Genomic DNA, 54,839 nt, shown 5'->3' on the forward strand with positions numbered 1-54,839 from the left:
GTTCAGCGATCCGCGCGACGGCCGCTTCTTCATGCGCGTGGCCTTCGCGGCCGGTGAACACTTCGACGAGGCTGCATTCCGGCGCGAGTTCGACGGCGTTGCCGGCACCTTCCGCATGGACTGGGACGCGATCGACGCCGCAGCACCGGCGCGCGTGCTCCTGATGGTCTCGCGCTTCGGCCATTGCCTGAACGATTTGCTGTTCCGGCAGGCGACGGGGAACCTCAACATCGAAATCCCCGCCATCGTCTCCAACCACCGCGATTTCGAGGCGCTGGCCAAGAGCTACGGCATCCCCTTCCACTACCTGCCGGTCACGCCCGCGACCAAGGCGGAGCAGGAAGCGCGATTGCTCGAGATCGTAGCCGAGACGAATTCATCGCTGGTCGTGCTCGCCCGCTACATGCAGGTGCTCTCGAACGATCTCTGCCGGGCGCTGGACGGCCGGGCGATCAATATCCATCACTCCTTCCTGCCGAGCTTCAAGGGCGCCAAGCCCTATCACCAGGCGTATGATCGCGGCGTGAAGCTGATCGGCGCGACCGCGCATTACGTCACGCCCGATCTCGATGAAGGCCCGATCATCGATCAGGACGTCGGCCGCGCCGATCATTCGCTGGCGCCGGACGACCTCGTCAGCGCCGGGCGCGATATCGAGGCGGTAGTGCTGGCGCGGGCGCTCAGGCTGCATGTCGAGCGCCGGGTGATGCTGGCCGGCCGCCGCACGGTGATCTTCCGCTAGGTTCAGGCGAAGTTTCCTCGGAACCACACCGTCATCCCGGACAAGCTGCGCAGCAGCGCCGATCCGGGATCCATCGTCGGTCTCTGCGTTCTACGATGGATCCCAGGTCAAGCCCGGGATGACGGCGCGGCTTTGAGATAGTTCAGCCTGCCCTGGAATAGCACCCACTCACGCGAAGGCGACGTTCCGCGTCTGCGCCCGCAGGCGCGGGTCGCGCGAGCGAATCTGGACCGGCCTGCCGTCAAGGATTTCGAAGCAGCGCGCCAGCGTGTCGTCCGAGAGCCGCCGCATCGCCTCGGCCGTAAAGAAAGTCAGGTGCGGGAACAGGATCACGTCGCCGCGGCCGAAAAGCGGACTGAGCGGATGCCCCTGCCGCGCGAGCGGCTCCTGGCTGTAGACATCGAGCCCGACGCCGCCGAGCTTCCCCGCCAGCACCGCCTCGACCAGCGCCGCCTCGTCGATCAGCGCGCCGCGCGAGACGTTGACGAGAATGGCATCGAGCTTGAGGCAAGCGAGCTCCGCCCGGCCGATGATATGACGCGTCGCGTCGTTCAGGACGCTGTGCAGCGAGACGAGGTCGCATTGCCCGAGCATGGCGTGGAGGTCATCGACCTTCTCGATCCCGGCCACCGCCATCGTCGCGGCATCGACATGCGGATCGTAGCCGAGAACGCGCGCCCGGAACCCCTGCCCCGCCATCCGCGCCATGCTGCGTCCGATCTTGCCGGTGCCGACCAGACCTAATGTCGCGCCGGAGATGTCACGGCCAAGCCAGCGCCCGGCCGGCCAGATCCAGCCCTCGCTCTGCATGGCGCCGCCGATCTCCGGCAGACGCTTCGCCAGCGCGATCATCAGGGCGAAGGCGCCCTCCGCGACCGTCTCCTCGGCATATTCGGGCACGTTGACGACGGGTATACCGCGCGCGATCGCTGCGGGAATGTCGATCGCGTCGATGCCGACGCCGTATTTGACGATGCCCTTGAGCCTGGGCGCCGCCGCGATCACCCGCGCGGTGACCGGCGTGTAGCACATCAGCAGGAGGTCAGCGTCTGCCACCTCCCGGATCAGCGCCTCCTCCGAAATCCCGTCGGGGAGCGTGACGAGATCGATGCCGCGGGCGCGCAGCCCTGCGTCAATCTCCGGGCATTCCAGCTCTTGGTCGGTGCGGACAGCCTTCATCATCGCCCCCTCAACCCGCCAGGATCGCCTGCTCGACAATGCCGAGTGCGCGTTCGAGATCGGCCCGCGCGATCACCATCGGCGGCGACAGGGTCAGCACATTGCCTTGGCTGATCTTAAAGCTCAGACCGGCTTCAAGGCAGCGGTAATAGACCCGCTCGGCCAGGGCGTTATCCGGCGTCCAGGCATCGCGATCGGAGACGAGTTCGACCCCGAAGAGCAGGCCGCGTCCGCGGACATCGCCGACAGCCGGGCAGCTTTCGCCGAAACTGCGCAGGCGCTCCATCGCATAGGCGCCAAGCTCGGCAGCGCGCTCGGTCAGCCCCTCCTCGCGGATGATGTTGATCGTCGTGAGTGCCGCGCGGGTCGTGACCGGGTTCTTCTCATGGGTGTAGTGACCGATCGCGTAGCCGCCAGCGACGTCGAGGTCGCGCCGCGCCACCACGGCCGCGATCGGCAGGATGCCGCCGCCCAAGGCCTTGCCGAGCACGACCATGTCCGGCTCGACGCCATCATGCTCATGGGCGAAGAAGCGCCCGGTCTTGCCGAGCCCGGTCGGGATCTCGTCGAAGATCAGGAGCGTGCCGTGCCGGTCGCAGGCCTCGCGCACGCTCTTCCAGAAGCCCGGCGCCGGCGGATAAGGCGTCGCCCGCATCGGCTCGGCGACCACCGCGGCGACATCCCCTTCCCGCGCCAGCACATAGGAGATCATGCGGGCGCAGGCGCGCGCCGAATCCTCCAGATTGTCATGGCCATAGGCGCAGTTGCGCGTGCCCCAGGGCGCGACATGCTCCGCGCCCGGCAGCAGCGGCCCGGCAATCCCCGAGCGGAAGGTCGCTTCGCCGCCGACGCTGGAGGCGCCGAAGCCGGCGCCATGGAAGGCGTCCCAGAAGGACAGGGTCTTGAAGCGGCCGGTCGCGGCACGCGCGAGCCTGAGCGCCACCTCGATCGCATCCGAGCCGCCTGTGGTGAAGAGCACCTTGCTGAGATCGCCCGGCGCCATCTGCGCGAGGGTCTCGGCCAGTTCGACCGCGGGCTCGCAGGTGAAGCGGCGCGGCGCGAAGCAGAGCTCGTCGATTTGCGCCTTGATCGCCTCCTTCAGGCGCGGATGGCCGTAGCCGATATGGTGGACGCTGTTGCCATGGAAATCCATGTAGCGGCGCCCCATCGTGTCCTCGATCCAGATGCCCTCCGCCTTGGCGATGGCGGTAAGGCAGGGGCTCGACAGGCTCTGGTGCAGGAAGGCGGAGGAATCGCGCGCGAGCAGTTCGCGCGTTCCCGCGTCGCCGATGCCGGCCGACCAGTCCCCGCGCGCCGCGGAGGTGTTGGATTCGCCTTCGGTATGAACGATGGCGGAGGTTTCGACGCGCATGGCAGGGCCTCGGTTCGCGCCGGTGGAGCGCTGTCGAGGATCACATTGCCTGCGCCCGATCGATCTGAAAAATCGCTATTTCATATCCAAGTATAGATTTCAGCGATATCATTCTGGATCGACTTTGCGAGGCTTCGTCTGCCATGCGTCATGTCCAGCTCCGTGCCTTCCATCAGGTCGCGCTGTCCGGCGGCTTCTCGAAGGCGGCGCTGGCGCTCAACCTTACCCAGCCGGCGATCTCGGATCAGGTCCGCAAGCTGGAGGAGGAATACGATGTCGCGCTGTTCAGCCGCCGCCATCGCCAGGTCGTCCTGACGCCGGCCGGGCAGAGGCTGCTTGCCGTCACGCATCGCCTGTTCGGGGCCGAGGGCGAGGCGCTGGAGCTGTTGCAGGAGGAGCGCTCGCTGCGGACCGGCGCACTCAGGATCGTCGCCGATTCCGTGCATCATGTGCTCGACGTGCTCAGCGCCTTCCGCGAGCGCCATCCCGGCATCCAGGTCTCGATCGCGCAGGGCAATACCGGCAGCATCGTCGAGACGCTGACCGGCTACGATGCCGAGATCGGCGTGCTCGGCGAACTCGCCGACGAGCGGCCCTTCGAGGTCATGCCGCTCAACGTCTCACCGATCATCGCCTTCGCCGCGAAGGGCCATCCGGCGGCGGCCCGTCCAGCGCTTTCGTTGCAAGAGCTGGCGACATGGCCGCTGGTCATGCGCGAACGCGGCTCGCGCACGCGGCAATTGCTGGAGCAGCGGGCGGCGGAACAGGGTGTCGCCCTCGCCTACGCGGTCGAGGCCGAGGGGCGCGAGGCGGTGCGCGCCATCGTGGCGGCGGGCGGCGGCATCGGCTTCGTCTCGGCGGCCGAGTTCGGCGAGGACGATCAGCAGCTCGTCCGCATCCCGCTCGACGGGCCGCCGCTCCTGATGCACGAGAAGCTGATCTGCCTGCATGAGCGCCGCAACAGCAAGGCGATCCAAGCCTTCTTCGCGCTGGCGCGGTCCCTGCGCGGCTGATCCCTGGCGCTATGGAAGTGCCGTTCCCGTCCGCAGGGCATGAGCCCAGTCGGCACGGCCATTCTGCTCGGCGCGACGCGCGGCATGAGCCCAATCGTAGACGGCGAGATGATGCTCGATCGCGATCTCCGCGCCCAGCGTGACCACGGCGAAGCGGGCATGGGGCATGCCGCTCTCTGAGACATGTGCCGGGTTCGTGTCGCGATAGGCCGGATTCCCGACACTGCCGGGGTTGAGCACGATCGTGCCGGAGGCAAGCCTTGCAACGCGCGGCAGGTGGCTGTGCCCGCAGAGCATCAGCGGCGCCGTCCGCCCGGCGAGGCGCTGTTCGATCACCGCGATCGGCGATGGCACGAGGTGGCCGTCATGCACCTCCTCCATCAGGTAGGTTTCGTCATGGTCCGGCGTGGCGTGGAAGCAAAGAGCGCCTTCGACCGTGATCTCGACCGGCAGGCCGGCGAGCCAGGCGCGGGCTTCCGGATCGAGCGCCTGCCAGGCGTAGCTGTCGGACTCACCCAGCCCGAGGGCCGAGGCCGCGCCCAGCACCCGGTCGTGATTGCCGCGGACATGACTGATCTCGCGCGAGCGCAGCAAGGAGACCGCCTCGGCCGGCCAGAGCGGGCCGGAGGCGCAATCGCCCAGATTGATCAGGCGATCGACGGATAGGCCGTCGAGCCTGGCCAGCACCGCTTCGAGCGCGAGCAGGTTTCCATGGATATCGGCGATCACTCCAAGGCGCACGGCTGGTCTCGATCCTCAGTGGTTCAGTCCTGCAGCCTAGCGGGGCACGGCGGCAGGGCAATGCCTGCTGCCGCAACCCGTGCCTAGCGCTGGCGCCATTGCTGCAGGCGGCCGAAGACCAACTGGTCGAGACCGACATGAGCGAGCTTCACGGCAATGGCTGTGACCATGATCACGCTCGCCATGCCCGCGGCGGAGGCCATGGCGCCGGCCTCGTCCATATGGACGATCGCGATCGAGGCAAGCTTGGTGTCGGCCCCGTAGAGGAAGATCACGGCGGAGACCGTGGTCAGCGCATTGACGAAGACATAGACCGCGATGTCGAGGATCGCCGGCAGGCAGATCGGCGCGGTGACGCGGCGGAAGGTCGACCAGAACGGCACCTTAAGCGAGGCGGAGACCGACTCGAACTCGCCGTCGAGCTGCTTCAGGCTGGTCAGCGCCGTGATGTGCCCGACCGTGTAGAAATGCGCGACGGTGTTGATCACCAGGATCGCCAGCGTCCCGTAGAGGAAGCCGAGCGGGTTCCAGCCGGCATTGTAGAAGAAGACATAGCCGAGGCCGAGCACGAGGCCGGGCACCGCCATCGGCAGCATCGCCAGGAACTGGGCGAAGGCGCGCAGCCGCGGGAAGAGCTTCACCTTCTCGATGAGATAGGCCCCGGTGAAAATCAGCGCCGTGCCGATCACTGCCGTCAGTGAAGCCAGCAGCAGGGAGTTGCGATAAGGCCCCCAGCCATCGGGCTCGACCGTGGAGAAGTCGTAATTGCCCAGCGTCAGCGAGAGGTTATAGGGCCAGTACTTGACGAAGGAGCCCCAGAAGGCGACCGCGTAAGGGCCGACGATGGCGAGCGCGATCAGGCTGACGAAGCCGAGAAGCGCGAGGTCGCGGCGCCGGTCCGGCTTGGCGACATAAGGCACGGCGCGGGCCGAGAGCATGGCGCTCTGGCGCCGCTGCACCACCCGGTCGACGAAGAAGGCGAGCACGGCCGGCACCAGCAGGATGATGCCGACGACAGCGCCCATCGGGAAATTCTGCTGGCCGACGACCTGCCTGTAGGCGTCGGTCGCCAGCACGCTGAACTGCCCGCCGATGACCTTGGGAATGCCGAAATCGGTGATGACCAGCGTGAAGACGACGAAGGTAGCGCTGATCACGCCATAGCGCGCACCCGGCAGGGTTATCGTATGGAAGATGCGCCAGCGCGAGGTGCCCATCGCGTCCGCCGCCTCGCGCAGGCGCCCGTCCGAGAGCGCCAGCGCCGTGACGAGGATCAGCATCGCATGCGGGAAGCAATAGAGCACCTCGGCGGCGATGATGCCGACCGGGCCGTAGAGCGAGGCGCCCATCATCCAGGATTTCAGCATGCCCTGGTTGCCGAAGAGATAGATCAGCGCGAGGCCGGACAGCAGCGAGGGCGCGAAGACCGGCACCATCGCCGCGGCATAGAAGGCGCCTTTGGCCGGAATGCAGCTCCGGCGCAGCGCATAGGCATAGAGGAAGGCGAGCGGCACCACGATCGCCGTCGTCACACCGGCAACCAACAGGCTGTTCAGCAGCGAATAGAACAGCGACGGCGTCGTCGCATAGCTGACGAAATTCGCAAGCCCGACGAATTTGCCGTCGGTATTCTCCAGGCTCTTGGAGAGCAGCGCCCAGAGCGGCAGCGCGATGATCAGGACCAGAACCGCGCAGAGCGCCAGGATCAGCGCGCCTGCGACATGGCGCTCGCTGATCCGCGGCGTCGAGACTTTCACGGGTGCTTCGGTCATCGTCAGGGACTGTGCGAGATCGCTCATCGTCCGTCGCCTGCAAAGACATGCAGCGCCTCCGGCGGAAAGGCGACGGCGCGTACCTGCCCCGGAACGATGCCGAGATCGCGCATCGCATTGGTCGAGAAATCGGCGGCGATGCGGGTCTTGCGCGAACCGGTGGGCTCAAGATGCGCGCGGCAATAGGAGCCGAGGAAGGCGAGGTCCCCGATCGTCGCCTCGAAGCGGTTCGGCGTGTCCTCGCCGATGCCACGCGTGCGGACCTCCTCAGGGCGCATCGCAAGGCGCACGGGCGTGCCGGCGGCGAAGGGCGCGGCATTGGCGACGACGAGATCGAGTTCATCGACGCGGACCTTGCCCGGCCCGGTCACGATCGCGTCCATGAAGGTCATGTGCCCGACGAAATCGGCGACGAAGGGCGTGGCCGGGCGGCGGTAGATCTCCTCGGGCGAGCCGACCTGCTCGACCGCGCCGTCGCGCATCACGACGATGCGGTCGGCCATGGCGAGCGCCTCTTCCTGATCGTGGGTTACCATGATCGTGGTCACGCCGAGACGCTGCTGCAGCGAGCGCATCTCGTCGCGCAGGCGCACACGGACCTTGGCGTCGAGCGCCGAGAGCGGCTCGTCCAGCAGCAGCAATTCCGGCGAGGTGGCGAGCGCACGCGCCAATGCTACGCGCTGCTGCTGACCGCCCGAAAGCTGGACCGGATATTTCTTGCCCTGCTCCGGCAGGCCGACGAGGGTCAGAAGCTCGGTGACGCGCTTGGCGATCTCGGAGCGGGAACGACGGCGGTTGACCAGCCCGTAGCCGACATTGTCGGCGACCGTGAGATTGGGGAAGAGCGCGTAGGACTGGAAGACGATGCCGAAATCGCGCTCGGAGGGACTGGCGTACGAGACGTCGCGCCCACCCATATGGATGGTGCCGCTATCCTGCAGGTCGAGGCCGGCGACCGCGCGCAGCAGCGTGGTCTTGCCGCAGCCGGACGGGCCGAGGAAGCAGACGAACTCGCCGCGATGGATGTCCAGATTGATGTCACGCAGCGCCTTGAACGCGCCGAAATTCTTGGCGACCTGGCGGATCGAGAGGAATGGGTTCGTCGCGGAGATCGCGGTCTTGGACATCGCAGTCTTGGACATCGTGCCGGCCTTCATTTGAACGGGCAGAGATCCGCCCCGCAGGCAATGGCGGGACTTCTCTTGGCGTCTTGCACAGACCATGCCGCCGGCCGCCCACGCGGGCGGCGGCATGGCAGAGGCTCAGTTCTTCGGCGCCGCCTTCGACTCGTAGCGCTTCGACCATTCGGCGAGCACGCGGTCGCGGTTATCTGCCATCCAGCCGAGATCGTTCTTGATCATGCCGGCTTCGGCATTGGCGGGATAGTTCGCCGGCTTGGTACCGACGCCGGGCGCAGCGACGATGGCATAGGTCTTGGAGTAGAGCTCGTTGGCGTCCTTGGTCGTCGACCAGTCGGCGATCTTCTTGGCGAGCGCGAGGTTCTTGGAGCCCTTGACGATGGCGCTGGCTTCCATCTCCCAGCCCACGCCCTCCTTCGGGATCACGACCTCGATCGGCGCGCCCTTGCTCTTCTCGGAGGCGCCGCGCATGTCGAGCGCCAGACCGATGGTGCGCTCGCCGCGCGCCGCCTGGACGCAAGGCGCCGAGCCCGAATGGAGATAGGCGCCGATATTCTCGTGCAGCCCGTCCATGAACTTCCAGCCCTCGGCCTCGCCCATGCTCTGCAGCCAGCCGGCGACCATCAGATAGCCGGTGCCCGACGAAGCCGGGTGCGGCATCACGATCTTGCCCTTGAAGGCCGGGTTCAGCAGGTCCTTCCAGGAGCTGGGAACGGCCACGCCCTTGGCCTCGGCCGTGTTGTAGCAGACGACGCCGAGATAAGCGTCCATGCCGGTCCAGGTATAGGGCTCCTTGTCGTCGCGGAAGACCGGCTTCAGCGCATCGGCGCCAGCGGGCTTGTAGGTTTCGAGCAGGCCGGCCTTCTCGAACATCATGAGGCTCGACGCCGCCAGGCCCATCACCATGTCGGCGCGGGGATTGTCCTTCTCGGCGAGGAAGCGGGCAGTGATGACGCCGGTCGAGTCACGCACCCAGACGACCTCCGCCTCCGGCACGGCTTTCTCGATCGAGGCCTTGAACGGTCCGAGCTGATCGTTCTCCAGGGCGGTGTAGACGGTCACCTTCGTCTTCTGCGCCTGAGCGACGCCCGGAAGCGCCAGCGCGAAGGCGCCGATGACGCAGGAAGCAAGCCAGTTCTTCATATTCTCATCCCCTCTTTTATGATCGGTTTGAACGCTCTTTCGACGTTTCTTCCCCTGACATGCAAAAACGCAGGTGGATCGCTCCACCTGCGCTGGCTTTTCTTGTTCACGCGGTCCAGGGCATCGACCACGTCTTGACGTTGGTGAAGGATTTCATGGCCTCGACGACACCCTCCTTGTAGCCGAGGCCGGAATCCTTGATGCCGCCGAAGGGGGACATCTCGATCCGGTAGCCCGGGACTTCCCAGAGATTGACCGTGCCGACCTCGAGATCGGCGACAAAGCGCTGGATGTAATCGTAGCGATTGGTGCAGATGCCGGAAGAGAGACCATAGGCGGTGGAGTTCGAGATCCGGATCACCTCGGCGATGTCGTCGGGCACGCGGACGATCGGGATCACCGGGCCGAAGGTTTCCTCATGCACCAGCTCGCAGGTGTAGGGAATCTTGTCGACCACGGTCGGATGGAACAGCGCCCCTTCCGCCCGCTTGCCGTAAAGCACCTCGGCGCCCTTGGTCACGGCGTCGTCGACGCGGGCCTGGAAGAGCGCGGCCGAGCGGGCGTTGATGACGCAGCCGACATCGGTTTCCGGGTCCATCGGGTCGCCGCATTTCAGCTTCTTCGCCTTCTCGACGACGAGCTTGGAGAAGGCGTCGGCGACGCTCTCGACCACCAGGATGCGCTTCACCGCCGTGCAGCGCTGGCCCGAGTTCTTGGTCGCGCCGGTGACGGCAAGCTCGGCCGCCTTGTCGAGATCGGCATCCTCCATGACGATCAGTGGGTCGTTGCCGCCGAGTTCCAGCACGATGCGCTTATAGCCAGCCTTGTCGGCGATGTGCTTGCCGACGCGGACCGAGCCGGTGAAGGTCACCAGATCCGCATCGGGATCGGTGATCATCGCATCGCCCATGGTCGAGGGATTGCCGGTGACGACCGAGAGCATCTCGGGCGGCAGGCCGGCCTCGTAGAGCACGTCGGCCAGCGCCAGCGCGGTCAGCGGCGTCAACTCCGTAGGCTTGAGGACGAGCCGGTTATTGGTCGCGATCGCCGGGGCCAGCTTGTGGCTGACCATGTTGAGCGGGTGGTTGAACGGGGTGATCGCCGAGATCACCCCGAGCAGCGGCTGGCGCGTGGTGAAGATCTTGCGCGCCTTGCCGTTCGGCGAGATGTCGCAAGAGAACATCTCGCCATCGTCCTTGATGGTGAGCTGCGCCGCGAAGGACCAGACATCGTAGGCGCGGCTGGCCTCATAGAGCGAGTCCTTCCAGCAGAGGCCCGCTTCCGCCGTGATCAGCTTGGCGAACAGCTCCTTGCGGTCGCGCAGCAATTCCGCCGTCTTCTGCAGAATCTGCTGGCGCTCGTAGCGAGAAAGCTTCGGCTTGAACGCCTTGGCCTGGGCAAAGGCCTCGCGGACATGCTCGGGCCGGGCCGCCGGTATCAGGCCGACCACGCTGTCGTCATAGGGGTTCCGGACCTCGACCATGTCGTCGGTCGTGACCAGCTTGCCGGCGATGCGCATCGCCTCGCGCCGCACCGGCGGCTTCACCGTCGCGTTCATCTCAGTTCACCAGGTTCAGGGCGACGTCGAAGACGTCGAAATTGCGGAGCGTGCGGCCCTGCGGCACCGTGATCGGCCGGTTGGCGATCATCGGCACGCGCTGCTCGGTGATGCCGCCATGCGAGCGTAGCGGCTCGGTCAGGCCCGAGAGATCGTGCCTGTCGGGCGAGGTGCCGATCACCTTCTGGCGGGTCGAGACGACCACGACATCGCCGATCCGGTCGGCCGGCAGTTCGAAGCGCTCGCAGGCTTCCGCCGAGGTCACCGCCAGCGCGATGCCGTCGAGGCCGGAGATGCGGGCAGCGACCTCCTCCTGGCTGGCGCCATCGGGCAGGTAGACCGTGGCGAAGGAGCCGAGCGCACCATGGTGGACGACATAGGGGTCGGTGATCGGCAGGATCACGCGCATCGTGCCCTTGCCATACCATTCGTCCATCAGGCTCTGGAGATAGACGACGTCCGGCTCGCCATTCGCGAGGTGCTTGTCGTTCATGCCGTGATCGGCGGTGATCACCAGCGTGCAGCCGAGCGTATCGAGCTTGCCGACATACCCGTCGAACATGGCGTAGAACGAGTCCGCCATCTCCGAGCCAGGACCGGCCTTGTGCTGCACATAGTCGGTGGTAGAGAGGTACATCAGGTCGGGCTTGAAGGTCTCCAGCAGCTTGACGCCGGCAGCGAAGACGAACTCCGAGAGATCGGCCGAATAGACCGACGGCACCGGCATGCCGACGAAATCGAGCACGTTCTGGATGCCGTTCTCCGCCTTGTTGGCCTTGTCGGCCTTTTCCGAGGAGAAGGCGATCGCGCTGCCCGAAGTGAAGTCGAGCCCCTTGCCGAGCAGCGTGCGCAGCTTGTCCTTGGCGGTGACCATCGCGACCTTGAAGCCGGCCTTCTGGAATTCGGCCAGGATGGTCGGCGCCCGCAGGAAGCGGGCATCGTTCATCATCACCTCTTCCTTGGCCTCGCGGTCATAGAAGAAGTTGCCGGCGATGCCGTGCACGGCCGGCGGGCGGCCGGTGATGATCGAGAGGTTGTTCGGGTTGGTGAAGCTCGGGATCACCGAATAGGCATGGGTGCTGGCGCCGGCCTTCATGATCCGGTCGAGGTTCGGCGTCAGGCCCTTGGCGCTGGCGGCCTCGATATAGGCCGGCTCCGAGCCGTCCATGCAGATCACCACCGTCGGACGCTGCGGCCGGGCATATTCGCGGCCGTTCGCAACGACATCCGCGCCGATCTTCGTGTGCATTGTCATCTCTGGGCTCCTCACGCGGCCGACTTCAGGCCGACGCCCATTTCATCAAGGACATCCGACACTGTGGCGACGAAGGCGCGCATGTCCTGCGCGCCGAGCGCGCCGATGCAGCCGATGCGGAAGCTGTCCGCGACCGTCAGCTTGCCGGGATAGATGACGTAACCGGCATCCTTCAGCGCGTCGTAGAAGCGCTGGAAGACGAAGTTCTTGTCCTCCGGCATGTGGAAAGTGACGATGATCGACGCCTGCCGGGCAGCCGGCAGCAGCGTGCGGAAGCCGAGCCCTTCCATGCCCTCGATCAGGATGCGGGCGTTCTCGGCATAGCGCTCGCCGCGGCCTGCGACTCCGCCCTCGGCCCAGAATTCCTGCAAGGCCGCGTGGAAGGCGACGATGACATGGATCGGCGGGGTGAAGCGATACTGTCCGGTGCGCTCGAAGCCGGCGTTCTGGTCGTGGAGATCGAGCACCAGCGTGGTCGCATTGCCCTTGGTCTCGGCGAGCGCGCTCTTGCGGGCGATGACGAAGCCGAGGCCGGGAACGCCCTGGATGCACTTGTTCGAGGAGGCGGCGACCGCGTCGAAATAGACCTCGCGGCTGTCGAGCGGCAGGGCACCGAAAGCGCTCATCGAGTCGACCAGCAAACGGCGGCCATGGCGCTTGGCCAGCGCGGCGATCGCCTCGACCGGGTTGCGGATGCCGCTCGTCGTCTCGCAATGGACGGTGAAGATGTGGGTGATGGCGGTGTCGGTAACCAGCATGCGGTCGATCTCGGCGAGATCGGGCGGGGTGTCCTCGGCGGTCTCGTGCACGGCGACGGCTCGGCCGGCGATCTCGACGATGCGCCTGGCGCGCTGGCCATAGGCGCCGTTAATTAGGACGAGGATCTTGCCGTCGCGCGGCACGAAGGTCGTCAGCATCGCCTCGACGGCGAAGGTGCCGGAGCCCTGCATCGGCACGGTGACGAAATCCTCGCCGCCATGGATGATCTTCGGCAGCTCCTCCAGAACCGCCTTGTTGATGCCGACGAAGGTCGCGTCGCGCGAGCCCCAGTCATGCACCATCGCTTCCTTGATGGCCTTGCTGGTGGTCAGCGGGCCGGGGGTCAGGAGGAGCGGATCACCGGTTTCGGAAGAGGCAGGGCGGCGGGCCTGGGCCATGATGGTCTCGCGATAGGTTGCGGCGGATGACCCGGACGCTAGGACCGCGATTGACATAGGTCCAATACATCGTTTCCATATCATCCATAGATAGGATCTATAGGTATGGCGATCAGCTATTCCGGCCTCGCGGCTTTCCATGCGGTCGCCGAAGCGCAGAGCTTCACCGGCGCCGCAAAGACGCGCCATGTCAGCCAGCCCACCCTTTCCGCCCAGGTGCGCGGGCTGGAAGATGCCTATGGCGTCAGGCTGTTCGACCGCGCCGGGCGGCAGGTGAAGCTGACCCCGCTGGGGCAGAGTCTCTTCGTGGTCACGGCGAGATTGTTCGCGGCGGAGGACGAGGCGGAATCGCTGCTCGCCGGCAGCCGCACGCTCCAGCGCGGCCATCTGCGGATCGCCGCCGACAGCGCCACCCATGTCATGCCGGCGCTCGCCCGCATGCGCGAGCGCTATCCGGGCCTGACCTTCTCGCTGACGATCGGCAACTCCTCCGAGGTCGTCGACCAGATCATGGATTTCGCGGCAGACGTCGCGATCACCGCGCGCGCCAATTCCGACCCGCGCATCCACAGCGTCCGGCTGCGCTCGGACGATCTCGTCGCCTTCGTCTCGGACCAGCACGAGCTGGCGCGGCACGACCAGATCCCGATCGAGGCCTTCGCCGGCCAGGACATCGTGCTGCGCGAGCGCGGCTCGATCACGCGCGAGGTCTTCGAGAGCCGGCTCTCGCTCGCCGGGATCAAGCCGGCGAACCTGCTGGAGGTGCAGTCGCGCGAGGCGGTGCGCGAGGCCGTCGCCTTCGGCTTCGGGATCGGCGTCGTCTTCGCCGCCGAGTTCAAGCCGGAGACCGGCCTGAAGCGCATCGTCATCACCGGCGCCGATTTCGATGTCGGCGAGTACATCGTCTGCCGGGCCGAGCGCCAGCGCCTGCCCCTCGTGCGCAGCTTCTTCGAAATGGTTCAGGACGTGATCGAGGCGCGTTGAAGCGAACGCGTCCCCCAGCCTCTTGCGCAAATTGACAAGCCGGACAAAGATATTTCAAACTTAAAATATAAGACCTGAGGGGACGGGCAGATGCGGGTTATTATCGTCGGCGGCGGCATTGGTGGATTGACCCTGGCGCTGATGCTCCATGCCCGCGGCATCGGTGCGACGGTCTACGAGCAGGCCAGCGAGATCCGCGAGGTCGGCGTCGGCATCAACACCCTGCCCCATGCGATCCGCGAGCTCGCCGATCTCGGCCTGCTGCCGGCGCTCGACGCGGTCGGCATCCGGACGCGCGAACTGCATTACATGAACCGGTTCGGGCAGACGGTCTGGCGTGAGCCGCGAGGCCTCCATGCCGGCGCGCCCGTGCCGCAATTCTCGATCCATCGCGGCCGGTTGCAGAAGATCATCCGCGACGCGGTCGCCGAGCGGCTGGGCGAGGACGCGATCCGCACCGGGCGCCGGCTGCAAGGCTTCATCCAGGACGAGGGCGGCGTTACCGCGCATTTCAGCGATGCCCGCCTCGGCGAGGCCGGCGAGACGGCGCGCGGCGACATCCTGATCGGCGCCGACGGCATCCATTCGGCTGTGCGCGCCTGCTATTTCCCGAATCAGGGTCCGCCACGCTGGCAGGGCGTGCAGATGTGGCGCGGCGCCTGCGACTGGCCGACATTCCTCGACGGCGAGAGCATGATCATCGCCGGCGGAATGGCCGGCAAGCTGGTGCTCTATCCGATCGGCAAGGGCACGAGCGCCAGGACGCGGCTGACCAACTGGGTCGTCAATATCCGCACCGGCGATCCCGAGCGGCCACCGCCGAAGGAGGCCTGGTCGAAGCCCGGCCGTCTCGAGGACGTGCTGCCCTTCGCCAGGCGCTTCAGCGTGCCGGAGGTCGATATCCTCGCGCTGATCCGCGCCACCGGGACATTCTGGGAATATCCGATGTGCGACCGCGATCCGCTGCCGCGCTGGACCCATGGCCGCGTGACGCTGCTCGGCGACGCCGCCCATCCGATGTATCCGGTCGGCTCCAACGGCGCCTCGCAGGCGATCCTCGATGCGCGCTGCCTCGCCGACTGGCTGGCCAAGGCCGAGCATCCGCGCCAGGCGCTGGCAGCCTATGAGGCGCAACGCCTGCCGGCGACGGCGGAGGTGGTCGCGATGAACCGTGTCGGCGGGCCGGAGCGGGTTATCGACGCGGTCGAGGCGCTGGCACCGCAAGGATTCGACGATGTCGAACGCGTGCTGGGCTATGCCAAGCGCGAGCAGATCGTGAAGTCCTATGCCGGAAAGGCCGGGTTCTCGGCCGAGCAATTGGCGGGGAAGAAGGGTTAGGCGTCATGGTCGGGCTTGACCCGACCATCTCGGAAACCAGAGCCCTCTCGTCACGAGTTTCTCGGGTCGCTGCCATGCAGCGCCCGAGAATGACGACTTTCGCGTAAAATTAGTGCGAAGCGCCTACCGACCCTCACGCCCCTTCGGGCGGAGGCGGCAGGAAATCGACCTCGTGCTTGGCCGAGAGGGCGACGACATCGGCCGGCTTCTGCTCGGCCATCGAGTGCAGGCCCCAGAACAGGTCGTAAAGCCGGGCCGTCGGCGAGACCCAGAACAGGCACTTCACCGTCGCGTCGCTCTTGTTGAACAGGCCGTGCGGGATGTTGCGCGGCAGCTTGATCAGGTCGCCGGCCGTGGCGAAGCTCTCCTGCCCGTCGAGCAGCAGGTCGAGCCGGCCCTCCAGCATGTAGATGAACTCGTCCTGCGTCGTATGGATATGCGGCGGCACGAAGGTGCCGGGCGGCAGGGTCGCGTGCCAGGAGAAGCTCTCCTCCGTCAGCGTCTTCGGCACATAGGTCTGGCCGAGGATGCTCCAGGAGATGCCGTCGAGACCTTCATTGGCGCGCGTCACGCCTGCGGTCAGCGGTTTCATGATCTTGCTCTCCTCATCTGCCGGCGCGGGCCGGATGGCGTTGGCGTGACCTGCTCAAAAGTGCAGGAAGCGATCCTTCACGGCGCTGTCGCTGCGCAGTTCCGCGCTGGAGCCGCGCCAGACGACGCGGCCTTTCTCCAGCACGACATGGCGGTCGGCGATCCGGACCAGCGCATCGACGTTCTTGTCGATGACGAGGATCGATTCGCCTTCCGCCTTCAAGGCAGTCAGGCAGTTCCAGATCTCCTCGCGGATCAGGGGGGCGAGCCCCTCGGTCGCTTCGTCGAGGATGATCAATTTCGGATTGGTCATCAGCGCCCGGCCGATCGCGAGCATCTGCTGCTCGCCGCCGGAGAGCTGGTTGCCGCGGTTCTCGCGCCTCTCCTTGAGGCGCGGGAAGAAGGCGTAGATGCGCCCGAGGTCCCAGCGCTTCTTGCCGGAACGGTCGGCGGCTGTGGCGATCAGGTTCTCCTCGACCGAAAGCGTCGGGAAGATCTGGCGGCCTTCCGGCACGAGGCCGATACCGGCCTGCGCGATGCGGAAAGGCGCGGCGCCGGTCAGGTCCCGCCCGCCGAAGGCGATCTTCCCGGCTTTTGCCGGCAGGAGCCCCATGATCGAGCGCACCGTCGTGGTCTTGCCCATGCCGTTGCGGCCGAGCAGAGTCACGACCTCGCCCTCGCCCACAGTGAGATCGACCCCGAACAGGATCTGCGCTTCGCCATAGCCGGCATCGAGCCCTTCGACGCTGAGCATCGCTAGCCCTCCTCGCCGAGATAGGCCTGCCGCACGGCCGGATCGGCCCTGACCGCCGCCGGCTCGCCCGAGGCGATCACCCCGCCATAGACCAGCACGGTGACGCGGTCCGCCAGCGCGAAGACGGCGCTCATGTCGTGCTCGACCAGCAGCATGGCGAAGCGGCCCTTGAGGCTGTTCAGCAGCGCGATCAGGCGCTCGCCTTCTTCATGCCCGACGCCGGCGAGCGGCTCGTCGAGCAGGATGAGCTTCGGCTGCAAGGTCAGCGCCATCGCGATCTCCAGCGCCCGCTTCTCGCCATGCGAGAGACTGCCCGCCGGCGCATGGGCGCGCTCGGCGAGACCGACCGCCTCCAGCGCTTCCCAGGCGGGGGCGTTGAGGGCGTCGTCGCCGGCCGCGTCACGGAAGAGCGAGAGCGGGCGGGCGCTATGCGCCTGCACGCCGAGCGCGACATTCTCCAGCGCTGAGAGCGAGGCGATGGTCGAGGTGATCTGGAAGGTGCGGGCGAGCCCGGCGCGCGCTCGCGCCTGCGGCTGCAGGCGGGTGATGTCCTGGCCGCCGAACAGGATCGCACCGGCATCCGGCTTAAGCGTCCCGGATATCTGGTGGACCAGCGTGGTCTTGCCGGCGCCGTTGGGACCGATCAGCGCGTGGAGCTCGCCGGGCGCGATGGTGAGGTCGACCCCGTTGGTGACCTTCAGCGCGCCGAACGACTTGGCGAGACCTTTGAGGGCAAGCGCCGGCTCAGCCATCGCGGCGCCCCCTCAGCTTGTTGGCGAGCCCGGCGATGCCGCCACGGGTGAACAGCACGAAGAGCACGATCAGGGGTCCGAAGATGACCTTCCAGTTCTGCGTCAGCGACGAAAGCACGTCCTCGGTGACGAGGAAGGCGAGCGCGCCGAGGATCGCGCCATAGAGCGAGCCGACGCCGCCGAGCACGACCATGAAGATCAATTCGCCCGAGCGCGACCAGGACATATAGGCCGGGCTGACGAAATCGGTCTGGTTGGCGAGCAGGAAGCCGGAGAGGCCCGCCATCATGCCGCTGATCACATAGGCGCCGAGCCGGACATGATTGACGTCGTAGCCGGTGACGGTGACGCGCACGGCATTCTCGCGCGCTGCCCTGAGCACGCGGCCGAAGCGCGAGGCGACGATGCGACGCGCCAGCCAGTAGCAGAAGGCCAGCGTACCCAGCGCGATATAGTAGAAGCCGGTGCGGTTGGCGAAGACCTCGCGCCCGAAGAGCGTGCTCTTCTCGTAGAGCGTCAGCCCGTCGTCGCCGCCATAGGCCGAGAGCGCCTGCGCGAAATAGAAGGCCATCTGCCCGAAGGCGAGCGTGATCATGATGAAGGCGACGCCGCGCGTGCGCAGCGAGACATAGCCGGTCACCGCTGCAAAGACCGCGCAGACGAGCAGGATGACCGGCAGCGCCACCAGCAATTCGGTCCGGCCCTCGGTGATCAGGATGCCGGTGCCATAGGCGCCGATGCCGATGAAGGCGGCATGACCGAAGGAGACCAGGCCGCCGATGCCGAGGACGAGATCGAGCGAGAGCGCGGCGATGGCGAAGATCATCGCCCGCGTCACCAGCGTCAGCCAGTGCCCAGGCAGGCCGAGCGCGGAGGCAAGCGGCAGCAGGGCGAGCAGGAGGAAGATTACGAACGGGGCCAGCCGGCGCACCGTCGGGGCAACCGGTCGCGCCACGGGCGCAGTCGATGTCGAGGGAGTGCCCGCCATGCTCACGAGCGCCCCTTGGCCGGCAGCAGGCCTTCCGGCCGGACGAACAGCACCGCCGCCATCACCAAATAGATCAGCATCGAGGAGAGCGCGGCGCCGGTCGCACGCGCCGAGGCCGGCGCCATGAACAGCCGGAGCAGGTCGTTCATCGAGGAGCGGCCGAGCGTGTCGACAAGGCCGACGATCAGCGCGCCGACGAAAGCGCCGCGGATCGAGCCGATGCCGCCGACGACGATGACGACGAAGGCGAGGATCAGGACCGTGTCGCCCATGCCGGGCTCGACCGAGAGGATCGGTGCCGCCATCGCTCCGGCAAAGCCCGCGAGCATCGTGCCGAAGGCGAAGACGACCATGAAGAGCTTGCGGATATCGACGCCGAGCGCCGAGACCATCGGCGCGTTCGAGGCCCCTGCCCTCAGCAGCATGCCCGCGCGCGTCTTCTCGACCACGAACCAGAGCAGCGCGCCGACGCCGAGGCCCGCCGCGATCAGGGCGAAGCGGTAGACGGGGTAAAGGATGCCGTCCATCAATCGGACATTGCCGGAGAGGAATTCCGGCACGGGCACCGAGAGCGGCGCGGCGCCCCAGATCATCTTCACCGCCTGATTGAGCAGCAGGATGAGCCCGAAGGTCGCCAGCACCTGATCGAGATGGTCGCGTTCGTAGAGATGCCGGAAGACCAGGAATTCGAGCGCGAGTCCGAGCAGCAGTGCGGCCGCCAGCGCGAGCACGAGGCCAAGCAGGAAGGAGCCGGTCAGCCCGACAAAGGTGACGGCGAGATAGGCTCCCAGCATGTACTGGACGCCATGGGCGAGATTGATGAAGTCCATCACGCCGAAGACCAGCGTCAGTCCGGCAGCGACCAGGAACAGCAGGACGCCGAACTGGAGGCCGTTCAAGAGCTGGACGATCAGGAGGCTGAGGGTCATCGCGCGGTCCTATGTCAGGGCCGGTCACAGGACGTCATGCTCGGGCTTGACCCGAGCATCTCGTGACGAAGAGATCCCCGGGTCGAAGCTCCGCTTCGCCCGAGGATGACGCTTCGCGTCACTTCAGCGCGCAATCCTTGGCGTGCGGATCGGCGTAGTCCGAAAACACCTTCTGGGCGATCTCGGTCTGGAACTTGCCGTCGGCGCGCTTGGCGACCTTGACGAGGTAGAAGTCCTGGATCGGATAGCCGTTGGTGTTGAACTTGAACTTGCCGCGCAGCGAGGTGAAATCGGCCTTCTTGATCGCCTCGCGCAGCTTGTCGGGATTGCCGGCGCCGCCCGCCGCCTTCACGGCGGAATCGATCAGCATCGCCGCATCGTAGGACTGCTGGGCATAGGAGCCGGGCACGATCTTGTAGGCCGCCTCATAGGCTTTGACGAAGTCCTTCGTCTGCGGGTTGTCCATGTTGGGCGCCCAGGTCATGCCGCCAAAGAGGCCGACCGCTGCGTCCTGCTGCGCCGGCAGGGTCGATTCATCGACCGTGAAGGCGGAGAGGAACGGGATCTTGCCCTGCAGGCCGGCCTGCGACCACTGCTTGACGAAATTGACGCCGAGGCCGCCGGGCAGGAAGGCGAAGACGACATCGGGCTTGGACGAGGCGATCTTGGCGAGGTCGGCCGAGAAATCCATCGCGTTCAGCGGCGCATAGACCTCGTCGACGATCTCGCCCTTGAAGTAGCGCTTGAAGCCGGCAAGCGAGTCCTTACCCGCCTGATAGTTCGGCGCGATGATGTATGCCTTCTTGTAGTTCTGGTCCTGCGCGTATTTGCCCAGGACCTCGTGCACCTGGTCGTTCTGGTAGGAGGTGACGAAGAAGTTCTTGTTGCAGGCCTTGCCGGCCATGGTCGAAGGCCCGGCATTCGGGCTGATCAGGAATGCGCCGGAATCGAGCACCGGCTTGGCGATCGCGCCGAGGATGTTCGAGAAGACCGGGCCGACGACGAAGGCCGGCTTCTCGCTCTCGACAAACGAGCGCACGCGCTCGACCGCGACGTCAGGCTTCAACTCGTCGTCGATCACCGTGATCTTGACCGGCACGCCGCCGAGCTTGCCGCCGTTCTTGTCGACCGCGAGCTGAAAGCCGTCGCGGACCTGCTGGCCGAGCGAGGCGGCCGGGCCGGTCAGTACGCTGACCACGCCGATCTTGATCGGCTCCTGTGCCTGCGCGGACGCGATGGACAAAGCCAGCGCCCCACAACCGAGTGCCAGACCGAACCTGAATGTCGTCATCGATGCTCTCCCGGAAGAGTTTAAAGCGCGGCCCCGTTCCCTTGGATTTCTTCGGCTCGCGCAGACCATAATGTTTCAAGCTTAAAATATCTGCAAGAGCGACAATCGCGAATTTTCACGTTGCCGCCTGCCAGCGGCATCCTTGGCCCATTCCGGCGGGTTCGGAAAGGGAGGATTGTCCGGGCAATGGCGCGAAGAAACCCGCTCGTGGCAGGATTGGCTGCTGACCGCGCGGCCCGTCGCGCTATGGTGCAGGCCGTGACAGCGCAGGAGCGCCTCCATGCAGATCGGCCTGATCCTCTTCCCGAAACTGACCCAGCTCGATCTGACGGGCCCTGCCGAGGTCTTCTATCGCATGCCGGGAGCGAAGGTTCAGCTTCTCTGGAAAACCATCGAGCCCGTTTCCTCCGATCGCGGCATGGCGATCCTGCCGACGATGCGCTTCGCCGATTGCCATGCGCTCGACCTGATCTGCGTACCCGGCGGAGCCGGACAGATCGACCTGATGGACGACGAGGAAACACTGGATTTCCTGCGCCGCATCGCGCCGACCTGCCAGCTGGTCACATCGGTCTGCACCGGCTCGCTCGTGCTCGCCGCGGCCGGGCTGCTCGATGGCTACAAGGCGACCAGCCACTGGTCCTCGATCGATCAGTTGTCCCTGCTGGGCGCGATCCCCGTTGCGGAACGGGTCGTCAGGGACCGCGATCGTGTGACCGGTGCCGGCGTCACATCCGGGATCGACTTTGCCTTGACGGTCGTGGCCGATCTTCTCGGCGAAGAGGCCGCACGGGAAATCCAGCTGCAAATGGAATACGACCCGGAACCGCCCTTCCAGAGCGGCTCCCCTCGCTCGGCCTCGCCGGCTCTGGTCCAGGCGATGCGGGAGAAGATCGCGCCGTTCATCGCAAGACGGACGGCCGCAACCGAACGCGCCGCATCCCGATTGCGCAAGACACGCCCCTAGCCCCTCGCTCCGCAGGCGATGGACGAGGATCGGCTTGATATCCCGCGGCGCGGGTCGCAACCTGAAGCAGGTCAGCGGCGGCCGGGCTTATTGCGGGGGTCGTTCAAGCACGACCCGCTGGCGAGGTTTCGTCCCGTTCCCGGATGAAATCCATGTTGAGCTTCAGGCCGAGCCCCGGCAGGTCCGGCACATGCATGTGGCCGTCGATCGGCAGCGGCGCGCCATCGAAGACCTGCGCCGTGATGTCCTCGAACATCAGCAGGCGCTCGAGGAACAAGGCGTTGGGCACGGCCGCGACGAGATGCAGGTGGAGGTTCTCCATCGCATGCGGTGCAAACTTGACGTTCCACGCCTGGGTCAGCGCCGCGCATTTCAGCATCTCGGTATAGCCGCCGGCCCGTGCGCCATCGACCTGCACGATGTCGGCGGCATCGTGCATGAGCAGGTCCCTCACGCCGAACTTGGTGTATTCGTGTTCGCCGGTCGCCAATGGGATGTCGGTGCCGCGCTTGAAGCGAGCGAGGCCTGGAATATCGTCGGCGAAGACCGGCTCCTCGAACAGGAAGATATCGTACTCACGGATGCGGTTGGCGAGCTGCACCGCCGTCGCGGCGTCGAAGGAATTGTTCGCGTCGACCATGAGGTTGATGTCGGGGCCGACCGCCTCGCGGACCTTGCGAACGCGTTCGGCGTCGCGGCGCGGGTTGCGGCCGCCATCGAAGCCGACCTTGAACTTCACCGTCGTGAAGCCGCGCGCGACCATGCCCTTGATCTCGTCGACGAGTTGGTCGTCGGAATAGGAGGTCCAGCCGCCGCTGGCATAGACCGGCACCCTGGTCCGGTCGCCGCCGAGCAGCCTGTAGACGGGGAGATCGACGATCTTGCCCTTGAGATCCCAGAGCGCGATGTCGACGGCGCTGAGCGCGCAATACATCAGGCCCTTGCGGCCGACGCCACGCAGGTAGTGGAAGAATTCCTGCCAGATCGCCTCGGTTTCGAGAGGGTCGCGGCCGATCAGCCGGGGCGTCATGTTGCGGTTGATCAGCTCGCAGGTCGCCTCCCCGCCGACCTCGTGATAGGTGACGCCGATCCCCTCAAGCCCCTGATCCGTCGTGATGCGCACGATCACGAAGCCGATCGTCTCGACCTTGCGCGTCGCGTCGGCAAAGCCGCCCAGAACGGGTGCCGAGACGAGGTGAACGTCGATCTTCCGGATCCGGTGACGCATCAGCTTCCCCTCCAACCCAGATTGACATCATTATCAATAATGATATCGATATTCATATCGATAGACCTTGTCCAGCGAGGCTCTCGCCTTGATCCCGAAGCTCAGCCGCCCTTCCGATCTGGTCTACGGGATCGTCAAGCGGCGGATCATCCTCAACGAGCTGACGCCCGAGACGGTGCTGACCGAGCTCGGCCTCGCCCATGAGATCGGCTGCAGCCAGGGGCCGATCCGCGAGGCGCTGCTGCGCCTGCAGGAGGATGGCCTCGTCGTCCGCTCGGGGCGGCGGACGATCGTGACGCGGCTAACGGCCGAGGAAGCCGACGAGATGCTGGCCTTGCGGCGCAGGATCGAGACGCGCGGGGCGCTGAAGGCGGCTCTCCATGCCGATGGCCAGGCCCTCGACGACCTGCGCGGCATCCTGGCTGCGATGACGGAAGCTGCGGCAGAGGGCGACGAGTACCGCGTCATCGAAGCCGATAAGGATTTCCACCTCGCCCTGTTCCGCCTCTCAGGCCTCGACGCTCTCGGCCAGATCCTGGCGCGCTGCATTATGCACTCGAACCGGTACAAGCTCTGGGCGCCGGAGCATCGCCGCCCGCTGATCGAGACGGCGCGACGCCACGACGTTCTCTACGAACGCCTCGCCGCTGGCGACGGAAGCGGGCTCGCGGCCGCACTCGGCTCCCATATCGACACGATCGTTCTTCAGGGCAGCGACGAGGTTGCCGCGTGAACGCCTTCATCCACCCGCAGATGGCCCGGATCCTCGCCGGCTTCGCGGCGGCGCCCGGCGTCGACTTCAAGACCCTGCCGATCGCGGAAGCGCGCGCTTCCGCGGATGCCGGCTCCATCGCCTGGAACGAAGGCGCGCCTGCCATTCCTGCGCGCGATCTCACCGTCACGGGGGCAGCAGGGACGCTAGGGGGCAGGCTCTATCATCCGAAGCCCGGAACCACCCTGCCCGTCATCGTCTATGTTCATGGCGGCGGCTGGACCTTCGGCTCGGTCGATACCCATGACGGCACGATGCGCCATCTCGCCGTCGCCTCCGACTGTGCCGTCTTCGGGTTCGATTACCGGCTGGCGCCCGAGCATCCCTACCCGGCCCCTCTGGACGACACGCTCGCCGCCATCGCCTTCGCCTTGCAAGGCGAGCTCGGCCCGGATGTCGATGCACGGCGCTGGGCGCTCGCCGGAGACTCCGCCGGGGCGACGCTCGCGCTCTCGGCGATGATCCATCGTCGCGATACGGGGCTGACGCTCCCCGCGACGGCTGCCTTGTTCTACGGCTGCTACGCTCCCGATTTCGACACCGGCAGCCATGCACGGTTCGGCGAGGGATACATCCTGACCACGGCGAACATGCGCTGGTACTGGCGCAACTATCTCGCCGCAGCCTTCGACGCGCCTCCGACGCTGGCCGCACCGCTGCATGCCGATCTCGCCGGGCTGCCGTCGCTCTATCTCACGGCGGGCGGGCTCGACCCCCTCGCCGACGACACGCTCCGCCTCGCCGAGCGCCTGGCAGCGGCGGGCTGCGCCTTCCGCCACGACCATGTGCCGGGTGTGATCCATGGCTGCCTGCGCATGAGCCGGGAACTCGCACCGGCGCAGGCCATGATCGACGCCGGAGCCGCCTACATCACCGAACGACTATAAAAAACATCAGGGGAGTGAAACTCATGGAACGCAGGACCTTCATGAAGCTCGCGGGAGCGGCTGCGCTCTCCTTTGAGGCCGCCCGCCCGGCCATCGCACAGGGCAAGGCGACGGTGCGCTGGTGGTACCACTACGACAATCCCCAGAACACGCCGGCCGCCCTCGTCGCGAAGTTCGAAGCCGAAAACCCGGACATCAAGATCCAGGCCGAGCCGATCCCGTGGGGTGGCGGCACCGACTATATCAACCGCATCTTCTCGGCCCTGGTCGCCGGCAACCAGCCCGACTGCGCGATGGTACGCCTGTCCTATCTCTCGCGCTTCGGACAGATGAAGGCACTGGAGCCGCTGGACGGCTTCCTCGCCAACTGGAAGGGCCGCAGCGACATCGCGGAGGATGTCTGGAAGATCAACCGCTCACCTGACGGCAGGCAGTACTACATGCCGCTGCACTACGTGGTGATCTATCTCTACTACCGGCAAGACATGCTTCAGCAGGCCGGGCTCCAGCCCCCCAAGAGCTTCGGAGACTTCCTCACCGCCGCCCAGGCGCTGACCAAGGACGGCGTCTTCGGCTACGGCATGCGCGGCGGCGCCGGCTGCCATGACAACTGGGGGCCCTTCGTCCTCGGCGGCGGTGCCAGCTTCGACAAGGGCGGCATGGTCACCGAGAAGGCGCTGGCGGCGAACCGCTGGTTCGTCGACCTCGCCGTGAAGCACAAGGTCGTGCCGCCCTCGGCGCCGACCGATGCCTTCCGCCAGATCGTCGATGCCTTCAAGGCCGGCCGGACCGGCATGGCGATCCACCATATCGGCTCGGTCGCCGAGGTCGTCGGCGCGCTCGGCGACAAGGTCTCGGCCGTGCCGGTGCCGCGCGGGCCGGACGGCAGCGGCTGGACCTATTTCGGCGACGAGTCCAACGCGATCTTCGCCGGCAGCAAGAACAAGGAAGCGGCGTTCCGCTGGATCAGCTTCCTGTCGAGCGCCGAGAACAATGCCGAGCAGGCCAAGCTCAGCGGCCAATTGCCGATCACCATCTCGGATACGAAGACCTGGACCGTGCATCCCAAGCGCTTCGTCGAGGCGAGCGACGCCTCCCTGCCGATCGCCCGGCCCTTGCCGGACCATGTGAAGACGCCGGATTTCGTCGGCCGTGTCCTGCCCACCAACCTGCAGCGGGCCCTGACCGGCGGGATGAACCCCGACGAGCTCATGAAGGCGGTCGAGCAGACCTTCAACGGCTGAGGCCGGATCGCAGCGCGCGGCGCCGGGTGAACCGCGGCGCCGGCCATCGATCCAGAGGAACGAAGCCATGAACAAGACGATGGCGAGCGGCGCGATGCTGCGCGCGGCGACCCCATATGGATTCCTGCTGCCGGCCCTGCTGGTGACGGCACTGGTCATCCTGTTTCCGGTGCTGCAAACGGCCTGGTACAGCCTGCACGACTACGTTCTCTACGATCCCGACAATTTCCGCTTCGTCGGCCTGCGGAATTTCGCGACCGCGCTCTCGGACGAGGTGTTCTGGATCTCGCTCGCGAACTCGGCGCTCTGGGTCGCTGGCGTCGTCTCGCTCCAGCTTCTTCTGGGTCTTGGCGCGGCGCTCCTGCTCAACCAGAGCTTCTGGTGGCGCGGCATGGCGCGGGCCCTGGTGATCATCCCATGGGCCCTGCCGAGCGTGATCATCGGCCTGATGTGGACCTGGATCTACGATTTCAACCTCGGCGTCTTCAATGACATCCTGCTGCGCCTTGGCCTGATCTCGGCCCCGCATCCCTGGCTTGCCCAACCCTCGACGGCGCTCGCCTGCATCATGCTGGCACTCGTCTGGCAGGGTTTCCCGTTCTTCACCGTCACCATCCTGGCGGGCCTCCAGACGGTTCCGGGCGAGCTCTACGAAGCAGCCGAGATCGACGGCGCGAGCCCCTGGCGCCAGTTCGTCCACGTCACCCTGCCCTCGATCGCCGGCATCATCGCCACGGCCGTGCTGCTGCGCGTCATCTGGGTCGCCAACTCGCTCGACGTCATCCTGGTCATGACCGGCGGCGGGCCGGGCTATGCCACGCATACGCTGCCGCTTTACGCCTTCCTGCGCGCCTATACCGGCATGGAGTTCGGCTATGCCGCCTCGCTGTCGCTGATGCTGACCGCGATCCTCATCGGCATCGTCTGGCTCTATGTCCGCCGACAGGCCGGGGAGATGGAGAAATGATCCGGCGCCGCTCCTTCGCCCGCAACCTGATTCAGGTCGAAATCCCCGTCCTGCTGGTGCTCGTCTTCGCGCTGGCGCCGTTCGTCTGGATGCTGCTGACCTCGATCAAGCCCAATGCGGACCTCTCGCAGTTCCCGGTGCGCTACCTGCCGAGCAGCACCACCTTCGAGCACTACCAAACGCTGATCCAGCGCACGAGCTTCCCGGTCAACCTGCTGAACAGCCTGATCATCGCCTGCGGAGCCGTCGTGCTCGGACTGGCCGCGAGCGTGCCGGCGGCGTACTCGTTCTCGCGCTTCCGCTTCGCCGGGCGGCGCACGCTGATGACGAGCTTCCTCGTCATCAACATGTTCCCGATCGTGCTGCTGATCATCCCGCTCTTCGTGCTGATGCGGATGCTGGGGCTGATCGACACCTTCATCGGCGTCATCATCGGCCATTCGACCTTCTCGATCCCGTTCTCGATCTGGATGCTGGTCAGCTACTTCAACGCGATCCCCAAGGATCTCGACGAGGCCGCGACGATCGACGGCGCCTCTCGCTTGCAGACGATCCGGCTGGTCGTGCTGCCGCTGGTGACGCCCGGCATCGTCACCACCGCGATCTACGTCTTCATCACCTCGTGGAACGAATACCTGTTCGCGATGATGCTCTCGGGCGAGACGGTGCGACCGGTGACCGTCGCCCTGCAATTGTTCATCGGCGAATTCACCGTGCAGTGGGGCATCCTCACCGCGGGCGGCACGATCATCGCTTTGCCCGTCACCATCCTTTTCCTTTTTGTGCAGAAGCGCCTCGTCGGCGGCCTGACGGCAGGAGCAGTCAAATCATGACCAATGCGATCGGGGTGATCTCGATGTTCTACGCGCGCCCGTTCGGGCGCGAGTATTTCCCGACCTTCCGACGCATGAAGCAGGCCGGGGCCGATGTCGTCGAACTGCTCGTTCCGGAGCCGGGCGAACTCGATCTCGCCGAGACGAAGGCGGCTGCCGCCGATGCCGGCCTTGCTATCGTGCTGGCCGCGCGTGTGAACCTGACCCGCGACCTCGCCAGCCCCGATCCGGCCGCGCATCAGGCCGGCGTCGCCTATCTCGAGCAATGCGTCGATATCGCCGCCGCGCTGGGCGCCGGCATCGTCGGCGGCCCGCTCTACGGCGCGCCGCTCGTCTTCGCCGGCCGGGCACCGCATCCGGTCGAGCCGGCCGAGCGCCGCCGCCGGGTCGACGCCGTCGTGCGCGGCCTGACGCAGGCCGCCAAGCGTGCCGCCGACAAGGGCGTCGTCCTCGGCGTCGAGCCGCTGAACCGCTTCGAGACCGACATGTGCAACACCTGCCGCCATGCACTTGATTATGTCGAGGCCGTCGCTTCTCCGGCCGTCGGCGTGATGCTCGACACCTTCCACATGAACATGGAGGAATTCGACCTTGCCGCATCGATCCGGCTGGCGGGAGCGCGGCTCGTGCATTTCCAGGCGAACGAGAACAATCGCGGCTTCGTTGGCTCCGGCCATATCGACTGGCCGGCCGTCGCACGCGCGCTTGCCGCAAGCGGCTACAAGGGCCCGATCGTTCTGGAGCCCTTCCGGCGCGACGACGAGGCGGCGGGCGTGACGCTCGCGCAATGGCGCGCGCCCGCGCGGAACGAGGATTCCGAGCTCAAGGCCAGCATCGACTATCTCAAGGCGACGCTCACCTTCGCCGACAGGCTCGCCACGACGAAGGGAATTGCCTGATGAACGCCCCCCTGCGCCTCGGCTGGATCGGTTGCGGCACCCATGCGAACGAGATGCTGCTGCCGCAGGTCACCCGACACGATGTCATCCTGCAGGCGATCTGCGACCTCTCGCCGGAGGGCCTCGCCACGACCGGCCGGCGCTACGGCGTCGCACCAGAGAACCGGATGAGCGACTGGCGCGCGCTGCTCGCTCGTACGGATATCGACGCCGTCGGCCTCGCCATGGGGCCGCAACAGCATCACGAAGTCGGCCTCGCGACAATCGCCCGGGGATTGCCGCTCTTCATCGAGAAGCCGCCGGCCGCGACATCGCGGCAGGCGCAGGAGCTGGCCGATGCAGCGAAAGCCCGCGGCGTTCCGGTCGTCGTCGGCTTCATGAAGCGATACTCCACCGCCAACCGGATCGCGGCCAACGTCATCCACGGGCCGGAATTCGGCGAGACGGCGAGCTTCGTCGGCCAGTACATGACCGCGCCGACCTATTTCGCGGGCGACGTCGACTATACCGGTTTCTACCTGCATCACTGCGTGCACTATTTCGACCTGATCCCGCATCTGATGGGCGAGGTCGCGACGGTCAGCGCGCGCCGGCACGAGCTGGAGCCCGGCAAGCTGCTGCTCCATGTCGATTTCCGCTTCCGCAATGGCGGCATCGGCACGCTCGTGATGGGCACGCATCAATCACGCGGCACGCCGATGGAATGGTGGCAGGTGATGGGCGACCATCGCCGCGTCGAGGTCCGCAACCTGCACGAGGTCCGCTATTTCCGCAGCCCGCCCTTCAAGGTGTCGCGCGCGGATGCCACTCTGACCGAATCCGAGGACACGCTGGTCTGGGAGCCGAACTTCACCGTCGCCGCCAACGAGGACCACAAGGGCTATCACGCGATCCTGGGCGATTTCGTCCGTGCCGCTCGCGGCGAGACGCTGGATTGCCCCGACGCTGCGGCAGGGGCGCGAGCTCTCGCTCTCCTCGAACAGGCGATCGCGTCCGCAGACGCCAACTCGCAAGGGTGATGGCCCTCAGCGCGGCTGAGCCTGAGCCGTGCCACGCTCCATCAGGAGCGTGCGCAGGCGCCGGAGCCCTCTCACCAAAACTATCGCTTTTGTCGACAGTCGCCGCTAGCAAATGACATGCGCGCCGACGTCCTGGGCCTTCAGGCTTTCATCAGCATCGCCGAACGCGGCAGCTTCCGGGCTGCGGCCTCCCATCTCAACCTGTCTCAGACGGCACTGAGCCACCGTGTCCGCAAGCTCGAGGAATCGCTCGGCACACCGCTCTTCCTGCGCACGACACGGCAGGTCTCGCTGACGGCAGCCGGAACCACGCTGCTGCCGCGCGCGCGCCGGATCTTCGAGGACCTCGGTTCCGCCATCGACGAGGTGAAGGTCGAGGTCCGCGAGCGCGACACGGAAGTGTCCGTCGGCTGCCTGCCGACGGTGGCCGCCCATTGCATGCCCTCCGTGATCGCCGCCTTCGCCAAGCGTCATCCCGGGCTGGGCGTCAGGGTGCACGACAATTCAGCCTCCGAGATCGCCGACAAGGTGCAGTCCGGCGAGGCCGAGTTCGGCGTGACCATCGTCGCCGCGAACCGCTGGGACCTCGAGCTCAAGCCGGTGGTCAAGGAGCCGTTCGTGCTCGTCAGCCATCGCGACATGCCGCTCGCCCAGGCGGCGTCGCTGACATGGGCCCAGCTTCAGGACGAGCCGCTCGTCCGCATCAGCGCCGAGACGGGCAACCGCATCCTGATCGACGACGCGCTCGGCTCTCGCCGGGAGGCCCTGACCTGGCGTTACGAGGTGCAGCGGGTCGTCACCGCCGTCAGTCTCGTACGCTCCGGGATCGGCTATGCCATCGTCCCGCAGCTCGCGCTCGACGTGGTCGATTCCGGCGGGCTGGTCGCGATCCCGCTGCGAGCCCCGGCGATCACCCGGACATTGGGCATCATCACGCGCAAGACGGTGCCCTTGCGCCCCGCGACGCGCGACCTGCTGTCATTGCTGAGCGCTTCACTGAAGCGCAGCATCGCGCGCCCGGATTGATGATTCAGATTGCTCAATCGCTGCATTCTTATCATTTGATGAAGCAATAGACCTGCCCCACCCTTGCTGCGGGAAGAAACGTACAGGGAGTGGCGACGATGGCTGGTTCAGCACCGGCAGCGATCGCGTTCATCGGCTTCGGTGAGGTCGGACAGACGTTTTCGCGCGGCCTCATGGCCAATGGCGCCATCGGCATTCGTGCCTATGACCTGCTATTCGACAGCGCTGCCGGCCGCCGACTGGAGGACGCCGCGCAACAGATCGGCGTCGGTCGCGGCGCCACGCCCGCGGAAGCCTGCGGCCAGGCGGATTTCATCTTCTCGGCGGTGACGGCAGACCGCGCCGAGGCCGTGGCGGCCGAGGCGGCCGCCTGGCTGAAGCCCGGCCAGATCTTCGTCGACGTCAATTCAGCGGCGCCTTCGACGAAACAGCGCGCGGCGAAGGCGGTCGAGGCCAGCGGCGCCGACTATGTCGAAGCTGCCGTGATGGCACCCGTGCTCAAGCCCGGCTTGAAGGTCTCGATCCTTGCCGGCGGCCCCAAGGCGAGTGCCACCGCAGACATCCTCAACGGCCTCGGCATGAACCTGGCTCCAGTCTCGGAGACGTTCGGCCGGGCTTCCGCGATGAAGCTCTGCCGCAGCATCGTGATCAAGGGGCTGGAGGCGCTCATGGTCGATTGCGCCGCCGCCTGCGAGGCCTGGGACGTCAAGGACCCGGTCTTCGCCAGCCTGCACGCAACCTTTCCCTCGATCGATTTTCACGCACTCGCCGTCGACATGCGCGAGCGCGTGGCGACCCATGGCGTCCGGCGCGCAGCCGAGATGCGGGAGGCCGCCGAGATGCTCGCCGCCGCCGGGCTTGCGCCGGGGCTCGCCAGCGCCGTCGCCGATGCACAGCAGCGCGGCGCGCGCCGCAAGGGAGGCCTTTGATGCAGCTCGACCGCCGTTCCGTCCTTGCCGGCCTCGGCACAGCAGGATTGTCGGGCCTCGTCCCGGCCCGGGCACAGCCGGCATGGCCGAGCCAGATCATCCGTATCGTCGTGCCGTTCACGCCGGGCGGCAGCACCGACGTGCTGGCGCGGCTGATCGCGACGAAGCTGGAGCAGGTCATTCCCGGCAGGGGCTTCGTCATCGAGAACCGGCCGGGCGCCGGCGGCATGACCGCGGCCGGTCAGGTCGCGAAATCCGAGCCTGACGGCCACACGCTGATGATGGGCCATATCGGCACGCTGGCCTTCACGCCCTCGCTCTATCCGAACGTGCCCTATGACCCGGTGAAGGATTTCCAGCCGGTCGCCCTGGTGGCGATGGTGCCCAACATCCTGGCGATCAACCCGAAGCTGCCGGCGAAGACGCTCGGTGAGTTCATCGCCTATGCCAAGGCCAATCCCGGCAAGCTGAACTACTCGTCCGGCGGACAGGGCAGCGCCGCCCATATCGCCACCGCCTACCTGACCTATCGCGCCGGCATCGACGCCGTGCATGTGCCCTATCGCGGCACGGCGCCGTCGGTGAACGACCTCGTCGCCGGCCAGGTCCAGTTCACGCTCACCGGCGGCCCGGCCGTGCTGCCACTGGCCGAAGGCGGACAGCTGCGCGTGCTCGGCGTCGCCAGCCGCGAACGCGTCGGCTTCGCGCCGCACCTGCCCACCCTGGCCGAGAGCGGCCTGCCCGATTTCGAGGCGGTGCAATGGTATGGCGTGGTCGCGCCGGCCAAGACCCCGCGCCCGATCGTCGACCGGCTCAACCGCGAGATCAACGGCCTGCTCAGCCAGCCGGACTTCGCCGCGGCGCTTGCCCGCGACGGCGCCATCGCACAGCCCGAGATGCCGGATGGCTTCGGCAAGCTGATCGCCTCGGAGCTCGCGCTCTGGCGCGACGTCATCACGCGCGCCGGCATCAAGGCGTCGGAGTGAGCCGATGGGTCAGCGCGCCGTCCCCTGCATGCTCATCCGCGGCGGCACCTCGAAGGGCGCCTATTTCCTGCGCGACGACCTGCCGGCGGATGTCGCGGCGCGCGACGCCTTCCTGCTCGCCGTGATGGGCTCGCCCGACAAGCGGCAGGTCGACGGGCTCGGCGGCGCGCATCCCTTGACCAGCAAGGTCGCGATCGTCTCCCGGTCGAGCGAGCCGGGCTGCGATATCGACTTCCTGTTCGCGCAGGTCGGCATCGAGACGGCGCAGGTCGATACGACGCCGAATTGCGGCAACATCCTCGCCGGCATCGGGCCGTTTGCGCTGGCGCGGGGACTGGTCAAGGCGAGCGGCGCGCGCACGACCATTCGCGTCCGCACGATCAATACCGGCACCATCGCCGACCTCACCATGGACACGCCCGATGGCGAGGCCAGTGCCGAGGGCAACGCTCGCATCGACGGCGTGCCCGGCACCTCGGCGCCGATCGATATCGGCTTCCTCGACGCGGAAGGTTCGGTCTGCGGGGCGCTTCTCCCGACCGGCAACGTCGTCGACGTGATCGATGGCGTCCCCTGCACGCTGATCGACAACGGCATGCCGGTGATCGTGATGCGGGCGGCGGATGTCGGGCGCAGCGGCTACGAGCCGCGCGATCAACTCGACGAGGATCGCGAGCTGAAGGCGCGGATCGAGCGCATCCGGCTCGCCGCCGGTCCGCTGATGAATCTCGGCGATGTCGCGAAGAAAGTGGTGCCCAAGATCGCGCTCGTCGCGCCGCCGCAGGCGGGCGGTTCGATCTGCACGCGCAGCTTCATCCCGCATGAATGCCACGCTTCGATCGGCGTCTTCGCCGCCGTGACGGTGGCGACCGCGGCCGCCCTGCCCGGCTCGCCGGCGGCTTCCGTAGCGGTGATGCCCGAAGGCCGGGAGCGCTCGCTCTCGGTCGAGCATCCGAGCGGCGAATTCACGGTGACGCTCACAGTCGGTGGTACCGCCGACCGGCCGGTGATCGAGCGCGCCGGGCTTTTGCGCACGGCGCGCATCCTGATGGAAGGCCGTGCCTTCGTACCGGCAAATGTGATGGCGGCTCATGCGGGCGGCGCCCGCCACGGTGCCGAATGAGACGAGAGGACTGACCGGCGATGGCCGACAAGCAGAAGACAGGGCTGGTGATCACCGCCCATCCCGGTGATTTCGTCTGGCGCGCGGGCGGTGCCATCGCTTTGCACGCGAAGCGCGGCCTGCGCGTGAAAATCCTCTGCCTGTCCTATGGCGAGCGCGGCGAAAGCCAGTTCGCCTGGAAGAAGGCGGGCGTTCGCATGGAGGACGTCAAGGCCCAGCGTCGCGAGGAGGCAGAGGCTGCGGCCGCGCTGCTCGGCGCCGAGATCGAGTTCATGGATGCAGGCGACTATCCGTTGCGGACGACGCCCGACATGCTGGACCGCGCCATCGACATCTTTCACGAGCTTGGTCCCAGCTTCGTGCTGACCCATGCGCTCGAAGACCCCTATAATGTCGACCACCCGGAGGCGACGCGCTTCGCGCAGGAGGCGCGCATCATCGCGCAGGCCGCCGGGCACAAGCCCGACCCGGACCGCGCCTATGCCGCGCCACCGGTCTTCCTGTTCGAGCCGCATCAGCCTGAGCAGTGCAATTTCAAGCCGAATGTCATCCTGAATATCGACGAGGTCTGGGAGCAGAAACGCAAGGCCTTCGAGATCCTCGCCGCGCAGAAGCATCTCTGGGAGTACTACACTCGCGTCGCGCTGAACCGCGGCATGCAGGGCGGCCGTAACTCCGGCAAGGCGATGACCTATGGCGAGGCCTATCAACGCCTCTTCCCGGAAGCCCTGGAGGTGCTGGCATGACCCCCGTCGTCATCCGCACGACGAAGCGCGCGCCCGCCGCGGCAATGGCCGATCTGCGGGAACTCGGTGTCTCCACGACGCATGAGGCGATGGGCCGAAGCGGGCTGCTGAAGCCCTATATGCGGCCGATCTATCCGGGCGCGCAGATCGCGGGCGGAGCGGTGACCGTGCTCGCCCAGCCCGGCGACAACTGGATGATCCATGTCGCGATCGAGCAGGTACAGCCCGGCGACGTGCTCGTCGTCGCCTGCACCACCGACAATACCGATGGCATGTTCGGCGACCTGCTCGCGACCTCGCTCAAGGCGCGCGGCGGCGCCGGCCTCGTCATCGATGCCGGCGTACGCGACGTGCGGGTGCTGACCGAAATGGGCTTCCCCGTCTGGTCCCGTGCGATCTCGGCCAAGGGCACGGTCAAGGCGACGCTGGGTTCGGTCAATGTGCCCGTGATCTGCGCCGGAGCGCTGATCCACCCTGGCGACGTGATCGTCGCCGACGACGATGGCGTCGTGGTGGTGCCGCGCCTGGAGGCGGAGGCAGTGGCTGCCGCCGGCCGCAAGCGCGAGGCGGCCGAGGAGGAGAAGCGCCGGCGCCTCGCCTCCGGTGAACTCGGGCTCGACATGTACGGGATGCGCGAAGGCCTCGCCAAGGCCGGCCTCGTCTACCGCGACGACGATTGAGACCAAAACAACCGGCTTCGCAGAAAGCCGCAGCAGGGGAAGGAAACGACGATGACGCATCGCAGGATGTTACTCGGTGGCATGCTCGGGTTGGCGCTGGCCGCCTCGACGAGCGGGTTCGCGCTGGCGCAGGAGGCGGTGAAGATCGGCCTGATCCTGCCGATGACCGGTCCCTTCGCCTCGACCGGCAAGCAGATCGACGCCGCGGTGAAGCTCTTCCTCGCCAAGGAAGGCGCCACTCATGGCGGGCGCAAGCTCGAGGTGATCCTCAAGGACGATGCCGGCAATGCCGATGCGACGCGCCGGCTGGCGCAGGAGCTGGTCGTCAACGACAAGGTCTCGGTTCTCGCCGGCTTCGGCCTGACGCCGCTCGCCATGGCCACCGCCCAGATCGCGACGCAGGCCAAGGTGCCGGAGGTCGTGATGGCGGCGGCGACCGCGACGATCACCGAGGCCTCGCCTTATATCGTGCGGACGTCCTTCACCCTGCCGCAGGCTTCCGAGCCAATGGCGGACTGGGCTGCTGCCAACGGCATCAAGAAGGTCTTCACGGTCGTCACCGATTACGGGCCGGGGATCGACGCCGAGACCTCCTTCGCCAACAAGTTCAAGGCGGCGGGCGGCACAGTCGAGAGCGTGCGCGTGCCGCTGCGCAACCCCGATTTCGCGCCCTTCCTCCAGCGCGTCTCCGAGGCCAAGCCGGACGCGCTCTTCGTCTTCGTGCCCTCCGGCGTCGGCGCGCAGTTCATGAAGCAATTCGTCGAGCGCGGGCTCGACAAGGCCGGCGTCAAGCTGATCGGCCCCGGCGACGTGGTCGATGACGACATCCTCGAAGGTATCGGCGACGTCGCGCTCGGCGCCATCACCACGCATCATTATTCGGCGGCGCATGACAGCCCGGCCAACAAGGCCTTCGTCGAAGCCTTCCAGAAGGCCAATCCCGGCATGCGGCCGAACTTCATGGCGGTCGGCGGCTATGACGGCATGACGCTGATCGCCAAGGCGCTGGAAGCGACCAAGGGCGACGCCAGCGGCGACAAGCTGATCGCGGCGATGAAGGGCGCCGCCTGGGAAAGCGTGCGCGGGCCGGTGAAGATCGATCCCGACACCCGCGACATCATCCAGAACATCTATGTCCGCAAGACGCAGAAGGTCGGCTCCGAACTCCACAATGTCGAGTTCGCGACGATCAAGGACGTCAAGGATCCGGTGAAGGCGCGCAAGTGACGGCCGCGCGCTGGAACGCGGCGGGGCGACGCACATGCTGACCATCCTGTTCGACGGCATCGCCTATGGCATGGTGCTCTTCGTCCTCGGCTGCGGGCTTTCCGTGACGATGGGGTTGATGAATTTCGTCAACCTCGCCCATGGCGCCTTCGCGATGCTCGGCGGCTATGTCGCCGTGCAGGCGATGCAACGGCTCGGCCTGCCTTTCCTGGCCTGCCTGCCGCTCGCCTTCCTGGCGGCGGCGCTGGTCGGGATCGTGCTGGAGCGGCTGATCTACCGGCCGATGTATGCCAAGAGCCATCTCGACCAGGTGATGTTCTCGATCGGGCTGGTCTTCATGGCGGTCGCCGGCACGGACTGGCTGATGGGCTCGACCCAGCAATTCATCCGCCTGCCGGCCTGGCTGCAGGGGCGCTTCGAGATCGCCGGCATCGGCATCGGCCGCTACCGGCTCTTCGTCATCGTGGTCTGCGGTTTGCTCGCCTTCTCGCTGCAATGGGGCTTTGCCCATACCCGCTTCGGCAGCCGCCTGCGCGCTGCCGTCGACGATGCGCGCGTGGCGCGCGGGCTCGGCATCCCGGTCAACCGGCTCTTCGCCTTGACCTTCGCGCTGGGCTGCGGCCTGGCTGGCTTCGGCGGCGCGCTCGGCATCGAACTGATGGGCCTCGATCCCTCTTTCCCGCTGAAATTCATGATCTACTTCCTGATCGTCGTCACCGTCGGCGGCACGTCCAGCATCACCGGGCCGTTCTTCGCCGCGATGCTGCTCGGCGTCGCCGACGTCGTCGGCAAGTATCTCGTGCCCGAGATCGGCGCCTTCATCATCTATGCGCTGATGGTCATGCTGCTGATCACGCGTCCGCATGGCCTGTTCGCGAGGGCACGGGCATGAGAGCGGAGAGCCTCGACACCAAGGTCCGGCAGGCCCTCTATGCCGCCCGGCGCTGGCACCCGGCCGAGATCGCCTTCTGGCTGATCGCCTTCGCAGCCTTCCTGCTGTTCCCGCGCAACCTGCTGCTGCTCAACGAGATCGCAATCCTCGCGCTGTTCGCGCTCTCGCTCGACCTGATCCTCGGCTATGCCGGCATCGTCTCGCTGGGACACGCCGCGTTCCTCGGCATGGGCGCCTATGCGGCCGGGCTCTTCGCCAAGCATGTCGGTGGCGATCCGCTGGCTGGCCTCGTTGTCGGCATGGGCGCGGCGGGGCTGCTCGGGCTCGTCACCAGCCCGCTGGTGCTGCGCGGCACCGACCTGACGCGATTGATGATCACGCTCGGCGTCGCACTCATCCTCTTCGAGCTGGCGAACTCCTTTGGCGGCCTGACCGGCGGCGCCGATGGCTTGCAGGGGATCGTGATGAGGCCGGTGCTCGGGCTGTTCGATTTCGATATCTTCGGCCGCACCGCCTATCTCTATTCGCTCAGCGTGCTCTTCGTTCTGTTCCTGATCGCAAGGCGGGTGGTGCATTCGCCCTTCGGCCTCTCGCTGCGCGCCATCCGAGACAACCCGCTGCGGGCCTCGGCCTCCGGCGTGCCTAATGCGCGCCGCCTTGCCGCCGCCTATACGCTTGCCGCAGCCTATGCCGGCGCGGCGGGCGCGTTGCTCGCGCAGACCACGCAATTCGTCTCGCTCGACGTGCTCGACTTCCACCGCTCGGCCGATCTGATGTTGGTGCTGATCATCGGCGGCGCCGGCTATCTCTATGGCGGGCTTGTCGGCGCCATCGCGTTCAAGCTGCTCCAGGACGCGATCGCGAGTTTCACGCCGCAATACTGGATGTTCTGGATCGGGCTCTTCCTCGTCCTCTTCGTGCTCGGTGGGCGCGAGATCATCCATGGCGCGGTCAAGACCGTCACGGGGCGCCTCGCCATCTTCGGGAAGGGAGGCGCCAGATGAGCGTCGCCCTCCAGACCTTCGACCTCGTGAAGAGCTTCGGCGGCATCACCGCGACGGACCATGTCGATTTCACGCTGGCGAAAGGCGCGCGCCATGCGCTGATCGGCCCGAACGGGGCCGGCAAGACCACCTTCGTCAACCAGCTGACCGGCGTATTGAAGCCAAGCTCCGGCCGCATCGAATTGATGGGCGAGGACATCACGACGCTGCCGCGCGAGGCGCGGGTGAAGCGCGGGCTCGCCCGCACCTTCCAGATCAACCAGCTCTTCGCGACGATGACGCCCTTGGAGATGATCGCGCTCGTCACCTCCGAGCGGCTCGGGCGCAGCAGCCATCCCTTCCGTGCACTCGACCGTGATCCAGAGTTGGTCAGCCAGACCGCGGAGATCCTGAACCGCTTCCGGCTCGACGACATCATGGACCGGACCATTGCCACCCTGCCCTATGGCAAGCAGCGCCAGATCGAGATCGCCGCCGCCTTCGCAGCGCGGCCTTCCGTGCTGCTGCTCGACGAGCCGGCGGCCGGCGTGCCGGAGGCGGAGCGGCGCGAGTTGATGCAAACGGTCGCCGATCTGCCCGACGATGTCTCCGTGCTTTTGATCGAGCACGACATGGATCTCCTCTTCCGCTTCGCCACGCGCATCACCGTTCTGGTCAATGGCCGCGTGCTGGCGGAGGGCACGCCCGAGGAGATGGCGCGCGACCCAGCCGTGCGTGCGGCCTATCTCGGCGAGGACACCCATGTCTGAGCTTTTGAGGATCGAGAGGCTGAGTGCGGGCTATGGCGAGGCGCAGGTGCTGTTCGATATCGACCTCGCGCTGACCGAAGGTCATTCGCTGGCGCTGCTCGGCCGCAACGGCGTCGGCAAGACGACGCTGGTCAACAGCATCATCGGCGTCACCCGCCGGCGCGGCGGGCGGATCATGCTGGCCGGGCGCGATCTCACCGCCGCTTCGCCGGAGCAGCGGGCGCATGCCGGCATCGGCTGGGTGCCGCAGGAGCGCAATATCTTCAAGTCGCTGACGGTGCTGGAGAACCTGACCGCTGTCGCCAAGCCCGGACCGTGGGATGTCGGCCGCGTCTTCCGGATGTTTCCGCGGCTCGCCGAGCGCAAGGCCAATCTCGGCAACCAGCTCTCCGGCGGCGAGCAGCAGATGCTGGCGATCGGCCGGGCGCTCATGCTGAACCCGAAGCTGCTGCTGCTCGACGAGCCGACCGAGGGTCTCGCCCCGATCATCGTCGAGGAACTGCTGAGGGCGCTGAAGGCTTTGTTCCGCGAGGAAGGGCTTGCTGCCATCGTGATCGAGCAGCATGCGCGCAAGATACTCGAACTGACGGACGATGCCATCGTGCTCGAACGCGGCCGCGTCGTCCTCACCGAGAGTAGCGTGACGCTTATCGCCGAGCCCGAACGGCTCGAACACCATCTCGGCCTCGCCGCCGCCTGATCATCGAGAAACGGGAGGAGACGTCATGACAAAGAGGACAAAGCCGCCGTTCCGGGGCGACATGGTGGGCAGCCTGCTGCGCAGCGCGCCGGTCAAGGACGCCCGCGCCAAGGTTGCTGCCGGCGAGATGGACAAGGCCGAGCTGGCCAGGATCGAGGACGAGGAGATCAGGAAACTCGTCAGGAAGCAGGAGGAGATCGGCCTGCAGGCCGTGACCGACGGCGAGTTCCGCCGCGCCTTCTGGCATTTCGACTTCCTCGACGGCCTGACCGGCGTCACCACCTACGAGACCGATGCCGGCATCCAGTTCAAGGGCGTCGCGACCAAGGGCCACGGCATCCGTGTCACCGGCAAGCTCGACTTTCCGGCCGCCCACCCGCACCTGGCCCATTTCAGGTTCCTGGCTTCGGTCACGAGCCGCGTGCCGAAGATGACCATCCCGAGTCCGTCCATGCTGCATTACCGCGGCGGGCGGAAGGCGATCGATCCGAGCGCCTACCTCCGGATGGAGGATTATTACGACGATCTCGGCAAGGCCTATGCCAAGGCGATCAGGGCCTTCTACGACGCCGGTTGCCGCTATCTGCAGCTCGACGACACCAGCCTGTCCTATTTCTGCGACCCCGAGCAGCGAAAGATGTTGGCCGAGCGCGGCGACGACCCGGACAAGCTGATCTTCATCTATCGCGACGTGCTCAACGCGGCGCTGAAGGCCAAGCCCGCCGACATGCAGATCACCACCCACACCTGCCGCGGCAATTTCAAATCGACCTTCATCGCGTCGGGCGGCTACGAGCCTGTCGCCGACATGGTCTTCAACCAGATCGATGTCGACGGCTATTTCATGGAGTGGGACGACGACCGCTCCGGCGGTTTCGAGCCGCTGCGCTTCCTGCCGAAGGGCGACAAGCAGGTCGTGCTCGGCCTCGTCACCTCCAAGTTCGGCGCGATCGAGAGCAAGGACAATCTCAAGCGCCGGATCGAGGAAGCCGCGAAATTCGCGCCGCTGGAGCAGCTCTGCCTGTCGCCGCAATGCGGCTTCGCCTCGACCGAGGAAGGCAATGTCCTGGCCGAGGACGAGCAATGGGCCAAGCTCTCGCGCATCCTCGACGTCGCGAAGGAAGTCTGGGGATGAATAGCGAACCCTGTTTCGACATCGCCCATCTCGGCCATGTCGAGTTCTTCACCAACAAGCCCGAGGCCAGCCTCGATTTCTTCGTCAATATCTTCGGGCTGACGGAGAGCGGGCGCGAGGGCGATTCCGTCTACCTGCGCGCCTGGGACGATTACGAGTTCCACACGCTGAAGCTGACCGCCTCGAACACCACCGGCGTCGGCCATATCGGCTATCGCGCCACGAGCGAGGCGGCACTTCTGCGCCGTGTCGCCGCGATCGAGGCGATGGGTGCCGGCCTCGGCTGGAGCGAGGGTGATCTCGGCCATGGCCGGGCCTATCGCTTCCGCGATCCCGATGGGCATATCTTCGAAATCTATTTCGACACCAACAAGTATGTCGCGCCCGAGGGCGAGCGGCCGGCGTTGAAGAACCAGGCGCAACGCAACCATGGCCGCGGCTGCGCCGTGCGCCGGCTCGATCATCTCAACCTGCTTGCGCAGGATGTGGCGGTGATCCGCGATTTCATGCCGAAAGCGCTGGGCAGCCGCGTCACCGAGCAGATCGTGCTGGATTCAGGCGAGGTCGGCGGCTGCTGGTTCACCGTCAACAACAAGAGCTACGATATCGCCTATACCCGCGACCACACCAAAGCGCAGGGACGCTTCCACCACGTCACCTATGCGGTCGACCAGCGCGAGCACATCCTGGAGGCGGCCGATCTCTTCCTGGAGAACGGCGTCTTCATAGAAACCGGGCCGCACAAGCACGCGGTGCAGCAGACCTTCTTCCTCTATGTCTACGAGCCCGCCGGCAACCGCGTCGAGATCGCCAATGCCGGGGCGCGGCTCATCCTCGATCCGGACTGGCAGACCGTGACCTGGACCGAGACCGAGCGGAAGAAAGGTCAGGCCTGGGGGCTCAAGACGATCGAGAGCTTCCATACGCATGGCACGCCGCCGGCGGCCTAATGGCACGGCGTTGCCCGAATGCGAAAACCATCGAGGCGCTGCATTGAAGTCCGAAACCGCGTTCGTGACGCGGACCCGGCCGGCGCTGCCGCCGGCCGCCTCGCAAGGATCCGACGGCCTCAGGCGGCGCCGACGCCGCCGAAGACCATGCGGCCGCGGTGGAAGGTCGCGCTCCGGTCCGGCAGACGGGCCACCGCCTCGGCTGAGCAGCTGGCCGGGACCAGCGTGAAATCGGCGGAGTCGCCGGCCTTGGGCCAGGCCCGCTCGCCCTTGTCGGTGAGCGGCAGCACGCCACCGGTCGCGATCGCCAGCGCGCGGGACAGGCGGAATTCGTCGCTGCCGCGATAGAGCTGCGCGTAGAGATTGGCTTTCTCGAGCATGTCGGCCCGACCGAAGGGCGACCAGTGGTCGGTGACGCTGTCGGTGCCGGTCATCACGAAGACGCCCTTGGCGGTGAGCTGCGGCAGCGGCATCGTCGAGGCGCCGAGCGGCACCGTCGAGGCGATGCTCATGCCCTGGGCGGCCATGCGCGTCGCGGCCTCGTCGAGGGCGCCCGCCGACATCGTGGCCAGCGCGAAGCCGTGGCTGATGGTGACCTTGTTGCGCAGCGCGGGGTTCTTCTCGACGGTCGCGATCATGTGCAGGATCGCCGCGACGCCGGCCGGGCTCGACTCGTGCAGATGGATGTCGACGCCGGTATTGGTGTCGAGCGCGATCTGGAACATCGCGTCGAGCGACTTCTCCATGGCGCTATCGACATTGGTCGGATCGAGGCCGCCGACATAGGCGACGCCCATGCTCATCGCCTCGCGCATCAGCTTGTCGACCTTCGAGAGCAGCAGGCCGTGCTGCGGGAAGGCCACGATCTCGCAGTCGAAATCGGCGCGGTGCTTCTCCAGCGCGCGCTTGAGGTTTTCGAGGCTCTTCAACCCGCTGACCGGGTCGATATTGCAATGGCTGCGCGCGACCGTGGTGCCCTTGGAATGCAGCAAGTCGATGAGCTGCTCCGCGTGCTTCTGCGAGTCCGGCAGCAGTTGCGGGATCAGCTTCTCCTCGCGGGCGATCATGTCGAGGATCGTCTTGCCCTGCCGCGGCAGCGGTGCCTGCCAGGCGCGGCCATAGAAGGTCTTGTCGAGGTGGATGTGCATGTCGCGCATCGCAGGCAGGGCGAGCTGACCATGGGCCTCGTAGCTCGGCACGCCCGCCGGCAGCGTGGCACCGGCCGCATGGATCGCGGCGATCTTGCCGGCCTTGACCTCCAGGGCGTAGAGGCCCGAGCGCGTGCCGGTCACGATGTCGCCGTCGTAGACGAAGCCTTCCTCGAGCCGGACGCCGGTCAGGAGATAGTGCTGCTCGGTCGGCATGCTCTTGCTCGCCTCGGACGCAGGCTTGGCGGAGGTAGGCTTTGCATTGGCCGGCTGCGCCTGCGCGGCCCCGCTCGGCAGTCCCGCCATCACGGCGCAGGCGGTGGCGAGGCCACCCGTCCGGCCGATGAACGAACGCCTGCTCTGATGATGTGCCAGTTCCATGGGTCGCCGCCTCCTTGTGATTGTTGCCGACGCCATAAGGCTGAAGCCAGCATTTTGGCAGCGATATTTGGCAATGCTGGCGATTGCGATGCTCAATGCTAGCGTCCTCTACGGCTCTAGATGGCAATAGGCAGCCAGCCGCTCGGCCAGGATCGCGGTCGAGGCCGGCGCATCGTCACGGTAGTACAGCGCGAGCTCGAAATCGGTCATCTCGGCGAAGCCTTCAGCCGCGCCTAGAACCCTGTGGCCGGGCAAGCGGCAGCTGGCGGGCAGCAGGGTCATGCCGAGCCCGGCCGCTGAAGCGGCGGCGAGCGCGGCGAGGCTGCCGCTGCAATAGCCGATGCGCCAGCGCATCCCGAGCCGATCAAGCGCCCCACACAATTCGTCGCGATAGAGCCCGCCGAGCGGGAACATCGCCAGCGAGACCGGCGCGCGCTCGATAGCCGGATGCTCCCGGCTGTCGAGCCAGAGCAAGGGCTCGCGCCTTGCCGCACGCGGCGGCTGGCCGCGCCGCTGCTTCACCAGCACGAGGTCGAGCTCCTCGCGCTCATAGGCCGCGCGCAGATCGGCGCTCAACCCGCTGCTGACATCGAGCCTGAGATGCGGATGCGTCCGGCTGAAATCGGCGAGCAGATCGATGGTCGGCACGGCGAAATCCTCGGGCATTCCCAAGCGCAGCACGCCGTCGCGCCAGACGCCGGCCAGCGCATCGTGAGCTTCCTCATTGAGGGCGATGATGCGCCGCGCATAGCTCAGGAGGCGCTCCCCCTCCTCGGTGAGCTGGACCTGGTGCGACGATCGCTCCAGCAACGGGAAGCCCAGCAGATCCTCCAGGCGCTTGACCTGCAGGCTGACGGTGGATTGCGACAGCGAGACCCGATCGGCTCCGCGCGTGAAGCTCAGCGTCTCGCAGACCGCGACGAAGCTGATCAGCACCTGCGGATTGAACATCGGGTAGCGATTCATGCGTTCGTCGCTCCGGGTGCACGCGCCGCGAAGCTCGTGATTACCGCGACAGACGGTTCTGCTGCAACGAACGTGCGCTGATCGCTCAGATCTTCGCGCGCGGATCGTGCTTTGCGATGCGCGCCAGCAGGTAGTCGACCTCGGCCTTGGCCGCGGCACTGAGGACCGAGCCCGGCTTGCGCTGGGCGTCGTGACTCAAGATGCCGCGCTTCATCATCGTATACTTGCGCACGGCAAGGCCCACGCCCTGCTGCTGCTCGTAGCGCATCAGCGGCAGGTGGGCGTCGAAGATGTCATGCGCCTTGTCGCGCTTTCCGGCCTTCTGCAGGCGGACCACGTCGATCAGCAGCTCAGGGAAGGCATAGCCGGTATTGGCGCCGTCGGCGCCACGCTCCATCTCGAAATCGAGGAAGAGTCCGCCATTGCCGGTCACGATCGAGATCGGGCGCAGCGAGCCTTCCTTCTGGAACTTGCGCAGCGTCGAGATCTTCTCCAGGCCCGGCCAGTCCTCGTGCTTCAGCATCACGCAGGAGGGGTTGTCCATGACGATCTTGCGGATCACCGCCGGCGTCATCACGACCGAGAGCGTCAGCGGATAATCCTGGATGACGAAGGGGATGTCGCTGCCGATCGCCTCGACGGCCTGCGCGTAATAGCCGGTGATCTGGTCGTCGGTGCGCAACGAGGGCGGCGGGGCGATCATCACGCCGCCGGCACCGAGATCCATGACCTGCCGGGCGAGCGAGCGCATCGCGGCGAAGCCGGGCGCGGAGACGCCGACGATGATCGGCTTCCCACCCATCCGGGCGACGCAGCGCTTGACCAGCTCGACCGATTCCTCGGGCTCGAGCTTGGGCGCCTCGCCCATGATGCCGAGCACGGTGACGCCGTCCGAGCCGATGTCGTGGTAGAACTGGAACAGCCGGTCGGCCGAGGCCCAGTCGATGCTGCCATCCGGATTGAACGGGGTCGGCGCGATCGGGAAGACGCCGGAAGCGTCGGGGGTCAAGCGCATGATGCGGTCCTTGTCCTAAATTCAGTCGAAGCGCAGTGCCGAGCGGCCGACCCAGCCGGGCATCTGGTCGGCCCTGGCCGGCGCGAAGATCTCGTAATAGCTGCAGCCTTCCGGGCCGGTCCCGACCGCGCAATGGCGTGAGCCCGTGGGGAAGAACACCATGTCGCCGGCCCGCGCCTCGACGATGGCGCCGTCGATCGTCAGCCGGCACAGCCCCGAGACCATGACGAGAATTTGCTCGTTCTCGTGCCAGTGCGGCTTGCCGTCGAAGACCGCGTCCGGCGCGGTCGTGATAAGCACCGCGGAGATCTTCTCGCCCGATATCGCGCGGCGCTCCGAGCCCGGGCGCATTCCCTGCGCCCCGGGCAGCTTGTCCCAATCGATCAGCATGATGTCCTCAGATGCTCGGGATGAGGCCGCCATCGACGCGGATGACCGAGCCGGTGACATAGGAGGCGCGGGCGCTGGCGATGAAGGCCACGACATCGGCATATTCCTGCGGATCGCCATAGCGCCCGAGCGGGATCGAGGCCGTGCTGGCAGCCGCGACCGCCTCGACACTGCGCCCTTCGCGCTTGGCCTTCTGCTCGTCGAGGAAAGTGATGCGCTGGGTCGCGACCCGGCCGGGCAGCACGATGTTGACGGTGACCCCGTCGCCGCCGACCTCGCCGGCCAGCGTCTTCGACCAGCCGAGCAGCGACATGCGCAAGGCATTGGAGAGGCCGAGATTCGGGATCGGCGCGACGACGCCTGACGAGGTCGAGGTGATGATCCGCCCCCATCCCCGCTCGCGCATGCCCGGCAACACCGCATCGGTGACCGCGATCACCGAGAGCACCATGCCGTCGAAGAACTTGCGCCAGAGCGCGCCATCCTGTCCTGCGGCCGGAGACGGCGGCGGCCCGCCGGTCATGTTGACGAGGATGTCGACCGGCCCGAGGGCCGCCTCGATCGCTGCGAGACGCTCCGGGATGACCGAGAGATCGGCCAGATCCCAGGCCAGCGCGCTGGCATCCTGTCCGCGCGCCTTTATTGCATCCGCCGTCGCGGCAGCTGCCATGGCGTCGATATCCGCGACCGCCACGCGCGCTCCCTCTCCCGCCAGCGTGCGGGCGATCGCACTGCCCAACCCGCCCCCGCCACCCAGGACGAGCGCCACCTTGCCTTCGAGGCCGAGATCCATGATCCGCCCCCTCAGCCGCGAACGCGGTAGGTGTCGATGATGCCGTCCTTCGGCTCGAGGCCGAAGCCGGGCGCCTGGCTGACGGTCAGCCAGCCATCCTGCGGCTGCGGCACCTCCTCGAAGAGGGCGTTGTAGGTCATCCACTTGTGGAAATGGTATTCGACCAGGCCGCCATTCGACAGGCCGGCATGCAGCGCGATGTTGTGCGGGCCGTTGCCGTTGCCGTGGCTGAGCGGAGTGTTGAAGGCCTTGGCGAGGGCTGCGATGCGGATCGCGGCGGAAAGCCCGCCATCGTTGTTGATGTTGGGCTGGATGAAGTCGACCGCCCCTGCCTGCAGCAGTTGCAGGGCGGTGAACCTCTCGTTCTCGGCCGCCGCGACCGCGATCGTCGTCTGCTTGCGCAGATGCGCGAGGACGGCAGGGTCGTTGTAGTAGATCGGCTCCTCGATGAAGGCGATGTCGAGCTCCTCGCAGAGCTTGCACAGCTTCACCGCCTCCGCGATCGACATGCGCAGGTTGCCATCCATCGAAAGCTGGATGCCGGGCCCGATCGCCTCGCGCATCGCCTTCATGCGGCGATAATCGTCCTTGGGATCGGGGATGGCCTGGCGGCCGACCGTGTTCTTGACGTGGTTGTTGCCGAGCTTGACAAGATGGGCGGCCTCAGCGGCGAGTTCCTCGGCGCTGTAGACCGGCGCGCCGTCATAGGCCGCGCCGTGGGTGACATAAACCGGGACCCTGTCGCGCGCGCCGCCCAGCAGGACATGGACGGGCTTGCCGAGCGTCTTGCCCTTGATGTCCCAGAGGGCGATATCGATCATCGCCAGGGCCGAGACGAAGGCGCGCCCGAGCGGCCGCTCGAAGATATGCCGGTCGAACAGCGTCGGAATCCGCTCCGTCCGGAAGGGGTCCTCGCCGAGGATGCGCGGGGTGATGTACTTGTCGATCAGGTCGGTCACGACCGGGTGGGTGTAGCCGCTCGTCGCCCATCCGACGACGCCGTCATTGGTTTCGATCCGCAGCAGCATCGCGCCCTCCTTCTTGGGCAGGTCGCGGAACGGAGGCGGCTGGATCGGGATGTTCTTGAGCTGGTGGATCTCGATCTTGGCGATCGTCTGACGGCTCGACGCGACCTGCGTCTCGAACATGAATGTCTGGTTGAGCATCTGCAAAGCCCTGCACAGCGTGTGACTGGGCCGAGCTATAAGCAGACGCATTTCGATAGCATAATCGAATTATCGAACCGATTATTCTGATTTCCGCATCGGTTTCGGGCGACGCGGGCCGGAGAGCTTCATCCTGGCATCACCGGCCGTCATCGCCTTGATGAGCTCGACGAGGCGCATGGCGGCCGGCGAGAGCATGTGCCCGCGCACCCGCACGATGCCGAAATGCTGCGTGATCGTCGGCTCGACGATCAGCATCTTCTGGACGCGGTTCGACGTCACCGTCCGGGCCGCAGAACCGGTGAGGATCGACGCTCCGAGCCCGGCCTCGGCCAGGGCGGCAAGGGTCTGCCCCTGGATGCACTGGTAGCGCGTCTTGAGCGTCAGTCCCTTTTCCTTGGCCGCCTGGGCGACGAGCTGGGCCATGACCGTCGTCGCATGGAACTGGATGATCGGCAGCTCGGCGAGCTCGGCGAAGCTGATCTGCTCGCGATCCTCCTTGATCAGGCTGCGCGGTACGAGCGCCAGGATCGGCTCGACGATGATCGGCTCGAACTCGAAATCGCCATCTCCCACCACCGGGCCGATGGCGAAATCGACATCGCCATTGCGCAGGCTCTGGAACAGCTCCACCGATTTGAGCTCCTGCAGGACGATGCGGACACCGCGATATTCCTTCTCGAAGGCGGCGAGGATGGGCGGCAGCCGCGTGGCCGCCAGCATCGGAGCGCAGGCGACCGCGACCCGGCCGCGGCGCATATCGGCGACCTCGCGGATATTGCGCAGGCCAAGCTCGATCTCGTTCACGGCCCGGCGCGCGTTTTCCAGCAGCTGCTCCCCCTCAGCAGTCAACTTCACTCTGCGCGTCGTGCGGTGGAACAGGGCGACACCGACCTGGTCTTCCAGCTGCTTGATCTGGGTGCTGACCGCCGACTGGGAGCGCGAAACCAGGTCGGCCGCCTCACGGAAGCTGTTGTTTTCCGCAACCAGCAGGAAGGTCTGCAGCAGTTTGAGGTTGACCCGGTTCGAACCCAGCGTGCTGTCGGACATGGTGCTTCTGTTCTGAAAATCAAACTAATCATCCACATTAATGAATTTATTGAGCGGCGCAAACTTCGCTAGGTTTCAATCCAAGCCGCCCATGAGCGGCAATGGTCCTGAATCCACGAGACCAAGGGAGGGTTTCATCATGCCATCTTCGCGACGCACCGTGACAAAGGGGCTCGCTGCCGCACTGGGAGCCGGAGCGCTGATCGCCCTGCCCGCCATTGCCGTGGGACAAAGCGGCTACGCACCCAGGAGCGATGTCCAGATGGTCATCTCCTACGCGCCCGGCGGAGGGCTCGACCTGTTCGCGCGCAAGGTGATCGACATCATCCGCGAGGAGAAGCTCGCGCCTGTGGTGATCAAGCCGGAGAACCGCTCCGGCGGTTCGGGCGCCGTCGGCTGGGGTTGGGTCAAGGCCAACCGCAACAGCTCGAACGAGACGCTGACGCCTATCAACACCGCCTCGATCCTGACGCCGCTCCAGGTGCCCGGAGCGACCGGCTGGAAGGATCTGCGCCCGCTCACCAACATCATGGCCGAGGACTATGTCGTCCTCGTCCGGGGCGACTCCAAGTTCAAGAATTTCGCCGAACTGGCGGCGGCGGCAAAAGCCTCGCCCCAGGCCGTCTCCTTCGCCGTCGGCGGAATCGGCGACACCATTGCCGCCCGCGTCGTCGCCAAGGCGATCGGCGCCGAGTTCAACCTCGTCACCTTCAGCGGCGGCGGCGAGACGACGACCGCCTTGCTCGGCGGCAATGTCGACGCCACGATCAGCAATCCCGGCGAATATCTCGGCCAGCTGGGAAGCGGCGCGATCCGGGCGCTCGCGACGACACGCCAGGCCCGCTACGAGGGTGAGCTTTCCGCCATCCCGACCCTGGCCGAGCTCGGGCATCGCAACGCCCTCGTCCAGAACTGGCGCGGCTTCGCCGGCCCGAAGGGAATGTCCGACGACGCGGCCAGATACTGGCAGGGCGTCTTCGACAAGGTCATCGCATCCGACAAGATGAAGAAATACATCGCCGAGAACAACGCGGCCTTCGAGATCCACAGCGCGCAAGGCTATCTCGACTACATCGGCAAGCAGGAAGTGGTGTTCAAGGAGCTGATGGCGAAATGACCGCGTTCAGGAATGTCCTGCGCTCCCTGCGCTCCGGTGAAGGCGTGCTGCCGCTCGCTCTCATCGTGCTGGGCGCCTACTGGATGGCCCAGGCGCTCCGCCTCGGCCTGTGGAACGGGGCCCGCCCCGATTCCGGGCTGATGCCCTTCATCTACGGGGCGCTGATGATCGTCTTTTCCGGAGCCGTGCTCATCTTCATCGGGCATGAAGGGCCGGCCGGCGAGCAAGAGCCGATCGGAAAGCCCGCGCTGCTGATCGGCCTGATGATCCTGACCGTGCTCGGCTTTCCGTTGATCGGTGGGGTAGCCTCCCTCTTCCTGATGACGGCCGTGACCTATGTCGCGATCGAACGCCTGCCCCTCGTCCGGTCGATCGCGACATCTGCGGCGGTGACCGCCGTCTACTACGTCGTCTTCGACCGCTGGCTGTCCGTGACCCTGCCGCAAGGCCCCTGGGGATTCTGACCGATGGACCAACTCGCGAACCTGGCGGGCGGCTTCGCCACCGCCTTCACGCCCTATTACCTGATGATGTGCTTTGCCGGCGTGATGATGGGCCAGATCATCGGCGCGCTACCGGGCATCGGCCCCTCCGCGGCGATCGCCTTGCTGCTGCCCCTGACCATCGGCGCGGACCCGACGGGCACGCTGATCATGTTCTCCGGCCTCTATGCCGGCTCCCAATATGGCGGCACGCTGACCGCGGTCCTCCTCAACGTCCCCGGCGAGGCCAGCAGCGTGATGACCGCGGTCGACGGCCACAAGCTCGCGCAGCAGGGCCATGCCGGGCCGGCGCTCGGCATGGCGGCGCTCGCCTCCTTCATCGCCGGAACTTTGGGCACCGTCGGCCTGATGCTGCTCGCGCCGCCCCTGTCCAAGCTCGCGCTCGCCTTCGGGCCGCCCGAGTATTTCTCGCTCGTCCTGCTCGGGCTGACCGCGCTCGCCGCGGTCGGGGGCTCGGTGGCGAAGGGGCTGGCCGGCGGCATGCTCGGCCTCGTCATCGGCACGATCGGCATCGACAAGCAGAGCGGCGTCGGTCGCTACACCTTCGACCAGCTCTGGCTGATCGACGGCATCGATTTCGTCATCATCGCCGTCGCCATCTTCGGTGTCGGTGAGGTTCTGGCGACCTGCCGCGACACCGCCTCGCAGAAGGCGATCGAGGTCGGACCGGCCTTCCCGACCCGCGAGCACTGGCGGGCCTCGCGCTGGTCGATCCTGCGCGGAACCCTGGTCGGCTTCATCGTCGGCATTCTCCCGGCTGCGGGAGCGACGATTGCATCCTTCATGGCCTATGTCGTTGAAAAGAAGGTCTCCAAGACGCCCGAGCGTTTCGGGCACGGGGCGATCGAGGGCGTGGCCGGACCGGAGGCCGCCAATAACTCCGCCGTATCCGGCAACATGGTGCCGATGTTCGCGCTCGGCATCCCGGGCTCCGGCACGACCGCTCTGATGCTGGGCGCGCTGATCATGTTCGGCATGCGGCCCGGCCCCGACATGTTCACCACCAACGCGACGCTGATCTGGGGCGTCATCGCGAGCCTGTACATCGCCAATGTCCTGCTCCTGATCCTCAACATGCCGCTTGCCGGGCTGTTCGCGCGGCTGCTCAACATTCGCTACAGCTGGCTTTATCCGCAGATTCTCGCGATCTGCCTGCTCGGCGCCTTCGCCAATTCGAACAGTCTCCAGGATTGCTCGCTGCTGATCGGCTTCGGCGTGCTGGGCTGGCTGATGAAGCGCTTTTCCTGGCCGGCGGCGCCCCTCGTCCTCGGGCTAGTCTTGGGGCCGATCTTCGAGACCGCCATGCGGCAGGCCCTCTCGATGTCGCGCGGGGATTTCTCGATCTTCGTCACGCGGCCGATCTCGGCGCTGCTGCTGGCCGTCGCGATCGCCACCATCGTCATGCCGGCCACGGCCGCTCTGTTGCGGCGCCCGAAAGCCGCGGGCGCCTAGGTGGGGTCATTCCACGCGCGATGAGAGCCGCCCCGGGCCATTGCCCTGGGGCGGCAATCAGCGTTCACCGAAACGCTGGGGCGGACACGGAAACCGGCCTTCTTTCCTTCTGCGGCAAACAGCCGGACCCGTGACCACGCGCCGTCATCGTGCGCGCGACTTCGGATCGGCGGCATCGCGCAAGGCATCGCCAAGCAGATTGAGCGCGAACACCGTCGCCAGGATCGCAAGGCTCGGGAAGACTGCCAGCCACCAGGCGTCGAGGATGTTCTCGAAACCCTCGCGGATCATGCCGCCCCAGGTCGCGGCCGGCGGCGGCACGCCGAGCCCGATGAAGCTGAGCGAGGCTTCGGTGCGGATGGCGGAGGCGAGCCAGAGCGAGCTCATCACCACGACATCGGAGAGCATGTTGGGCAGGATGTGCCGCGTCATGATCCGGAACGGGCCGCAGCCATAGGAGCGGCTCGCCTCGACGAAGTCGCGCTGGCGTAGCGTGATCGTCGGGGCGCGGGCGACGCGGGCGAAGGGCGCGATCTCGGTCACCGCGATCGCGATGATCAGGTTCTCAAGGCTGGCCCCGAGCATGGCCGCGATCATCAGGCCGAGCAGCAGCGTCGGGAAGGCCAGCATCACGTCGAGCACGCCCATGACGATCTGGTCGAAGAGGCCGCCGATATAGCCGGCGGCGACGCCGATCGCCGTGCCGACCAGCATCGCGATCAGGATCGCGAAGAAGCCGACGAAGAGCGAGATGCGGGCGCCATAGATCAGGCGCGAGAGCACATCGCGCCCATAGGAGTCGGTGCCGAGCCAGAACTCGGCCGAAGGCGGCTCGAGCCGGGCGACGATGTTCTGCTCCAGTGGGTCGTGCGGCGCGATCCAGGGCGCAAGCGCCGCGACGCAGATGATGAACGCAAGCAGGACCAGACCGATCCAGGCGAGCTTGTTCTGGCTGAAGGCGAGCCAGAGGCCGCCCGGCCGGATGTCGACGGTGGTGGTGGCGACGGCGCTCATGTGTATTTCACCCTCGGGTCGACGAGGCCATAGGCCAGGTCCGTCAGCGTGTTCACGACGATCACGCAGATGGCGAAGATGATCATCAGCCCCTGCAGCAGCGTGTAGTCGCGGGCGTTCAGCGCACCGATGATCAGCTTGCCGAGGCCCGGGCGGTTGAAGATGATCTCGGTCAGCACGGAATTGCCGATCAGCGTGCCGAAATAGAGCCCGACCACCGTGATGATCGGGATCAAGCTGTTGCGCAGCGCATGCGTCACGACGAGCTGGCCGGGGCCGACGCCCTTGGCGCGGGCAGTGCGAATATAGTCCTCGGTCAGCACGCCGAGCATCGCCGCGCGGGTCACGCGCATCACATAGGCCGTCATGATGATGCCGAGATTGAGCGCCGGCAGCGCCAGCGCCCGTAGCCTCTCCGTCAGGTCGCCGGAGCCGCTGGTATTGCCGAGCACGGGGAACCAGCCGAGCTGGATCGCGAAGACGATCAGCATCAGGATGCCCGAGACGAAGGCCGGGAAGGACAGGCCGACCAGCGAGACGACGCGCGCGACATAGTCGACCCAGCCGTTGCGGGCGAGCGCGGCCGCGACGCCCAGCGGCAGGCCGAAAGCGAGGCCGATCACGATGGCCGCGACCGTCAGCTCGATGGTCGAGGGCAGGACGAGCAGCACCTCCTGGATGACATTGCGGCCGCTGCTGAGCGACTGGCCGAGATCGCCGGTCAGAACCTTGCCGATGAAGGCGAGGTACTGGACATGGACCGGCTGGTCGAGGCCGAGCTTCTCGCGCAAAGCCGCGAGCGAAGCGGCACTCGCCTGATCGCCGAGGATGACGGAGGCGGCGTCGCCCGGCACGAGCCGGACCAGCACGAAGATCGCCGTCAGCATCACGAACAGCGTCGGTATGGCGAGCAAAAGACGTCTGACGAAGAAGCCTGTCATGCGGCGACCCTTTCCTGCATCAGGCGTTGTGGCGCGAAGGCTGCGATCTCGCGGCGGGTGTGGCCCTCGACGACGAGTTCGGCGAGGATCGATCCGACGATTGGCACGAGCTGGAAGCCGTGCCCCGAGAAGCCGAAGGCATGGACCAGCCCGGCGACACGGGGCGAGGCTCCGATCACCGGCAGGTGATCGCGCGTCTGCGCCTCGATCCCCGTCCAGCAGCGGGCGATGCGCACGCCGCGCACGGCCGGGAAGAGGTCGCTGGCGGCGCGCGCGCCCTTGGCGAGCTCGCGGAAATTCACGGTGCTGCGCTCCCGGTCGAGATCGGCCGTGCCCTGCAGGCCGCCGCCGATCACGAGCGTGCCCTGGCTCGCCTGCTTGAAGGAGAGTGCCCGGCCGACGACGCTGACGACGGGATCGAGCAGCGGCGCGAGACGCTCCGTCACGATCATCATGGAGGCGCGCACACCGAGCGCGATGTCGTCGCCGAACAGCGCCGCGAGCCGGCCAGCCCAAGCGCCGGCCGCATTGACGACGACGGGCGCGCGAAAGCGGCGGGCGGCGCACATCAGCAGCCAGCCCTCCCCCTGCCGGTCGACCGTCTCGACGCCGCAGGCCTCGGCGATGACGACGCCCTCTGCCTCGCAGGCGCGGCGAAAGGCCAGGATGGTCCGGTGCGGATCGGCGGCGCCGTCGCGCCGCGCCACCAGCGCACCGACGCAATGCGGGCTCAGCGCCGGCGCCAGGCGACGCAGCTCCTGCGCGTCGATCAGCTCCTCATGCGCATAGCCGAGACCACGCATCCTCGCCTCGCGCTGGATCAGGGCCGGCATGTGCTCGTCCCGCTCCGCGACATTGAGCTGACCCTGCGCCTGGAAGCCGCAATCGTCGCCGACGATCTCCTCGATCCGGTGCCACATCGCCATGGCCTCCAGCGAGATCGGCACCTCGGCGAGATCGCGGTTGAGCGTGCGCACACCCGCAGCGGTCGCACCCGAGGCGTGACGGCCGGTCCAGCGCCGCTCGATCACCACGACGCGCCGGCCGACGCGGGCCAGATGCAGGGCCGCGGAAAGGCCATGCAGGCCGCCGCCGACGACGGCGACGTCGAAGCTTTCCGCGTTCATGCGGCCGGCTCCCGCTCGTCGAGGCTGGCAAGCTCGCCGAGCGTCACCGGCTTCAGCGGTGGCCGGATGCGGTAGAAGCCGACCTGCTCGACCGGCCTGTTCTGAACCGCGGCGA

55 protein-coding genes (2 of these 55 only partly in view) are annotated in these 54,839 nt (G+C 66.6%); 28 read left to right on the forward strand and 27 right to left on the reverse strand.

The features are described 5' to 3' along the window. Positions 1-742, forward strand: partial view of a formyltetrahydrofolate deformylase gene (gene purU, locus AC3WMA_RS00790; protein ID WP_492283517.1) — the 3' portion only. Its footprint begins 164 nt before the window's first position; 742 of the gene's 906 nt are visible here — the last part of the coding sequence; the start codon falls outside the window, past its left edge; it ends in the stop codon at positions 740-742. A gap of 168 nt (positions 743-910) precedes the next feature. On the opposite strand, the gene AC3WMA_RS00795 is transcribed toward purU, so the two are convergent. Then, the gene (locus tag AC3WMA_RS00795; RefSeq protein WP_492283518.1) at positions 911-1,924 is read right to left on the reverse strand and encodes a 2-hydroxyacid dehydrogenase; all 1,014 of its coding nucleotides are present in this window, start codon (positions 1,922-1,924) and stop codon (positions 911-913) included. Positions 1,925-1,931: 7 nt separating this feature from the next. Continuing rightward, positions 1,932-3,293: a (R)-1-hydroxy-2-aminoethylphosphonate ammonia-lyase gene (gene pbfA / locus AC3WMA_RS00800; RefSeq protein ID WP_492283519.1), complete on the reverse strand. Its 1,362-nt coding sequence runs from the start codon at positions 3,291-3,293 to the stop codon at positions 1,932-1,934. Positions 3,294-3,436: 143 nt separating this feature from the next. Here pbfA and AC3WMA_RS00805 point away from each other — a divergent pair, with 143 nt between their 5' ends. Beyond that, on the forward strand, positions 3,437-4,306 hold the full coding sequence (locus AC3WMA_RS00805) for a LysR substrate-binding domain-containing protein (RefSeq protein WP_492283520.1): 870 nt from the start codon (positions 3,437-3,439) through the stop codon (positions 4,304-4,306). A 9-nt stretch (positions 4,307-4,315) separates the two neighbouring features. Here the strand turns inward: AC3WMA_RS00805 and AC3WMA_RS00810 are convergent, their stop codons facing one another. From AC3WMA_RS00810 to AC3WMA_RS00840, 7 genes are all read right to left on the reverse strand, one after another. Then, positions 4,316-5,047 (reverse strand): metallophosphoesterase family protein, encoded by a 732-nt coding sequence (locus AC3WMA_RS00810; RefSeq protein ID WP_492283521.1) that lies wholly within the window; start codon positions 5,045-5,047, stop codon positions 4,316-4,318. 83 nt (positions 5,048-5,130) lie between these two features. Beyond that, the gene (locus tag AC3WMA_RS00815) at positions 5,131-6,846 is read right to left on the reverse strand and encodes a putative 2-aminoethylphosphonate ABC transporter permease subunit (protein ID WP_492283522.1); all 1,716 of its coding nucleotides are present in this window, start codon (positions 6,844-6,846) and stop codon (positions 5,131-5,133) included. Beyond that, complete coding sequence (locus AC3WMA_RS00820; protein ID WP_492283523.1) at positions 6,843-7,976, reverse strand: putative 2-aminoethylphosphonate ABC transporter ATP-binding protein; 1,134 nt, start codon at positions 7,974-7,976, stop codon at positions 6,843-6,845. The genes AC3WMA_RS00815 and AC3WMA_RS00820 overlap by 4 nt, the downstream gene beginning before the upstream one ends. A gap of 105 nt (positions 7,977-8,081) precedes the next feature. Continuing rightward, positions 8,082-9,101: a putative 2-aminoethylphosphonate ABC transporter substrate-binding protein gene (locus AC3WMA_RS00825; protein WP_492283524.1), complete on the reverse strand. Its 1,020-nt coding sequence runs from the start codon at positions 9,099-9,101 to the stop codon at positions 8,082-8,084. Positions 9,102-9,207: 106 nt separating this feature from the next. Further along, positions 9,208-10,659: a phosphonoacetaldehyde dehydrogenase gene (phnY, locus tag AC3WMA_RS00830; RefSeq protein WP_492283525.1), complete on the reverse strand. Its 1,452-nt coding sequence runs from the start codon at positions 10,657-10,659 to the stop codon at positions 9,208-9,210. A 1-nt stretch (position 10,660) separates the two neighbouring features. Next, on the reverse strand, positions 10,661-11,908 hold the full coding sequence (gene phnA / locus AC3WMA_RS00835; protein WP_492284721.1) for a phosphonoacetate hydrolase: 1,248 nt from the start codon (positions 11,906-11,908) through the stop codon (positions 10,661-10,663). A gap of 17 nt (positions 11,909-11,925) precedes the next feature. Beyond that, complete coding sequence (locus tag AC3WMA_RS00840) at positions 11,926-13,071, reverse strand: 2-aminoethylphosphonate--pyruvate transaminase (RefSeq protein WP_492283526.1); 1,146 nt, start codon at positions 13,069-13,071, stop codon at positions 11,926-11,928. 105 nt (positions 13,072-13,176) lie between these two features. On the opposite strand from AC3WMA_RS00840, the gene AC3WMA_RS00845 reads away from it, so the two are divergent. Beyond that, positions 13,177-14,055 carry a LysR substrate-binding domain-containing protein gene (locus AC3WMA_RS00845; RefSeq protein WP_492283527.1) on the forward strand — a complete coding sequence of 293 codons (879 nt, stop codon included), beginning with the start codon at positions 13,177-13,179 and terminating at the stop codon, positions 14,053-14,055. A gap of 90 nt (positions 14,056-14,145) precedes the next feature. Beyond that, positions 14,146-15,393, forward strand: a complete 1,248-nt coding sequence (locus AC3WMA_RS00850) for a flavin-dependent oxidoreductase (protein WP_492283528.1) — start codon at positions 14,146-14,148, stop codon at positions 15,391-15,393. Between the two features lie 133 nt (positions 15,394-15,526). On the opposite strand, the gene AC3WMA_RS00855 is transcribed toward AC3WMA_RS00850, so the two are convergent. The 6 genes from AC3WMA_RS00855 to AC3WMA_RS00880 all read right to left on the reverse strand — a co-directional run bounded on the left by AC3WMA_RS00855 (position 15,527) and on the right by AC3WMA_RS00880 (position 20,698). Continuing rightward, positions 15,527-15,985, reverse strand: coding sequence for a cupin domain-containing protein (locus AC3WMA_RS00855; RefSeq protein ID WP_492283529.1), 459 nt, complete (start codon positions 15,983-15,985; stop codon positions 15,527-15,529). Positions 15,986-16,039: 54 nt separating this feature from the next. Then, the gene (locus tag AC3WMA_RS00860; protein WP_492283530.1) at positions 16,040-16,738 is read right to left on the reverse strand and encodes an ABC transporter ATP-binding protein; all 699 of its coding nucleotides are present in this window, start codon (positions 16,736-16,738) and stop codon (positions 16,040-16,042) included. A 2-nt stretch (positions 16,739-16,740) separates the two neighbouring features. After that, on the reverse strand, positions 16,741-17,490 hold the full coding sequence (locus AC3WMA_RS00865; RefSeq protein WP_492283531.1) for an ABC transporter ATP-binding protein: 750 nt from the start codon (positions 17,488-17,490) through the stop codon (positions 16,741-16,743). Continuing rightward, positions 17,483-18,478 carry a branched-chain amino acid ABC transporter permease gene (locus tag AC3WMA_RS00870; protein WP_492283532.1) on the reverse strand — a complete coding sequence of 332 codons (996 nt, stop codon included), beginning with the start codon at positions 18,476-18,478 and terminating at the stop codon, positions 17,483-17,485. Before AC3WMA_RS00870 ends, AC3WMA_RS00865 begins: the two co-directional genes overlap by 8 nt. Positions 18,479-18,480: 2 nt before the next feature. Further along, complete coding sequence (locus AC3WMA_RS00875) at positions 18,481-19,407, reverse strand: branched-chain amino acid ABC transporter permease (protein WP_492283533.1); 927 nt, start codon at positions 19,405-19,407, stop codon at positions 18,481-18,483. A gap of 118 nt (positions 19,408-19,525) precedes the next feature. Then, on the reverse strand, positions 19,526-20,698 hold the full coding sequence (locus AC3WMA_RS00880; RefSeq protein ID WP_492283534.1) for an ABC transporter substrate-binding protein: 1,173 nt from the start codon (positions 20,696-20,698) through the stop codon (positions 19,526-19,528). A 280-nt stretch (positions 20,699-20,978) separates the two neighbouring features. On the opposite strand from AC3WMA_RS00880, the gene AC3WMA_RS00885 reads away from it, so the two are divergent. Further along, positions 20,979-21,665 carry a DJ-1/PfpI family protein gene (locus AC3WMA_RS00885; protein WP_492283535.1) on the forward strand — a complete coding sequence of 229 codons (687 nt, stop codon included), beginning with the start codon at positions 20,979-20,981 and terminating at the stop codon, positions 21,663-21,665. Positions 21,666-21,768: 103 nt separating this feature from the next. On the opposite strand, the gene AC3WMA_RS00890 is transcribed toward AC3WMA_RS00885, so the two are convergent. Then, complete coding sequence (locus AC3WMA_RS00890) at positions 21,769-22,893, reverse strand: mandelate racemase/muconate lactonizing enzyme family protein (protein ID WP_492283536.1); 1,125 nt, start codon at positions 22,891-22,893, stop codon at positions 21,769-21,771. A gap of 67 nt (positions 22,894-22,960) precedes the next feature. Between AC3WMA_RS00890 and AC3WMA_RS00895 the strand changes: the two genes are divergently transcribed. The 20 genes from AC3WMA_RS00895 (at position 22,961) to AC3WMA_RS00990 (ending at position 41,661) form a co-directional block, all read left to right on the forward strand. Continuing rightward, positions 22,961-23,626 carry a GntR family transcriptional regulator gene (locus tag AC3WMA_RS00895; protein WP_492283537.1) on the forward strand — a complete coding sequence of 222 codons (666 nt, stop codon included), beginning with the start codon at positions 22,961-22,963 and terminating at the stop codon, positions 23,624-23,626. Then, positions 23,623-24,552, forward strand: a complete 930-nt coding sequence (locus AC3WMA_RS00900) for an alpha/beta hydrolase (RefSeq protein WP_492283538.1) — start codon at positions 23,623-23,625, stop codon at positions 24,550-24,552. Before AC3WMA_RS00895 ends, AC3WMA_RS00900 begins: the two co-directional genes overlap by 4 nt. Before the next feature lie 23 nt (positions 24,553-24,575). Next, on the forward strand, positions 24,576-25,796 hold the full coding sequence (locus tag AC3WMA_RS00905; RefSeq protein WP_492283539.1) for an ABC transporter substrate-binding protein: 1,221 nt from the start codon (positions 24,576-24,578) through the stop codon (positions 25,794-25,796). Between the two features lie 67 nt (positions 25,797-25,863). Beyond that, the gene (locus tag AC3WMA_RS00910) at positions 25,864-26,763 is read left to right on the forward strand and encodes a carbohydrate ABC transporter permease (RefSeq protein ID WP_492283540.1); all 900 of its coding nucleotides are present in this window, start codon (positions 25,864-25,866) and stop codon (positions 26,761-26,763) included. Continuing rightward, positions 26,760-27,596 carry a carbohydrate ABC transporter permease gene (locus tag AC3WMA_RS00915; protein ID WP_492283541.1) on the forward strand — a complete coding sequence of 279 codons (837 nt, stop codon included), beginning with the start codon at positions 26,760-26,762 and terminating at the stop codon, positions 27,594-27,596. Before AC3WMA_RS00910 ends, AC3WMA_RS00915 begins: the two co-directional genes overlap by 4 nt. Continuing rightward, positions 27,593-28,495 carry a sugar phosphate isomerase/epimerase family protein gene (locus tag AC3WMA_RS00920; protein ID WP_492283542.1) on the forward strand — a complete coding sequence of 301 codons (903 nt, stop codon included), beginning with the start codon at positions 27,593-27,595 and terminating at the stop codon, positions 28,493-28,495. The genes AC3WMA_RS00915 and AC3WMA_RS00920 overlap by 4 nt, the downstream gene beginning before the upstream one ends. Beyond that, the gene (locus AC3WMA_RS00925) at positions 28,495-29,514 is read left to right on the forward strand and encodes a Gfo/Idh/MocA family protein (RefSeq protein WP_492283543.1); all 1,020 of its coding nucleotides are present in this window, start codon (positions 28,495-28,497) and stop codon (positions 29,512-29,514) included. Before AC3WMA_RS00920 ends, AC3WMA_RS00925 begins: the two co-directional genes overlap by 1 nt. Before the next feature lie 117 nt (positions 29,515-29,631). Continuing rightward, positions 29,632-30,540 (forward strand): LysR family transcriptional regulator, encoded by a 909-nt coding sequence (locus AC3WMA_RS00930; RefSeq protein WP_492283544.1) that lies wholly within the window; start codon positions 29,632-29,634, stop codon positions 30,538-30,540. Positions 30,541-30,638: 98 nt separating this feature from the next. Continuing rightward, a complete protein-coding gene (locus AC3WMA_RS00935; RefSeq protein ID WP_492283545.1) occupies positions 30,639-31,469 on the forward strand; it encodes an NAD(P)-dependent oxidoreductase in 831 nt (276 codons plus the stop codon). Further along, the gene (locus AC3WMA_RS00940) at positions 31,469-32,455 is read left to right on the forward strand and encodes a Bug family tripartite tricarboxylate transporter substrate binding protein (RefSeq protein WP_492283546.1); all 987 of its coding nucleotides are present in this window, start codon (positions 31,469-31,471) and stop codon (positions 32,453-32,455) included. Before AC3WMA_RS00935 ends, AC3WMA_RS00940 begins: the two co-directional genes overlap by 1 nt. Positions 32,456-32,459: 4 nt before the next feature. Continuing rightward, positions 32,460-33,578: a 4-oxalomesaconate tautomerase gene (locus AC3WMA_RS00945; protein ID WP_492283547.1), complete on the forward strand. Its 1,119-nt coding sequence runs from the start codon at positions 32,460-32,462 to the stop codon at positions 33,576-33,578. A gap of 20 nt (positions 33,579-33,598) precedes the next feature. Beyond that, positions 33,599-34,324 (forward strand): PIG-L deacetylase family protein, encoded by a 726-nt coding sequence (locus tag AC3WMA_RS00950; protein WP_492283548.1) that lies wholly within the window; start codon positions 33,599-33,601, stop codon positions 34,322-34,324. Next, entirely contained in the window at positions 34,321-35,004 is a 684-nt protein-coding gene (locus AC3WMA_RS00955; protein ID WP_492283549.1) for a 4-carboxy-4-hydroxy-2-oxoadipate aldolase/oxaloacetate decarboxylase, read from the forward strand. The genes AC3WMA_RS00950 and AC3WMA_RS00955 overlap by 4 nt, the downstream gene beginning before the upstream one ends. Before the next feature lie 51 nt (positions 35,005-35,055). Then, positions 35,056-36,231: an ABC transporter substrate-binding protein gene (locus AC3WMA_RS00960; protein WP_492283550.1), complete on the forward strand. Its 1,176-nt coding sequence runs from the start codon at positions 35,056-35,058 to the stop codon at positions 36,229-36,231. A gap of 34 nt (positions 36,232-36,265) precedes the next feature. Continuing rightward, on the forward strand, positions 36,266-37,123 hold the full coding sequence (locus tag AC3WMA_RS00965) for a branched-chain amino acid ABC transporter permease (protein WP_492283551.1): 858 nt from the start codon (positions 36,266-36,268) through the stop codon (positions 37,121-37,123). Continuing rightward, positions 37,120-38,127 carry a branched-chain amino acid ABC transporter permease gene (locus AC3WMA_RS00970; RefSeq protein WP_492283552.1) on the forward strand — a complete coding sequence of 336 codons (1,008 nt, stop codon included), beginning with the start codon at positions 37,120-37,122 and terminating at the stop codon, positions 38,125-38,127. Before AC3WMA_RS00965 ends, AC3WMA_RS00970 begins: the two co-directional genes overlap by 4 nt. Further along, entirely contained in the window at positions 38,124-38,876 is a 753-nt protein-coding gene (locus tag AC3WMA_RS00975; RefSeq protein ID WP_492283553.1) for an ABC transporter ATP-binding protein, read from the forward strand. The genes AC3WMA_RS00970 and AC3WMA_RS00975 overlap by 4 nt, the downstream gene beginning before the upstream one ends. Then, positions 38,869-39,576: an ABC transporter ATP-binding protein gene (locus tag AC3WMA_RS00980; protein WP_492283554.1), complete on the forward strand. Its 708-nt coding sequence runs from the start codon at positions 38,869-38,871 to the stop codon at positions 39,574-39,576. Before AC3WMA_RS00975 ends, AC3WMA_RS00980 begins: the two co-directional genes overlap by 8 nt. Before the next feature lie 25 nt (positions 39,577-39,601). Then, positions 39,602-40,711: a 5-methyltetrahydropteroyltriglutamate--homocysteine S-methyltransferase gene (locus AC3WMA_RS00985; protein ID WP_492283555.1), complete on the forward strand. Its 1,110-nt coding sequence runs from the start codon at positions 39,602-39,604 to the stop codon at positions 40,709-40,711. Next, positions 40,708-41,661 (forward strand): catechol 2,3-dioxygenase, encoded by a 954-nt coding sequence (locus tag AC3WMA_RS00990; RefSeq protein ID WP_492283556.1) that lies wholly within the window; start codon positions 40,708-40,710, stop codon positions 41,659-41,661. Before AC3WMA_RS00985 ends, AC3WMA_RS00990 begins: the two co-directional genes overlap by 4 nt. Positions 41,662-41,780: 119 nt before the next feature. Here the strand turns inward: AC3WMA_RS00990 and AC3WMA_RS00995 are convergent, their stop codons facing one another. From AC3WMA_RS00995 to AC3WMA_RS01025, 7 genes are all read right to left on the reverse strand, one after another. Further along, positions 41,781-43,190: an amidohydrolase family protein gene (locus AC3WMA_RS00995; protein WP_492283557.1), complete on the reverse strand. Its 1,410-nt coding sequence runs from the start codon at positions 43,188-43,190 to the stop codon at positions 41,781-41,783. A gap of 108 nt (positions 43,191-43,298) precedes the next feature. Next, a complete protein-coding gene (locus tag AC3WMA_RS01000; protein WP_492283558.1) occupies positions 43,299-44,156 on the reverse strand; it encodes a LysR family transcriptional regulator in 858 nt (285 codons plus the stop codon). An 85-nt stretch (positions 44,157-44,241) separates the two neighbouring features. Beyond that, positions 44,242-45,171 (reverse strand): dihydrodipicolinate synthase family protein, encoded by a 930-nt coding sequence (locus AC3WMA_RS01005; RefSeq protein ID WP_492283559.1) that lies wholly within the window; start codon positions 45,169-45,171, stop codon positions 44,242-44,244. Positions 45,172-45,192: 21 nt separating this feature from the next. After that, on the reverse strand, positions 45,193-45,561 hold the full coding sequence (locus AC3WMA_RS01010) for a cupin domain-containing protein (RefSeq protein ID WP_492283560.1): 369 nt from the start codon (positions 45,559-45,561) through the stop codon (positions 45,193-45,195). 7 nt (positions 45,562-45,568) lie between these two features. Then, on the reverse strand, positions 45,569-46,354 hold the full coding sequence (locus AC3WMA_RS01015) for an SDR family oxidoreductase (protein WP_492283561.1): 786 nt from the start codon (positions 46,352-46,354) through the stop codon (positions 45,569-45,571). Between the two features lie 11 nt (positions 46,355-46,365). Next, the gene (locus tag AC3WMA_RS01020; RefSeq protein ID WP_492283562.1) at positions 46,366-47,520 is read right to left on the reverse strand and encodes a mandelate racemase/muconate lactonizing enzyme family protein; all 1,155 of its coding nucleotides are present in this window, start codon (positions 47,518-47,520) and stop codon (positions 46,366-46,368) included. An 81-nt stretch (positions 47,521-47,601) separates the two neighbouring features. After that, positions 47,602-48,570: a LysR family transcriptional regulator gene (locus tag AC3WMA_RS01025; protein ID WP_492283563.1), complete on the reverse strand. Its 969-nt coding sequence runs from the start codon at positions 48,568-48,570 to the stop codon at positions 47,602-47,604. Between the two features lie 139 nt (positions 48,571-48,709). Between AC3WMA_RS01025 and AC3WMA_RS01030 the strand changes: the two genes are divergently transcribed. From AC3WMA_RS01030 to AC3WMA_RS01040, 3 genes are read left to right on the forward strand one after another with little or no spacing between them, the layout of a single operon-like run. Then, positions 48,710-49,687, forward strand: a complete 978-nt coding sequence (locus AC3WMA_RS01030) for a tripartite tricarboxylate transporter substrate binding protein (protein ID WP_492283564.1) — start codon at positions 48,710-48,712, stop codon at positions 49,685-49,687. Then, on the forward strand, positions 49,684-50,151 hold the full coding sequence (locus AC3WMA_RS01035; protein WP_492283565.1) for a tripartite tricarboxylate transporter TctB family protein: 468 nt from the start codon (positions 49,684-49,686) through the stop codon (positions 50,149-50,151). The genes AC3WMA_RS01030 and AC3WMA_RS01035 overlap by 4 nt, the downstream gene beginning before the upstream one ends. Positions 50,152-50,154: 3 nt before the next feature. After that, positions 50,155-51,642: a tripartite tricarboxylate transporter permease gene (locus AC3WMA_RS01040; protein ID WP_492283566.1), complete on the forward strand. Its 1,488-nt coding sequence runs from the start codon at positions 50,155-50,157 to the stop codon at positions 51,640-51,642. Between the two features lie 144 nt (positions 51,643-51,786). Here the strand turns inward: AC3WMA_RS01040 and AC3WMA_RS01045 are convergent, their stop codons facing one another. The 4 genes in view from AC3WMA_RS01045 to AC3WMA_RS01060 are tightly spaced (each overlapping or abutting the next) and all read right to left on the reverse strand, a layout consistent with a single transcriptional unit that may run on beyond the window. Continuing rightward, positions 51,787-52,656, reverse strand: coding sequence for an ABC transporter permease (locus tag AC3WMA_RS01045; RefSeq protein WP_492283567.1), 870 nt, complete (start codon positions 52,654-52,656; stop codon positions 51,787-51,789). Beyond that, positions 52,653-53,597, reverse strand: a complete 945-nt coding sequence (locus tag AC3WMA_RS01050) for an ABC transporter permease (protein ID WP_492283568.1) — start codon at positions 53,595-53,597, stop codon at positions 52,653-52,655. Before AC3WMA_RS01050 ends, AC3WMA_RS01045 begins: the two co-directional genes overlap by 4 nt. Further along, positions 53,594-54,724: an NAD(P)/FAD-dependent oxidoreductase gene (locus tag AC3WMA_RS01055; protein ID WP_492283569.1), complete on the reverse strand. Its 1,131-nt coding sequence runs from the start codon at positions 54,722-54,724 to the stop codon at positions 53,594-53,596. The genes AC3WMA_RS01050 and AC3WMA_RS01055 overlap by 4 nt, the downstream gene beginning before the upstream one ends. Next, positions 54,721-54,839, reverse strand: the final stretch of a protein-coding gene (locus AC3WMA_RS01060; RefSeq protein WP_492283570.1) for an FAD/NAD(P)-dependent oxidoreductase. 1,300 nt of this gene lie beyond the right edge of the window; the window shows 119 of its 1,419 coding nt (coding positions 1,301-1,419); its start codon lies off the right edge, out of view; it ends in the stop codon at positions 54,721-54,723. Before AC3WMA_RS01060 ends, AC3WMA_RS01055 begins: the two co-directional genes overlap by 4 nt.

This window comes from Allobosea sp. FW305-C-101 (assembly GCF_058783685.1).

What these genes read in the sequence shown, in the direction of transcription:
- AC3WMA_RS00795 (WP_492283518.1), bottom strand. Translation starts at nt 1,924, where the DNA reads ATGATGAAGGCTGTCCGCACCGACCAAGAGCTGGAATGCCCGGAGATT.
- pbfA (WP_492283519.1), bottom strand. Translation starts at nt 3,293, where the DNA reads ATGCGCGTCGAAACCTCCGCCATCGTTCATACCGAAGGCGAATCCAAC.
- AC3WMA_RS00805 (WP_492283520.1), top strand. Translation starts at nt 3,437, where the DNA reads ATGCGTCATGTCCAGCTCCGTGCCTTCCATCAGGTCGCGCTGTCCGGC.
- AC3WMA_RS00815 (WP_492283522.1), bottom strand. Translation starts at nt 6,846, where the DNA reads ATGAGCGATCTCGCACAGTCCCTGACGATGACCGAAGCACCCGTGAAA.
- AC3WMA_RS00820 (WP_492283523.1), bottom strand. Translation starts at nt 7,976, where the DNA reads ATGAAGGCCGGCACGATGTCCAAGACTGCGATGTCCAAGACCGCGATC.
- AC3WMA_RS00825 (WP_492283524.1), bottom strand. Translation starts at nt 9,101, where the DNA reads ATGAAGAACTGGCTTGCTTCCTGCGTCATCGGCGCCTTCGCGCTGGCG.
- phnY (WP_492283525.1), bottom strand. Translation starts at nt 10,659, where the DNA reads ATGAACGCGACGGTGAAGCCGCCGGTGCGGCGCGAGGCGATGCGCATC.
- phnA (WP_492284721.1), bottom strand. Translation starts at nt 11,908, where the DNA reads ATGCACACGAAGATCGGCGCGGATGTCGTTGCGAACGGCCGCGAATAT.
- AC3WMA_RS00840 (WP_492283526.1), bottom strand. Translation starts at nt 13,071, where the DNA reads ATGGCCCAGGCCCGCCGCCCTGCCTCTTCCGAAACCGGTGATCCGCTC.
- AC3WMA_RS00845 (WP_492283527.1), top strand. Translation starts at nt 13,177, where the DNA reads ATGGCGATCAGCTATTCCGGCCTCGCGGCTTTCCATGCGGTCGCCGAA.
- AC3WMA_RS00850 (WP_492283528.1), top strand. Translation starts at nt 14,146, where the DNA reads ATGCGGGTTATTATCGTCGGCGGCGGCATTGGTGGATTGACCCTGGCG.
- AC3WMA_RS00855 (WP_492283529.1), bottom strand. Translation starts at nt 15,985, where the DNA reads ATGAAACCGCTGACCGCAGGCGTGACGCGCGCCAATGAAGGTCTCGAC.
- AC3WMA_RS00860 (WP_492283530.1), bottom strand. Translation starts at nt 16,738, where the DNA reads ATGCTCAGCGTCGAAGGGCTCGATGCCGGCTATGGCGAAGCGCAGATC.
- AC3WMA_RS00865 (WP_492283531.1), bottom strand. Translation starts at nt 17,490, where the DNA reads ATGGCTGAGCCGGCGCTTGCCCTCAAAGGTCTCGCCAAGTCGTTCGGC.
- AC3WMA_RS00870 (WP_492283532.1), bottom strand. Translation starts at nt 18,478, where the DNA reads ATGGCGGGCACTCCCTCGACATCGACTGCGCCCGTGGCGCGACCGGTT.
- AC3WMA_RS00875 (WP_492283533.1), bottom strand. Translation starts at nt 19,407, where the DNA reads ATGACCCTCAGCCTCCTGATCGTCCAGCTCTTGAACGGCCTCCAGTTC.
- AC3WMA_RS00880 (WP_492283534.1), bottom strand. Translation starts at nt 20,698, where the DNA reads ATGACGACATTCAGGTTCGGTCTGGCACTCGGTTGTGGGGCGCTGGCT.
- AC3WMA_RS00885 (WP_492283535.1), top strand. Translation starts at nt 20,979, where the DNA reads ATGCAGATCGGCCTGATCCTCTTCCCGAAACTGACCCAGCTCGATCTG.
- AC3WMA_RS00890 (WP_492283536.1), bottom strand. Translation starts at nt 22,893, where the DNA reads ATGCGTCACCGGATCCGGAAGATCGACGTTCACCTCGTCTCGGCACCC.
- AC3WMA_RS00905 (WP_492283539.1), top strand. Translation starts at nt 24,576, where the DNA reads ATGGAACGCAGGACCTTCATGAAGCTCGCGGGAGCGGCTGCGCTCTCC.
- AC3WMA_RS00910 (WP_492283540.1), top strand. Translation starts at nt 25,864, where the DNA reads ATGAACAAGACGATGGCGAGCGGCGCGATGCTGCGCGCGGCGACCCCA.
- AC3WMA_RS00915 (WP_492283541.1), top strand. Translation starts at nt 26,760, where the DNA reads ATGATCCGGCGCCGCTCCTTCGCCCGCAACCTGATTCAGGTCGAAATC.
- AC3WMA_RS00920 (WP_492283542.1), top strand. Translation starts at nt 27,593, where the DNA reads ATGACCAATGCGATCGGGGTGATCTCGATGTTCTACGCGCGCCCGTTC.
- AC3WMA_RS00925 (WP_492283543.1), top strand. Translation starts at nt 28,495, where the DNA reads ATGAACGCCCCCCTGCGCCTCGGCTGGATCGGTTGCGGCACCCATGCG.
- AC3WMA_RS00930 (WP_492283544.1), top strand. Translation starts at nt 29,632, where the DNA reads ATGCGCGCCGACGTCCTGGGCCTTCAGGCTTTCATCAGCATCGCCGAA.
- AC3WMA_RS00935 (WP_492283545.1), top strand. Translation starts at nt 30,639, where the DNA reads ATGGCTGGTTCAGCACCGGCAGCGATCGCGTTCATCGGCTTCGGTGAG.
- AC3WMA_RS00940 (WP_492283546.1), top strand. Translation starts at nt 31,469, where the DNA reads ATGCAGCTCGACCGCCGTTCCGTCCTTGCCGGCCTCGGCACAGCAGGA.
- AC3WMA_RS00945 (WP_492283547.1), top strand. Translation starts at nt 32,460, where the DNA reads ATGGGTCAGCGCGCCGTCCCCTGCATGCTCATCCGCGGCGGCACCTCG.
- AC3WMA_RS00950 (WP_492283548.1), top strand. Translation starts at nt 33,599, where the DNA reads ATGGCCGACAAGCAGAAGACAGGGCTGGTGATCACCGCCCATCCCGGT.
- AC3WMA_RS00955 (WP_492283549.1), top strand. Translation starts at nt 34,321, where the DNA reads ATGACCCCCGTCGTCATCCGCACGACGAAGCGCGCGCCCGCCGCGGCA.
- AC3WMA_RS00960 (WP_492283550.1), top strand. Translation starts at nt 35,056, where the DNA reads ATGACGCATCGCAGGATGTTACTCGGTGGCATGCTCGGGTTGGCGCTG.
- AC3WMA_RS00965 (WP_492283551.1), top strand. Translation starts at nt 36,266, where the DNA reads ATGCTGACCATCCTGTTCGACGGCATCGCCTATGGCATGGTGCTCTTC.
- AC3WMA_RS00970 (WP_492283552.1), top strand. Translation starts at nt 37,120, where the DNA reads ATGAGAGCGGAGAGCCTCGACACCAAGGTCCGGCAGGCCCTCTATGCC.
- AC3WMA_RS00975 (WP_492283553.1), top strand. Translation starts at nt 38,124, where the DNA reads ATGAGCGTCGCCCTCCAGACCTTCGACCTCGTGAAGAGCTTCGGCGGC.
- AC3WMA_RS00980 (WP_492283554.1), top strand. Translation starts at nt 38,869, where the DNA reads ATGTCTGAGCTTTTGAGGATCGAGAGGCTGAGTGCGGGCTATGGCGAG.
- AC3WMA_RS00985 (WP_492283555.1), top strand. Translation starts at nt 39,602, where the DNA reads ATGACAAAGAGGACAAAGCCGCCGTTCCGGGGCGACATGGTGGGCAGC.
- AC3WMA_RS00990 (WP_492283556.1), top strand. Translation starts at nt 40,708, where the DNA reads ATGAATAGCGAACCCTGTTTCGACATCGCCCATCTCGGCCATGTCGAG.
- AC3WMA_RS00995 (WP_492283557.1), bottom strand. Translation starts at nt 43,190, where the DNA reads ATGGAACTGGCACATCATCAGAGCAGGCGTTCGTTCATCGGCCGGACG.
- AC3WMA_RS01000 (WP_492283558.1), bottom strand. Translation starts at nt 44,156, where the DNA reads ATGAATCGCTACCCGATGTTCAATCCGCAGGTGCTGATCAGCTTCGTC.
- AC3WMA_RS01005 (WP_492283559.1), bottom strand. Translation starts at nt 45,171, where the DNA reads ATGCGCTTGACCCCCGACGCTTCCGGCGTCTTCCCGATCGCGCCGACC.
- AC3WMA_RS01010 (WP_492283560.1), bottom strand. Translation starts at nt 45,561, where the DNA reads ATGCTGATCGATTGGGACAAGCTGCCCGGGGCGCAGGGAATGCGCCCG.
- AC3WMA_RS01015 (WP_492283561.1), bottom strand. Translation starts at nt 46,354, where the DNA reads ATGGATCTCGGCCTCGAAGGCAAGGTGGCGCTCGTCCTGGGTGGCGGG.
- AC3WMA_RS01020 (WP_492283562.1), bottom strand. Translation starts at nt 47,520, where the DNA reads ATGCTCAACCAGACATTCATGTTCGAGACGCAGGTCGCGTCGAGCCGT.
- AC3WMA_RS01025 (WP_492283563.1), bottom strand. Translation starts at nt 48,570, where the DNA reads ATGTCCGACAGCACGCTGGGTTCGAACCGGGTCAACCTCAAACTGCTG.
- AC3WMA_RS01030 (WP_492283564.1), top strand. Translation starts at nt 48,710, where the DNA reads ATGCCATCTTCGCGACGCACCGTGACAAAGGGGCTCGCTGCCGCACTG.
- AC3WMA_RS01035 (WP_492283565.1), top strand. Translation starts at nt 49,684, where the DNA reads ATGACCGCGTTCAGGAATGTCCTGCGCTCCCTGCGCTCCGGTGAAGGC.
- AC3WMA_RS01040 (WP_492283566.1), top strand. Translation starts at nt 50,155, where the DNA reads ATGGACCAACTCGCGAACCTGGCGGGCGGCTTCGCCACCGCCTTCACG.
- AC3WMA_RS01045 (WP_492283567.1), bottom strand. Translation starts at nt 52,656, where the DNA reads ATGAGCGCCGTCGCCACCACCACCGTCGACATCCGGCCGGGCGGCCTC.
- AC3WMA_RS01050 (WP_492283568.1), bottom strand. Translation starts at nt 53,597, where the DNA reads ATGACAGGCTTCTTCGTCAGACGTCTTTTGCTCGCCATACCGACGCTG.
- AC3WMA_RS01055 (WP_492283569.1), bottom strand. Translation starts at nt 54,724, where the DNA reads ATGAACGCGGAAAGCTTCGACGTCGCCGTCGTCGGCGGCGGCCTGCAT.